47 protein-coding genes (1 of these 47 running past the window's edge) are annotated in these 57,671 nt (G+C 42.7%); 7 read left to right on the top strand and 40 right to left on the bottom strand.

Annotated features, from left to right (window positions below):
- Together EV213_RS13885 and EV213_RS13880 are read right to left on the bottom strand one after the other, a co-directional pair.
- Positions 1–828 carry the 5' portion of a BglG family transcription antiterminator gene (locus EV213_RS13885; RefSeq protein ID WP_166639317.1) on the bottom strand. 1,089 nt of this gene lie to the left of the window's left edge, so 828 of the gene's 1,917 nt are visible here — the first part of the coding sequence; it begins with the start codon at positions 826–828; its stop codon lies beyond the left edge, outside the window.
- A gap of 35 nt (positions 829–863) precedes the next feature.
- A complete protein-coding gene (locus tag EV213_RS13880) occupies positions 864–1,988 on the bottom strand; it encodes a GntR family transcriptional regulator (protein WP_166639316.1) in 1,125 nt (374 codons plus the stop codon).
- Positions 1,989–2,137: 149 nt separating this feature from the next.
- On the opposite strand from EV213_RS13880, the gene EV213_RS13875 reads away from it, so the two are divergent.
- The 3 genes from EV213_RS13875 to EV213_RS13865 are packed head-to-tail and all read left to right on the top strand — an operon-like array spanning position 2,138 to position 5,667.
- Positions 2,138–3,430 carry a glycoside hydrolase family 125 protein gene (locus tag EV213_RS13875; protein WP_243740166.1) on the top strand — a complete coding sequence of 431 codons (1,293 nt, stop codon included), beginning with the start codon at positions 2,138–2,140 and terminating at the stop codon, positions 3,428–3,430.
- Positions 3,431–3,454: 24 nt separating this feature from the next.
- Positions 3,455–4,744, top strand: coding sequence for a PTS cellobiose transporter subunit IIC (gene celB, locus EV213_RS13870; protein ID WP_133581151.1), 1,290 nt, complete (start codon positions 3,455–3,457; stop codon positions 4,742–4,744).
- Positions 4,741–5,667: a DUF7916 family protein gene (locus tag EV213_RS13865; protein WP_133581150.1), complete on the top strand. Its 927-nt coding sequence runs from the start codon at positions 4,741–4,743 to the stop codon at positions 5,665–5,667. Before celB ends, EV213_RS13865 begins: the two co-directional genes overlap by 4 nt.
- A 1,600-nt stretch (positions 5,668–7,267) precedes the next feature.
- Here the strand turns inward: EV213_RS13865 and EV213_RS13860 are convergent.
- From EV213_RS13860 to EV213_RS13825, 8 genes are all read right to left on the bottom strand, one after another.
- Positions 7,268–13,018, bottom strand: coding sequence for a DUF3320 domain-containing protein (locus tag EV213_RS13860; protein ID WP_133581149.1), 5,751 nt, complete (start codon positions 13,016–13,018; stop codon positions 7,268–7,270).
- A 204-nt stretch (positions 13,019–13,222) separates the two neighbouring features.
- Positions 13,223–13,645: a hypothetical protein gene (locus EV213_RS13855; protein WP_133581148.1), complete on the bottom strand. Its 423-nt coding sequence runs from the start codon at positions 13,643–13,645 to the stop codon at positions 13,223–13,225.
- Between the two features lie 21 nt (positions 13,646–13,666).
- Entirely contained in the window at positions 13,667–15,205 is a 1,539-nt protein-coding gene (locus EV213_RS13850) for an ABC transporter substrate-binding protein (protein ID WP_243740164.1), read from the bottom strand.
- Positions 15,202–16,191 carry an ABC transporter ATP-binding protein gene (locus EV213_RS13845; RefSeq protein ID WP_243740162.1) on the bottom strand — a complete coding sequence of 330 codons (990 nt, stop codon included), beginning with the start codon at positions 16,189–16,191 and terminating at the stop codon, positions 15,202–15,204. Before EV213_RS13845 ends, EV213_RS13850 begins: the two co-directional genes overlap by 4 nt.
- The gene (locus tag EV213_RS13840) at positions 16,175–17,188 is read right to left on the bottom strand and encodes an ABC transporter ATP-binding protein (RefSeq protein ID WP_133581147.1); all 1,014 of its coding nucleotides are present in this window, start codon (positions 17,186–17,188) and stop codon (positions 16,175–16,177) included. Before EV213_RS13840 ends, EV213_RS13845 begins: the two co-directional genes overlap by 17 nt.
- Entirely contained in the window at positions 17,189–18,076 is an 888-nt protein-coding gene (locus EV213_RS13835) for an ABC transporter permease (protein WP_133581146.1), read from the bottom strand.
- Between the two features lie 18 nt (positions 18,077–18,094).
- Complete coding sequence (locus EV213_RS13830) at positions 18,095–19,018, bottom strand: ABC transporter permease (protein ID WP_133581145.1); 924 nt, start codon at positions 19,016–19,018, stop codon at positions 18,095–18,097.
- Entirely contained in the window at positions 19,018–19,659 is a 642-nt protein-coding gene (locus EV213_RS13825) for a TetR/AcrR family transcriptional regulator (protein WP_133581144.1), read from the bottom strand. The genes EV213_RS13830 and EV213_RS13825 overlap by 1 nt, the downstream gene beginning before the upstream one ends.
- A 277-nt stretch (positions 19,660–19,936) precedes the next feature.
- Here EV213_RS13825 and EV213_RS13820 point away from each other — a divergent pair, with 277 nt between their 5' ends.
- A complete protein-coding gene (locus tag EV213_RS13820; RefSeq protein WP_133581143.1) occupies positions 19,937–20,614 on the top strand; it encodes a hypothetical protein in 678 nt (225 codons plus the stop codon).
- A gap of 154 nt (positions 20,615–20,768) precedes the next feature.
- On the opposite strand, the gene EV213_RS13815 is transcribed toward EV213_RS13820, so the two are convergent.
- The 5 genes from EV213_RS13815 to EV213_RS13795 all read right to left on the bottom strand — a co-directional run bounded on the left by EV213_RS13815 (position 20,769) and on the right by EV213_RS13795 (position 25,914).
- The gene (locus tag EV213_RS13815; RefSeq protein ID WP_133581142.1) at positions 20,769–21,293 is read right to left on the bottom strand and encodes a hypothetical protein; all 525 of its coding nucleotides are present in this window, start codon (positions 21,291–21,293) and stop codon (positions 20,769–20,771) included.
- 369 nt (positions 21,294–21,662) lie between these two features.
- Complete coding sequence (locus EV213_RS13810) at positions 21,663–21,953, bottom strand: nucleotidyltransferase family protein (RefSeq protein WP_133581141.1); 291 nt, start codon at positions 21,951–21,953, stop codon at positions 21,663–21,665.
- Between the two features lie 151 nt (positions 21,954–22,104).
- A complete protein-coding gene (locus tag EV213_RS13805) occupies positions 22,105–22,653 on the bottom strand; it encodes a hypothetical protein (protein WP_133581140.1) in 549 nt (182 codons plus the stop codon).
- 736 nt (positions 22,654–23,389) lie between these two features.
- Positions 23,390–24,196: a 23S rRNA (adenine(2030)-N(6))-methyltransferase RlmJ gene (locus tag EV213_RS13800; protein WP_133581139.1), complete on the bottom strand. Its 807-nt coding sequence runs from the start codon at positions 24,194–24,196 to the stop codon at positions 23,390–23,392.
- Positions 24,197–24,267: 71 nt separating this feature from the next.
- Positions 24,268–25,914, bottom strand: coding sequence for a Kelch repeat-containing protein (locus tag EV213_RS13795; protein WP_133581138.1), 1,647 nt, complete (start codon positions 25,912–25,914; stop codon positions 24,268–24,270).
- A gap of 180 nt (positions 25,915–26,094) precedes the next feature.
- Here EV213_RS13795 and EV213_RS13790 point away from each other — a divergent pair, with 180 nt between their 5' ends.
- A complete protein-coding gene (locus EV213_RS13790; RefSeq protein WP_133581137.1) occupies positions 26,095–26,823 on the top strand; it encodes a Crp/Fnr family transcriptional regulator in 729 nt (242 codons plus the stop codon).
- A gap of 276 nt (positions 26,824–27,099) precedes the next feature.
- Here EV213_RS13790 and EV213_RS13785 read toward each other — a convergent pair whose 3' ends face one another.
- The 3 genes from EV213_RS13785 to EV213_RS13775 form a co-directional block, all read right to left on the bottom strand.
- Complete coding sequence (locus EV213_RS13785; protein WP_133581136.1) at positions 27,100–27,384, bottom strand: holin; 285 nt, start codon at positions 27,382–27,384, stop codon at positions 27,100–27,102.
- A gap of 225 nt (positions 27,385–27,609) precedes the next feature.
- Positions 27,610–28,170, bottom strand: a complete 561-nt coding sequence (locus EV213_RS13780) for a hypothetical protein (protein WP_133581135.1) — start codon at positions 28,168–28,170, stop codon at positions 27,610–27,612.
- Positions 28,171–28,183: 13 nt separating this feature from the next.
- Positions 28,184–28,510 (bottom strand): ECF-type sigma factor, encoded by a 327-nt coding sequence (locus tag EV213_RS13775; RefSeq protein ID WP_166639315.1) that lies wholly within the window; start codon positions 28,508–28,510, stop codon positions 28,184–28,186.
- A gap of 465 nt (positions 28,511–28,975) precedes the next feature.
- Here EV213_RS13775 and EV213_RS13770 point away from each other — a divergent pair, with 465 nt between their 5' ends.
- Both EV213_RS13770 and EV213_RS13765 read left to right on the top strand, forming a co-directional pair.
- Complete coding sequence (locus EV213_RS13770; RefSeq protein ID WP_133581133.1) at positions 28,976–29,194, top strand: helix-turn-helix transcriptional regulator; 219 nt, start codon at positions 28,976–28,978, stop codon at positions 29,192–29,194.
- Complete coding sequence (locus EV213_RS13765) at positions 29,181–29,612, top strand: hypothetical protein (protein WP_133581132.1); 432 nt, start codon at positions 29,181–29,183, stop codon at positions 29,610–29,612. The genes EV213_RS13770 and EV213_RS13765 overlap by 14 nt, the downstream gene beginning before the upstream one ends.
- A 928-nt stretch (positions 29,613–30,540) precedes the next feature.
- On the opposite strand, the gene EV213_RS13760 is transcribed toward EV213_RS13765, so the two are convergent.
- The 22 genes from EV213_RS13760 to EV213_RS13655 form a co-directional block, all read right to left on the bottom strand.
- A complete protein-coding gene (locus EV213_RS13760) occupies positions 30,541–31,833 on the bottom strand; it encodes a sugar ABC transporter substrate-binding protein (RefSeq protein WP_243740172.1) in 1,293 nt (430 codons plus the stop codon).
- 28 nt (positions 31,834–31,861) lie between these two features.
- Positions 31,862–32,692 carry a carbohydrate ABC transporter permease gene (locus EV213_RS13755; RefSeq protein WP_133581130.1) on the bottom strand — a complete coding sequence of 277 codons (831 nt, stop codon included), beginning with the start codon at positions 32,690–32,692 and terminating at the stop codon, positions 31,862–31,864.
- Positions 32,685–33,569 carry a carbohydrate ABC transporter permease gene (locus EV213_RS13750; protein ID WP_243740161.1) on the bottom strand — a complete coding sequence of 295 codons (885 nt, stop codon included), beginning with the start codon at positions 33,567–33,569 and terminating at the stop codon, positions 32,685–32,687. The genes EV213_RS13755 and EV213_RS13750 overlap by 8 nt, the downstream gene beginning before the upstream one ends.
- Before the next feature lie 287 nt (positions 33,570–33,856).
- Positions 33,857–35,362, bottom strand: coding sequence for a response regulator transcription factor (locus EV213_RS13745; RefSeq protein ID WP_133581129.1), 1,506 nt, complete (start codon positions 35,360–35,362; stop codon positions 33,857–33,859).
- The gene (locus EV213_RS13740) at positions 35,359–37,104 is read right to left on the bottom strand and encodes a cache domain-containing sensor histidine kinase (RefSeq protein WP_133581128.1); all 1,746 of its coding nucleotides are present in this window, start codon (positions 37,102–37,104) and stop codon (positions 35,359–35,361) included. Before EV213_RS13740 ends, EV213_RS13745 begins: the two co-directional genes overlap by 4 nt.
- Before the next feature lie 828 nt (positions 37,105–37,932).
- On the bottom strand, positions 37,933–39,090 hold the full coding sequence (locus EV213_RS13735; RefSeq protein WP_133581127.1) for a DegT/DnrJ/EryC1/StrS family aminotransferase: 1,158 nt from the start codon (positions 39,088–39,090) through the stop codon (positions 37,933–37,935).
- Positions 39,087–39,716, bottom strand: a complete 630-nt coding sequence (locus tag EV213_RS13730) for an acetyltransferase (RefSeq protein WP_133581126.1) — start codon at positions 39,714–39,716, stop codon at positions 39,087–39,089. The genes EV213_RS13735 and EV213_RS13730 overlap by 4 nt, the downstream gene beginning before the upstream one ends.
- A 98-nt stretch (positions 39,717–39,814) precedes the next feature.
- Positions 39,815–40,429: a sugar transferase gene (locus tag EV213_RS13725; RefSeq protein WP_133581125.1), complete on the bottom strand. Its 615-nt coding sequence runs from the start codon at positions 40,427–40,429 to the stop codon at positions 39,815–39,817.
- On the bottom strand, positions 40,426–41,475 hold the full coding sequence (locus EV213_RS13720) for a GDP-mannose 4,6-dehydratase (protein ID WP_133581124.1): 1,050 nt from the start codon (positions 41,473–41,475) through the stop codon (positions 40,426–40,428). The genes EV213_RS13725 and EV213_RS13720 overlap by 4 nt, the downstream gene beginning before the upstream one ends.
- Positions 41,444–42,826, bottom strand: a complete 1,383-nt coding sequence (locus tag EV213_RS13715; RefSeq protein ID WP_133581123.1) for a UDP-glucose dehydrogenase family protein — start codon at positions 42,824–42,826, stop codon at positions 41,444–41,446. Before EV213_RS13715 ends, EV213_RS13720 begins: the two co-directional genes overlap by 32 nt.
- Positions 42,823–43,983 (bottom strand): glycosyltransferase family 4 protein, encoded by a 1,161-nt coding sequence (locus EV213_RS13710; RefSeq protein WP_133581122.1) that lies wholly within the window; start codon positions 43,981–43,983, stop codon positions 42,823–42,825. Before EV213_RS13710 ends, EV213_RS13715 begins: the two co-directional genes overlap by 4 nt.
- Before the next feature lie 634 nt (positions 43,984–44,617).
- Complete coding sequence (locus EV213_RS13705) at positions 44,618–46,039, bottom strand: lipopolysaccharide biosynthesis protein (RefSeq protein WP_133581121.1); 1,422 nt, start codon at positions 46,037–46,039, stop codon at positions 44,618–44,620.
- A gap of 30 nt (positions 46,040–46,069) precedes the next feature.
- On the bottom strand, positions 46,070–47,008 hold the full coding sequence (locus EV213_RS13700) for a polysaccharide pyruvyl transferase family protein (RefSeq protein ID WP_133581120.1): 939 nt from the start codon (positions 47,006–47,008) through the stop codon (positions 46,070–46,072).
- A gap of 51 nt (positions 47,009–47,059) precedes the next feature.
- Positions 47,060–48,034, bottom strand: a complete 975-nt coding sequence (locus EV213_RS13695) for a glycosyltransferase (RefSeq protein WP_166639314.1) — start codon at positions 48,032–48,034, stop codon at positions 47,060–47,062.
- Positions 48,015–49,274 carry a hypothetical protein gene (locus tag EV213_RS13690; RefSeq protein WP_133581118.1) on the bottom strand — a complete coding sequence of 420 codons (1,260 nt, stop codon included), beginning with the start codon at positions 49,272–49,274 and terminating at the stop codon, positions 48,015–48,017. Before EV213_RS13690 ends, EV213_RS13695 begins: the two co-directional genes overlap by 20 nt.
- A gap of 32 nt (positions 49,275–49,306) precedes the next feature.
- Positions 49,307–50,398: a glycosyltransferase gene (locus EV213_RS13685; protein ID WP_133581117.1), complete on the bottom strand. Its 1,092-nt coding sequence runs from the start codon at positions 50,396–50,398 to the stop codon at positions 49,307–49,309.
- Positions 50,395–51,504 carry a glycosyltransferase family 1 protein gene (locus tag EV213_RS13680; protein ID WP_133581116.1) on the bottom strand — a complete coding sequence of 370 codons (1,110 nt, stop codon included), beginning with the start codon at positions 51,502–51,504 and terminating at the stop codon, positions 50,395–50,397. The genes EV213_RS13685 and EV213_RS13680 overlap by 4 nt, the downstream gene beginning before the upstream one ends.
- Before the next feature lie 426 nt (positions 51,505–51,930).
- The gene (gene galU / locus EV213_RS13675) at positions 51,931–52,818 is read right to left on the bottom strand and encodes a UTP--glucose-1-phosphate uridylyltransferase GalU (RefSeq protein WP_133581115.1); all 888 of its coding nucleotides are present in this window, start codon (positions 52,816–52,818) and stop codon (positions 51,931–51,933) included.
- Between the two features lie 16 nt (positions 52,819–52,834).
- Positions 52,835–54,679, bottom strand: coding sequence for a polysaccharide biosynthesis protein (locus tag EV213_RS13670; RefSeq protein ID WP_133581114.1), 1,845 nt, complete (start codon positions 54,677–54,679; stop codon positions 52,835–52,837).
- Positions 54,680–55,228: 549 nt separating this feature from the next.
- Entirely contained in the window at positions 55,229–55,921 is a 693-nt protein-coding gene (locus EV213_RS13665) for a CpsD/CapB family tyrosine-protein kinase (RefSeq protein ID WP_133581113.1), read from the bottom strand.
- Entirely contained in the window at positions 55,902–56,657 is a 756-nt protein-coding gene (locus EV213_RS13660; protein WP_133581112.1) for a YveK family protein, read from the bottom strand. The genes EV213_RS13665 and EV213_RS13660 overlap by 20 nt, the downstream gene beginning before the upstream one ends.
- A gap of 567 nt (positions 56,658–57,224) precedes the next feature.
- Positions 57,225–57,530 (bottom strand): hypothetical protein, encoded by a 306-nt coding sequence (locus EV213_RS13655; protein ID WP_133581111.1) that lies wholly within the window; start codon positions 57,528–57,530, stop codon positions 57,225–57,227.
- Between the last annotated feature and the right edge of the window lie 141 nt (positions 57,531–57,671).

Genomic DNA, 57,671 nt, shown 5'->3' with positions numbered 1-57,671 from the left:
CAATAGCTCCGTGCTTAAGAATAACATGATGAAGTAGTCCAACTCATTGGCAGGGATATCAATACCCATCATCTTATATTCTTGAATTACATCTTTAGCCACCAGCACTTCCTTGGAGCTTTCATCGAAGAGCAGGTCAGTTTGGTCAAAACGCTGCAACACACTATGGCCTTCTTGTATACGTTTCAAAGCAATTAATAAATGATGCCCCAATTGTTCGAGACCTCGATCAGAGAAAAATACCTTGTGTGTCCTCATTTTTGTAAGTAACAATGATTTTACTTGATTAAACTCAGCTTCAGTAAACAAGTCTTTTGCGTAATCATAGTCATATAAACAAAAACGAACGTAAGATTCATCGCCTATGATTCCCAACCCATAATTTGGTTTATTATAAACTTCAATCTTGTATTTTTGTAATTTTGCTTTCACGATCTTTAGATCACCTTGAGCAGTTGACCTACTGACATAGAGATCATTTGATAGCTCATCCAATTTAACAAACCCTTGTTGCGATGTAAGCAGTTTAAAGATGATATAGGTTGCTCGCTCTGATGCATTTGAGGGGATTGGAGACTGTGAAAGACCAGTGTCTTTTCCATGCATCCATTCCTCAAACCTCTCCTCATTCAGAATGTTCAACGTATAACCTTCCCCTTTTACAGAGTCAATCTCTGCACCACGAGGACCTAGAAACTCATGCATTTCCTTTATATCATTTCGGATCGTCCGCGTCGTCACATTCGCTAACCCAGCTAAAATATCAGCTTTCGTCGGGGTTTGGGCAGTAATCAAGTATTGCAGCAGTAGTGTCGCTCTTGCATTCATTGCAAACCCCTCCATACCAAGTCGACATGTTTTTACTATAAAGATAAAACGACTTTTGTCTTATCATGCAAAATCGTATGATCGTCAATAAATCGTGCTTCAACAATAACCTCTTTTTTGTCAACTTCAATAGAATGCACTAATTGAGCAAGTAAATCGACAGCATGTTTCGCAATGGCCTCTTGATTTTGAATAATTCGTGAGAATGAAGTTGTCAACGAATGGTCTACCGGCCCATCAAACCCAATTAAACTATAATCCTCCGGTATCTTCTTTCCCAGTTTGCTTAAAGCATTCCATACGATCTGACCGCTGAAATAATCAAGCGCAAAAAAACAGGTGATGTTTTGGTGCTCTTTTATTTTCTTATGGATACTTTCAAAATCTCTTTCCAGGCACGCTTCATTAATACGGTTCGAATATGACGTTTCTAAATTAAGCAACCACATTGAGTTATCCAAAACCATGGTGTTGTTATAATATGCCTCTTTAATTCCCTCGATCCGATCAGATACTGAAGAATTATTTAAATGCTTATGAGAGACTACAGAAATATTCTGATGACCAAGCTCTATAAGTTTATTCACCATTTGGTTTGCTATGGCTTTGTTATTACTACCAACATAAGGCACCGATAAACCAAATAGTTTGCGGTCCATCAGGACAATAGGAAAATTACTCAGCGTTATTTTTAAAAGGGCTTGATTATGATATTCGGCTTGAACAGGCAAAATAATGATGCCACGAACACCTAGAGAAATAAGCTCATTTAAGTATTCTGTTTCTAACTCTTGAGATTCATTAGAAATCTTAAGAATACATTGAAATCCTTTTTCATTTAGATATGAAATAGTCGCCCTAAGAAGCTCTGCCCCATAACTGTCAGAAAAGCCGGCTAGGATTACGCCCACTAAATCCGATTTTTTGGTGACGATCTTCCCTTTCACTTCCTCACTAACAAAGCTCCCTTTTCCCGGTATACGAGTAATCCAACCTTCTTCTACAAGTAAATTCATCGCATTTTTAGCAGTAAGTCTACTAACATCGAACAATTCCATAAGTTGTTTTTCGGTCGGTATCTGATGTCCCACATCATACTTGCCGGTTTTTATTTCATGTTTTACCTTTTCATAAATCATTTGATATAAAGGTTTATTCATAGCGAGAATAATACCTCCCTCCATTTGTAAAGGATATATTTATTATATCATTTTCCCTAGGTATTGACAAAGAATATAAACCAAATATACTATAAAGGTATTAAAAGAACTATTAAATGATATATATGAATTGCAAAGGAGTTAAATAAATGATCAAGGAACAAGCGATGAATGGCATTAATGAGCTATTAGACGTCGTTGACGCAAAGACGAAGGAATTAGATAGAGAACTGTGGGGAAAACAGTTTCGCAATGGTTTTTCCGATACACTCATGAAAACGCTTAGTATATCTGAAGACGGATCTGTATATTTAGTTACTGGCGACATTCCGGCAATGTGGTTAAGAGATTCAACAGCACAAATACAACCCTATTTAGTGTTAGCAAAAACAAACGAAGTTTTTCAGTCCCTCATCGCTAAGCTGATTCAAAAACAGTGCGACTATATATTGATTGACCCTTATGCAAACGCTTTTAATGAAAAGCCGAACAACAACGGTCATCAAACAGATAAAACAAAAATGTCGCCTTGGATATGGGAACGGAAATACGAGATTGATTCATTGTGCTATCCAATCAAGCTTGCTTATCAATTGTTTAAAGAGTCCGGATACACAGATCATTTCAATGAGTCCTTTCTACAGGCAGCTAAAGAGATCGTAAAAGTGTTCAAAACGGAGCAACATCATGCGAACTCCCAGTACACGTTTGAGCGGTTTGATGGTCGTCCAGAAGACACCTTAGTGAACGAAGGCAAGGGATCGCCAGTCGGGTATACCGGTATGACTTGGTCAGGCTTCCGTCCGAGCGATGATGCATGCACTTACGGTTACCTCGTGCCTTCAAATATGTTCGCTGTCGTCAGTCTCTCTCATTTACATGAAATTATTTCTGCGTTCTATTTAGAAAATGAAGCTCTTTTCGCGAATGAAGTATGTCAGCTGCGTGACGAAATTGAAAGCGGGATACAGAAGTTTGGCATTGTCGAAAACAAAGAGACAGGAAAAAAAGTGTACGCCTATGAAGTCGATGGACTCGGGAATTATACATTAATGGATGATGCCAATGTTCCAAGCTTGCTGTCAGCTCCTTACTTGGGCTATTGCGAAAGCGACGATGACATTTATCTGAATACGCGTGCGTTTTTATTAAGCGAAAAAAATCCATACTATTACTCAGGCACTGTAGCAGCCGGAATCGGAAGTTCTCACACGCCAGATCAATATATATGGCCCATTGCTTTGAGCATTCAAGGGTTAACGTCTTTATCAAAAGAAGAACAGAAATCATTGTTAGATGTCATCGTTCAAACCACCGCTGGGACGATGCAATGTCACGAAAGTTTCGATGTCAACGATGACAGCCGCTATACGAGAGAATGGTTTTCATGGTCCAACATGATGTATTGTCAATTGCTGTTGACTTATTTAGACATCACGTAAACACTTTTCATAGGAGGTCAATAGATGAGTAAAGTACAGAATTTCTTAGAAGATCGCGTTGCCCCTTTTGCCGGAAGAATAGGACAAATCAAACAGCTGGTCGCCATTCGTGATGGGATAGCTTTTATTATGCCCCTTATCATCATTGGGTCTATTGCCCTTATCCTTAATAGCCTTCCTATCCAGGCTACTTGGTACGTCAATTTGATGAATGAAGGAGGGTGGGCAGAACGACTTGGTCTAATAGTGAATGGAACGTTTGGCCTTATTGGGTTATTGGCCGCTTTTACAATTGCCTACTCATTGGCAAAGCAATATTCTTTAGACGGGTTATCCGTAGGACTACTTTCATTGGCAGCCTACGTATTTTGTACACCTAGTATCCAATCAACCGATAATGCACTAGGCATTCCGCTAGATCTAATGGGAAGCAAAGGGTTGTTTGTTGCAATTGTAATTGGGATAATCTCAACTGAAATCTTTAGATTCGTCATAAAGAAAAACCTTGTCATCAAACTCCCGGCAGGTGTTCCGCCAGCAGTAGGTAAGTCCTTCACTGCCTTAATTCCTGGTTTCTTTATTATCGTCTTTTTTGCAGCTGTAACGTGGATCTTAGGCGAAACAAGCATTGGTAGCGTCCATAATCTTGTCCAAACCGTGTTAGGGAATCCGTTGAGTATGTTAGGTGGAACTATCTTCGGAGCTTTTATCTACGAGCTTTTGATCAGTGGGTTTTGGTTAACTGGTATCCATTGCGGCAATATCATGGGGGGGATATTGAACCCTATTTGGATGCAGCAAATGGACGAGAATCGTTTAGCTCTCCAAGCCGGCGAGGCATTACCGCATATTCTCACACAACCGTTTTTTGATATCTTTGTTCACATGGGAGGCGCTGGGACGCTCGTTGCATTAGCCATATGTCTTTTCATTTTCAGTAAAAGTCAACAAAACAAATCCATTGGGCGCATAGGGATTACCCCCTCCTTGTTTAATATTGGAGAACCGCTTATGTTCGGTGTTCCTGTCGTTCTAAATCCGATCATGTTTATTCCTTTCATTCTCGCTCCGATTGTGATGGTGTTAACCACCTATTTTGCGATGGCTACTGGAATTGTTCCAAAAACCAATGGGGTGTCTGTTCCTTGGACGATGCCACCTATCATTAGCGGGTATTTAGCGACTGGAAGTATAAAAGGATCGATCATGCAAATAGTGAACCTAATTATTGCCATCTTAATCTATTATCCGTTCTTCAAGGCAATGGACAAGCAATTTGTTCGAGAAGAGAAGAAGGAGGAGATCAATCAATGACAAAACGACTACTGAACTGCGATACAAGTGATATTATGGCAATGACTAAAGAGGAATTAAAAGTATCCATCTATGCCAGCGAAGGCCGAACCGTGTTAACAGAAGTTGCTGTTGTAAAAGACCCTATCATTGATGGCGTAACGAATGGAGAAATCGCAAAATTCGCCGGGGCAGATTTAATCCTTTTAAATGCGTTTGATGTAGACCATCCTGCCATTTGCGGGATAAGTTCCACAGATTCCCAGCCTGTGAAAACGTTGAAGAAATTAACTGGACGTCCCATCGGAGCCAATTTAGAACCTGTGGATGATAGCCAAAGCACGATGGATGAGAAAGAGGAAATCGGTGCCGGCAGAAAAGCGACCGTTCATACGTTCAAAAAGGCAAATGAATTAGGTCTAGATTTTATCTGTTTAACAGGAAACCCTGGGACAGGAGTGACAAACGAAGCGATTTGCAACTCTATTCAAGAAGCAAAACGTACGTTTGATGGGTTAATCATCGCAGGGAAAATGCATAGTTCTGGCATTGATGAACCCATTGTTGACGAACAAACAGTTGAACAATTTATAGAGGCCGGAGCTGACATTATCTTATTCCCTGCTGTCTATACCGTTCCCAAATTTAGAGAAGAAGAGTTATTACGTTTGGTCGAAGTTGTTCATTCACATAACCGATCTGTAAAAGACCCTGCAAAGAAAGTTCTAACATTGTCTGCCATTGGAACGAGTCAGGAAAGCTCAAGCAAAGAGGTTATCCAAAAAATTGCATTGGCTTGTAAATCATGTGGTGTCGATATTCACCATATAGGTGATGCTGGATACTCAGGATTAGCTTTATATCAAAATATTGATGTGTTAGGGAACGCGATCCGTGGTGAAAGACACCAATTGCGTATGAGAGCTAAGTCGATTTTTAGATAGAAGACGCGATAGATGACATTAGAAAAACATGCCGCCCAAGCGATTATAGGGCCGGCATGTTTTTTCTAGTGATGCAGCAAGATGAAGCGAGCTAACAGTCATCTTTTTTATTCCTTTTCCCTGGACCCGTGCGAATAAACAGATGAAGCATTGCTAATGAAAGACCAACCGACAGGACGTGGTGTAACAAAGCGAAGTTTGTTGACGCAGCGGTCGACATTCCCTTGCACTCTAGCGCATCTTCAACTCAAAAGGACCTCGTCGTGACTTAGTCGTGGAGTCTCGCTAGTCGTCGCTTTTGGTTTATGCTAAAGGGCGAATGAAATGAGAAAGATTTTTTTGGTTTCATTTTCAACAGTTACCACGACATTCATGTAAAAGGCATCCGATGATCTACTTTGAAACAGTGCACTGACTTGCCTGATTCGGCTGCCACACGGCTTTTTACCCTCTATACGACACCGAGCCACAATAAACAATATACACAGAAATAAACATCAGCGTAGGCAACATACGTAGACTCTAGTGGGATCAGCGCGAGCTGAAGATCCCCTCGAAAAAGCCATGCTTTTTCGAGGAAGCTGAAGCCGCGCCCCACAGAAAGCGAAGTATGTAGACGGAGCGGTCGACATTCCCTTGCACTCTAGCGCATCTTCAACTCAAAAGGACCTCGTCGTGACTTAGTCGTGGAGTCTCGCTAGTCGTCGCTTTTGGTTTATTATAAAGAACGAATCAAATGAGAAAGATCTTTTTTGGTTTCATTTTCAACAGTTACCACGACATTCGTGTAAATGGCACCAGGTGATCTAACTCGAAACAGTGCACTGACTTGCCTTATTTGGTTACCACACGGCTTTTTACCCTCTATACGAGAGACCGAGCCACAATAAACTATGAACGCAGAAACAAACATCAGCGTAGTCAACAACGTAGACTCTAGTGGGATCAGCGCGAGCTGAAGATCCCCTCGAAAAAGCCATGCTTTTTCGAGGAAGCTGAAGCCGCGCCCCACAGAAAGCGAAGTTTGTTGACGGAGCGGTCGACAATGCCGTTCACCTTAGCGCATCTTCAATTCGAAAGGACCTCATCGTGACTTAGTCGTGGAGTCTCGCTAGTCGTCGCTTTTGGTTTATGCTAAAGGGCGAATCAAATGAGAAAGATCTTTTTTGGTTTCATTTTCAACAGTTACCACGACATTCATGTAAAAGGCATCCGATGATCTACTTTGAAACAGTGCACTGACTTGCCTTATTTGGTTGCCACACAGCTTTTTACCTTCTATACGAGAGACCGAGCCACAATAAACAATGAACGCAGAAACAAACTCAGCGTAGTCCACAACGTAGACTCTAGTGGGATCAGCGCGAGCTGAAGATCCCCTCGGAAAGCCATGCTTTTTCGAGGAAGCTGAAGCCGCGCCCCACAGAAAGCGAAGTTTGTTGACGGAGCCCTCGTCGTGTTTTCTTTGCTGCTTGAGTCTCGCTAGTGACCGCTTTTGGTTATTGTAAAGAACGAATGACATGACCTTGACCTCGTTGGTTCAATGTCGACCATAACCAACAAGGGTAGTGGAAAGGGCACTAGTAAATAGCCAAGCGTTTCAGCTCTTGTGTTGAATCATGCGTTCATCCATCGTAAGCTCACCGTCAGTTACCATTTTGTCAATGGTTTGTCGAACGCGTTCATCAACGCCTTGATTCAGACGTTGAAACCCTAACAGATTGTTTAGACGTTTGACGACTTCATCGATGGGGAGCTTGATGCCAGCGTCACTTAGATGCTTGATTCCGTTTCGATATTCTCTAAAGGAAATATCGTCAGAATCACGACGATCCTTATCGCCCTCGCGAAACAAGGAAAAATCAGATACGCTTTCCGATGTGCTCCATATGAAGCGACGGTCATCGCTTTCTTCTTCGACGAAGTAGTTGGTTTGCCCCAGGCATTCAGCGACATGCTGCGCAATTCTACTACCTGCTCGTTTAAAACCCCACGCATCACTAATTCGTTTGACGAGCATCTGCTCACTAATTGGGGCCTCATGCTCAACCAACTGTCTCATCTGCGTAAAGATCATCTCCTTCGAAGAGATCGTATAAAAGTCATTTTTGTCGACCACTACCTCAGGCAGTACATGTGCCTCATACACGTCCTTTTTCAGTGGAACTGTTTCAACGGCAGCAATAGGCTCTGTCATCACTTCAGACAATGTCTCATCTTGCTGTTGAAGCGTTGGCTCTTTTATCGGTGCGGCTGCTCGTATACTTTCAAGCTGTTCACACAGCGCGTCGGCCTGTTTGTCAGGGTTACGCCACCAAGACATCGTCCACACTTTCAATACAGTCCAACCAAACCGGTTCAGCACATCGACCTTTAGCTTTTCGCGGTCACGAATCGTTTTTTCAGCAGCCGCTGTGTGACCATCTGTTAAAATAGCCGCCATATACCTCTCTGGGGCATCTGGATGCTTGACTGCCAGCTCAATTTTAAACGCACTCATTCCTACTCCGCGTTCCGTTTCGTAGCCTTTTTCAGCCAGTTTCCTTTCAATAGAAAGTAAAATCGCCTCATGTTGTTCCTCTTCTCTTGTTGCAGACAAACCTCCAGAATGACTTGCCCTTTTGGCAAACAGCATAAATGCTTGAAGATCCTGCACGCCCTTTGCTTTCGCTCGCTGTAAAGCTTCCGGCTCCATTGAAGCGAATACTTTCATTTCCTGCTTCGCCCGTGTGATGGCTACATTTAATCGTCTCCAGCCCCCTTCACGGTTCAGAGGACCAAAGTTCATCGTCATTTTTCCTTCCTCATCCGGACCAAAACATAAGGAAAAGTAGATTGTATCACGTTCATCTCCCTGCACGTTTTCGAGGTTTTTAACGAATAGAGGCTCTTCCCCATTTAAAACGATCTCTTCCAACTCAGGTTTTTTGGAAAGCTCTTCTTCAATCATGTCGGCAATCAGTTCCTGCTGATGAGAGTTAAACGTGACAATGCCAATGCTTGATTTCCTGAGTATTGGATCCTCTAGCCGTCGAAACACATCTGTGACAATCGCTTCCGCTTCCGTTTTATTGACGTTCGCCCCACCGCGTTCGTACGTTCCCTTTACATTCGTAAACGTCACCTTGTCTTTTGAAAAGTCAGTGGACGGGAATGTGACGAGCTGTCCGTCATAATAACGTCGATTCGAAAACGCAATCAGACTTTCATGCTCACTGCGGTAATGCCACTTCAAATATTTTTCTGGGAGGGGAAGTGCCAGACAATCTTCTAGAACACTCTCCATGTCAACCATCTCCACATCATCATCCTCGTCATTAATCGTGGCATTAAAAAAGTTGGTTGGTGGTAATTGTTTTGGATCACCAACAACGATGACCTGTCTCCCCCTTGCCATGGCACCTACTGCCTCGCTTGTCGGCATTTGTGAGGCTTCATCAAAAATTACCAGGTCAAATGCAGGATGATCAGAAGAAAGGTATTGAGACACAGCGATCGGGCTCATCAACACACAAGGCTTGAGCTTTGAAAGTGTGTTAGGGATGCTTGAGAATAGCTGTCTCATGGCCAAGCCCCTGCCCCTGCTCCGGATGGCCCGATGAAGCTTATTGACCTCTGTTCCCTCAATTTCACTAATGTTTTCTAGCTGGATATTCTTTTTCGCCAGTCGTTCAGCAACCTCAAGCTGAGACGCCTTCATCAGTTGCTCATCCATTCGCTTGAATTTCTCAAGCAGCAACTCCACTTCTGCTTCACTAAACGTGCGGAGATGTTCTCTGAGATTCACTTCCTTGTCAATTCGCTGGCGCAACACACTGTAACGATACGTATGAACGACTTCTTCGCCTGATCTGTCTCCAGTTTCGAAATCCACAAGCATTGGTTCAATTCCAACCTTTTCTGCCTCGCGTTTCGCATGGACGTATTGCACCATATCGTAGAGTCGATCCAAGTGTTCTAGCTGCGACTTTGCTTTTTCAACCACCGAATAGACCCAATCACTCGCTTTGCTTATGTAGTCGTTTATTTCCAGCGTATCTTTCAAAACGTCTAACATACTCTCGAATGAATGCACTTCTTTTTGCAATGCTTGACGAGCAACGGCATGTCCTCTAAGGTTCCTCTGGTCAACATCATGATGTATTAGAAACGATTTAATAGCACCAACGCTCTGAGGTTCATTGCATAACTGCTCAAGTGCTGCCAAAGCCGTCAGATCATTTTCGATAACGTCCTTTTGCTGTTTAGTACGCCAAGAAGAGCCAAAGGCTTTGTCCATCCACGTCACGTGCGGTTCAAGCTCTTTTTCAAGCTCTCCCATTCGCCGTGTCGTATCACAATACTGTTGCAACAACTCAACAGAAGGTTGTGCCGTTGCCTCTCGCAAAAATGGTTTAAGTGAATTCACTGCTTTTCGCCGTTTAAAGAACGCAAAAAGACCTGGCGTTCGGGCCTCGCTTAACCTTTCAAGCCAAGTCACTTCACTCACTTGAGACATTCGATCATCAAAGGTGGTGGAGAGCTGCTCCTGAGCTACCGTAAGCTCATGATTCTTAACTAACACAGTCCTCGTCATCTCGATCCCTTGGCCTTCATCCAAAAATGCTAGCAGGTGCATCGTGTCGAGTTGTTCGATCTTCTCAAGCTTTTGAAGAAATCCCTTCAGAGATGTCTTGCTTTCACCTGTAAACCGCACGCTAACCCCTTCCAAATACTCCCTTAAACTCTTGCGCAACGGCTCTCCAATTCGAATTACTTCTTGCAGATACCTCGTTATGTCATCCTTTTTCGCTAAAGAATATTGAATGGCTCCGATGCCATCCCATGGGTGGTCTTTCAATGGCACACATGTTTCTCCGAGGCGAGTGGTCTTTTTCATAAGTTCGATGTGACTTTCAAGAACCCTGTCTGTAAGATTCTTCACATGCTGAGAGTCAAGGGAAGCCACGACATCAGGTCGTTCAAGCGACGCAAAGGATTGCAGCATATCATACGTACTTTTCCCGAAAGTTGTTTCTTCATGAAGCTCCTTGCTTATGTCAAAAAGCGACTTTTTCAACTGGGCAATATCTGTGTTGTACTCTTCCCAATTTACAGAGGCTGTACGCTCCACCTTAAACGACTTGTCAAATTGCTCAAGAACCTGATTTTTTTGCGCTTTGTTGGAGTATACACTTAGTAAAAACGGCTCCAATCCGATGCCTTTTAATTTTTGATACACAACTTCGAGGGCAGCCATTTTTTCAGCTACAAAAAGCACCGTCTTTCCTTCTCCAAGGGTATTCGTAATAATGTTTGTAATGGTTTGAGACTTCCCTGATCCTGGTGGCCCATGAAGCACAAAGCTTTCCCCACTTGATGCTGCATGAAGGGCTTCCATTTGCGAACCATCAGCGCTCAAAGGGACCAGTGATGGTGTTGAAATTTCTTTTTCAGGCGTCAGCGCTTCTGAAAAGTTATACGACTGCGTAAATGATTTTCTTCCTTCAATGAGACTTTTTACGACGGGATTGCGTGATAGCATTGCTTCATTGGATCGTAAGTCGTTCCACATCACAAATTTAGCGAAAGAGAACGTGCCAATGCTGGAAAACTCAAGAACATCCCAGCCATCCATATGCATAATAAGTCTACGCACATCAGACATGACGCGCTTAACGTCTGCCCCGTACTCATCTTCAGGCAGTGTGTACAGCTCTGAGGCATTGATGGAAAAGGCCTGTCGCAAGTATTCAACTAAAGAAATGTTGATTTGAATATCATCGGTTCGTGCTTTAATTGAAAATCCACTTTGCTGAGAATGGCGTATCATTTCAACGGGCATTAATAGAATCGGGGCAAATCTGGTTTTCTTACTTTTTGGATCAATCCACTGAAGAAAACCGAGTGCGAGAAACAACGCATTGGCACCGTTTTCCTCTAGCTTTTCTTTCGCATCACGGTAAATCTTCGTCGCCCGCTTAAAGAGATCCTCATTGTCTAGATACGCACGCAAACGATTTTGCGACAATTCATTCTGGATTAATCCTTCATCTGCTACCTCTGAGAAGCTCCTGTTTAATGCACCTTTAAACTCACTGGGCGCAGGCTCAATTTTCATCTTTTCGCCTCTGTGCAAGGCATCTTCAATTTGACCAAGATCAGAAGAAATCAATGGAATGCCTTTTCGCTTGTAATTGTAATTTAGTAGAAGGTTTCTCATTCCCAAATCCAACAGTTTACTTTTCCACAATCCGATCTTATCTTGCTGAGAAGCAGCAGACCCATCAATGTCACTGCTATGTCTTGAGATAGCATACGCCTGATAGTCATTCTGTGTTTGAGGAACAACAGAAGGAGCAGATTGGACGACATGGTTTTCCGCCAATAGCGAGAGAGCCTTAATGCCACCATGCCTACAGCGCTGGATATCAACAGCATAATTAATATAATCTGGCTTATCAAACGCTTTCTTCGCAGTCTGAATTGCCTCAGCAAACGGCACCTCTGAATTAGTTAGGTGAGTCGTCTCGACAACGATCAGATCATTAATGCCATCCGCCATTCGTTTCGTTAAATACGTTTTATCGTAGCTCACCATTTCGGGCATCCACTCATTCGTCAACCAAACACCGAGGAACACATGGCCACGGCAAAAAATGAGCATTGGATGAAGGCCCGCTGCTTCAACACAGGATGCAAACAGGACTGTTAAATCCAAACATGTGCCCATCCCAGTTTCGGAGACTTGATCTGGAAAACGAACCTTCTGACCGTGGTGCTCAAAGCTAGCAGGTGGATTGGCATAATCAATGCCTTTGCCTTGGATCGAACTGTAAATCGCGGATACCTGATCAACAGTGTGCGCTGGGTCTGCGCTTTGATAGCCGTCCATGGAGCTTGAGGGCTTTTTTGTTTTCAAACGTTGAATACTGTCTTTAAGCAATTGATCTATGTAGGGGCGATTCGGTGTAATAAAACTTGCGATGATTTCAGGACTCGCCGCAGCTCCTGGCCACTGGTTGTACGCCAAAATTTCCAGTGCACGGCTTGTTTGCAGGACCAATTGATCATTGGAAGTGATACGAATATCGATCGTGCCTTGGACGGCCTCTTCAAATCGTCTAAGCTCCGCTGTATCGTAGGATAGCTCCGGAGTAAAAACGATCGCCTCTTCTGAAGGGACGATATCGAAATGGACCGGTTGAAAACGAGTAATTGATGGATTTGTCATAATGTCTATGCGTACATTTTTCAATGGCTCGTTGCCTTCATTTTTCAATGACAGTTCTGTAATGAGCGGAACACGGTTTTGTTGCAAGGCATAGTTGGCGACGCCTGAGTAATCGAGAGTGAGGTCAACAGCATTCATAAAAGTCTCCCCTTTTTTTCAATGACTTTGTGCCTAGTACCTCTAGCGTACCACCTTGTAACTAGTCAAACAATTCCAAAGTATCCTTTTTGATGAAATTGTAGTGTTTACATTACCTATTTTCAACACGACCTTTCCGATACAATCATAAAACGCCCCAAACGTCATGAAATTCATAACGAATGGGGCGCCTTCTTGATTAGCTTAGACTAAAGAAATTTGTACAATATCATAGTGTCCATCACTTGACAGACGAAGCGTCCAGTTCGAGGAAAGGAGTGTTTGAAAGGATTCGACTTGTTCAGTTGAAAGGGGCACATTGATCACACCAGCTTCCGTTTCCTCATACGACTCGCCTAAGCGAAGGCCAAACCGAAGCTTGAGCAACCGTGTGACGCCAGGTTTGGTAAGAAATTTCACTTGGTACTCTTCACGGATTGATGCTGTAATTCTTTCGCGATCTTCCTTAAAAGCATCGACGAGATCACTAAAATCAAACGCATCAGACACGGCTTCCAATGGACGCGTATCTCCATTAGCCAATGCGTCAAGCAACACATCATCTTGCAGTCCTTTGGCTCGTAGCGTTTCTACCATAAATGCTTCCCATTGCGATAGTTTTGTCATTATGTGTACATCCCCTAAGCATTATTGATTCGCTGGCATAATCTCATTCACATAGTAAAGCTCGTCTAATCGTGGCTCATATTTCACCGCGTCACTCACACCGTAGCGACCTTCTAGCTGGAACAAATAAAGGGCGCCACGGTCTTCTGATAGAATTTGCTGCACCTGCTTGTACTGGGCGGCTCGTTCCTCTTCATTCATATTGTAGGCAGCTGCTTCAAGAAGCTCTTCCACCTCAGGATTGGAGTAACTCGTCACATTCTCTTCTTTAAACAATTCGAGCACACTGGCATCAAACAACGTGTTTCCCCAACCGACAAAAACCCCTTCATCCAAGTCTTCGCTGAAAAGTCGTTCAGCAAACTGGCTCTGTTCAATCAGCTCCAGGTTCGCGGTAATGCCGACGTCTGCCAACATGCCTTGAACAACCTCTGCCATTTCAGTGTAATAATTGTTCACGGAGATGTCCACAGTAACGCCACCTTCATAACCGGCATCGGCCAAAATTTGCTTGGCCTGATCAGGGTCATACTCGTATGTGTCATACAATGACTCGTCAGCGCCAAAGTTGCCCGGCGAGATATGCGTGCGCGTTGCCGTGGCTGCACCTGCCAGAATCTCATCAATAATCACTTGATTGTCAATCGCTAAATCAATGGCTTTACGAACGGCAGGATCAGCTGTTGGCTCGCCTTCTTGAGTGGATAACCACAGCTGGATCACTCGCTGAATCGGGCTAACAGCAACATGCGTGCCTTCGTTACTCTCAATGCGTTCAAAGTCCGCCGTCGGAATATTAAAGGCAATGTCAATGCCGCCTGTCAACAGCTCAGACACACGTGTCGAGTTTTCTGGAACAACTTGAAAATGCACCGTATCCCATGTCGGTTCACCATCGTAATAGTCATCAAACTTGCCTAGCGTGACGCCTGAACCACGGTTCCATTCATCAAATGTATACGCGCCAGTGCCGGCGGGTGCTTCAAAAAAAGCGTCACTTCCTACCTCCTCAAAATACGCAGCAGGGAGAATGCTAGCGCTCGCCCCCGCAAGTCTGCTGAGCAGCACCGGGTCAGGTTGTTTCGTAATAATATTGACATGCGTCTCATCAACAATTTCGACGCTTTCAATTCCACTAAACACGGAATGCTCCTGCAGAGACTCGTCCGTCGCGACTCTCTCAATGGAGAATTTCACGTCCTCAGCGGTAAACGGATCGCCGTTATGGAAGGTCACACCTTCTCTTAGTGTAAAGGACCATGTGAGGTCATCCTTTTTTCCCCATTCCGTCGCAAGCTCAGGGATAATCTTCCCTTCCGCATCACGGTTAAGCAACTTTCCATACACATTGACAAGAACAGCGGCCGTTGTGATGACACTATTGTTTTGTGGGTCTGTTGTTGTAATGTCCGCTGGGTTGGCAATGGTCAACACCTGTTCTTCTTCGGTCTTTCCTTCATCTTGGCTCGGCGCAGTAGTATCATCTGGATCTTCAAAACCGCAGGCGACAAGCATAAACATCGCGACGAGAGCAAACAATGGTTTGGCGAATCTGTTCAAGAGGTGATCTCCTTTTCAATTGTATTTGGGTGGTGGCAGGCATACCAGACGCCTGGCTCGTGCTCGCTTAACTCAGGTCGCACAGAGGCACAGACGTCTTGACGGTTCGGGCAGCGCCCATAAAACGGACAGGCTGGCGTTGTGTGAGACATGTCCACCCGTTCTGCCTCACGCGGCAGCCGCCGCTTTCGCTGGGACGGATGTGACACAGGCACAGCCTCCAACAATGTGTACGTGTATGGATGTCGTGGTTGTGTAAAAATTGTCTCACGGCTGCCGATTTCCATGATTTGACCGGCATACATAATCGCGACTCGATCACTAATGTATTTTACGGCTGGCAGGCCGTGAGCGATAAACAGATAGGACATACGGTACGTTTTTTGAAGCTCTTTTAGAAGGTTCAGAATTTGCGCCTGAATCGACACGTCAAGCGCCGACACCGGTTCATCGCAGATCACGACCTCTGGCTTGAGCGCAATGGCTCGAGCAATGCTGAGCCGCTGGCGTTGCCCTCCACTAAATTCATGCGGGTAACGGTGCATATGTGATTCATCTAACCCAACCTCTTGGAGTAATGCCAGCGCTCTAGCCTCGAGGGCCTTGCGACTAAGCCGTTCATGAACGAGGAGCGGTTCTGTGACGACGTCCTTCGCCTTCATTCGCGGATTTAACGACGCGTACGGGTCCTGAAACACCGCCTGGATGTTTCGTTTCACCGCACGCATCTCTTTTCGGTCTACTGTGGAGAGATCCGTTCCGTGAAGCAACACTGATCCACTCGTCGGTTTCTCCAACTGGAGCATGAGTTTGGCCAGTGTCGACTTCCCAGAACCCGATTCGCCGACAATGCCTAGTGTTTCACCTTCTCGAACGGAAAGACTGACATGATCGACCGCTTTAAGCAGCGCTTGAGAAGATTTGAGGGCATAATGCTTTGACAGCTCTTTGACCTCAAGCACCGGTGCATCAGTTTGTATCGCCAAGATTCTCCTCCTCCTTTCCAGGAAACAAGCAACGAACCGAATGCCCTTGACGAAGTTCACGAAGTGGAGGCATGTCGCTTTTACATTCCGCTCTTGCCTTTGGACACCGAGGATGAAACGGACATCCTTCAGGCAGGTTTGCCAAATCAGGTGCTGTCCCTGGAATCGAAGCAAGTGTAGCCTCGAGCTCATCCAATGTCGGCATTGCTTCCATCAGCCCAATTGTATACGGGTGCTTCGGGTCGTCAAACAAGTTGTACACACTGCTTTCCTCAACGATTCGACCTGCATACATGACGAGCACGCGATCGGCCATCTCCGCAACGACATTCAAATCGTGCGTAATAAAGATGACACCTGTTTGATTTTCGGTATGGAGCTTATGAATCAGGTCGAGAATATTCGCTTGCACCGTGACATCCAGGGCCGTCGTTGGCTCGTCCGCAATCAACAGCTTCGGCCTGTGTGCAATCGCAAACGCGATCACGATACGCTGGCGCATCCCTCCGGACAGCTGATGAGGAAAGCGTTCAGCCACTGCTTTAGGGTCTGGAATGTCGACCAACTCAAGCAGCCTGAGCACTTCATGATAGATGTCTTTTTTCGAGAGCGAGCGTTGGTGTATCGCCACTGCTTCTGCCAATTGCGCCTTAATCCGCATCATCGGGTTCAGTGAGCTCATCGGCTCTTGAAAAATCATCGCCATATCCTTGCCATGATGACGACGGCGTTCTTTTGCCGACAGCTTCGTCAGGTTCTCACCTTGAAACGCGATACTCCCCGACACAACGTTCCCACCACGCTTTAAAAGACCAATGACCGAGAGTGCCGTCATGCTTTTCCCACTTCCAGACTCGCCGACAATCGCGACGACCTCTCCTTCTGCTACTTCAAATGAAACATCGTCCACAACGCGAACATTGGACTGCCCGCGTCTGGAAAAGGAGGTTGCCAGGTTCTGAACAGACAATAAAGGTGCTGCGCTTTGCTTCGCCATTTACGCTCCCCCTTTTTTCCAGCGCGGATCGAGAAGATCTCTGATCCAGTCCCCAAGGAAGGTCATTGCCAGTACGGTGATTGTAATTGCAATGCCTGGGAATGTGGCTACCCACCAGCTTGTCGCCAAATAATCACGCCCATCGTCGAGCATGCCTCCCCACGTGATCGTCGGCGGTTGAACGCCGAGACCAAGAAAGCTTAACGACGACTCCGTCATAATCGCTGTCGCCACCCCAATCGTTGCTACGACGATAAATGAGGAGAGCACGTTCGGCAGAATATGCTTGCGTAGGACATGCCAGTGGCTTGCACCAATCGTTCGCGCCGATTGCACATATTCGCGCTCCTTTACACTAAGCACCTCACCACGCACAAGCCTTGTGAACTGAACCCAACTCGTCAAGCCAATCACAATGATCAACGTCCATAACCCTGGTTCAAACACGACGATGGCCACAAGCACGAGCAGCAGCGTCGGAATCGCGAGCATCGCATCAACGACTCGCATCACGGCGTGGTCCACCCATGTCCCACCAAGATAACCAGATAAGAGACCAAGGGCCAGTCCTATCACGCCAGCAATCGCCACCGCGACGACACCAACAAGAAGGGAAATTCGTCCACCATAGAGCAATCGACTGAGCACATCTCTTCCTAAATGGTCAGTCCCGAGAAGATGCGCCGACTGACCTCCGTCCATCCAAATAGGTGGGATCAAACGGTTTGGCGCATCCACGACGTACGGATCATGCGGCACAAGCCATGGCGCTGCAAGGGAAACGAGCACAATCGCGACAACCGTCACAAGCCCCGCCACACCAAGAGGAGACCATGCCAGTCCTAAACGAACGGATTCAATTTTTCGTTTTGAAGCTGCTGTCACCATTTAATTTTCCTCCTGATGTTACGACTTCGATTCATAGGAAATGCGTGGATCCAACAGACGATAGATCACGTCCGTCAAAAGGTTTACTAGAATGGTTATGATGGCAATAACAAACACAATCGCTTGAATGACCGCCATATCCTTCGCTTCTATCGATTGCAGCAGCAGACGCCCAATGCCTGGCCACGAAAAGACCGTTTCCACGATGATGGTGCCTCCGATCAACTGAGGAAATTGCAGACCAATCATTGTCACGACCGGAATCAATGAATTCATAAACACGTGACGTAAAATGACAATCCATTCCTTCTGGCCCTTGCTGCGAGCGGTTTGGACGAATTCTTGGTCAATGACCTCAAGCACGCTTGCCCGCACAAGTCTCGTTAATTCGGCTGAAAGGGCAACGCCGAGCGTAAAGGCAGGCAAAACGAAATGCGCTGGCGATTCCGCTCCCGACACAGGCAAAACGCCAAGGGTCACGGCAAAAAAGAGAATTAACATAATCCCAATCCAGAAGTTTGGCATCGCCTTGCCAATAACAGACAAACCTGAGATGAAATAATCGACAAACGTATTGCGCTTTAAAGCCGCAATGACTCCGAGCGGCAGCGACATCAAAATGCCGACACCGAGCGCCATGCCTGCAAGAGACAGCGTGGCCGTCAAACGTTCCACCACTAGCGGCAGTGCCTCCTGATGATACTGATACGACGTGCCAAAATCACCACGAGCTAAGTCCCCCATATACTGCACGTACTGAATCAAAAAGTGCTGATCTAACCCTAATTCTTTTTCTAAAATCGCCCGATCCTCCTGTGTCGCGTTCTCCGGCAGCATCAAGGACACCGGATCGCCCGCCAGATAAACAAGCGCAAAGACAACAAACGTTAGAATAAGCATCGTTGGAACGACCTGAATGACTATTCGCTTCAAAAACCGCATTACGTCTCCCCCATCTGCCGTTTTTCCTCAGGAGCGCCAAGCATGCCGAAAAACTCGTAACTGACAATTTCCTCTGCCAATGCTTCAGGAGAAAGCTGTCCAATGTCTTTGTCGTTGTCGACTTCAGTAAATAACCAGCGGTACGTCATCCCATCGACAAGGCTCATCAACAACGCCGCCTGTACATCCGTCGACCGCTGCTCCGGGATCATCCCAAGCGCCTTCGCGCGCTGAATATTATGAAAAAAGGCATCCTCCACATGACGAACCACTTTGTTAGCTAGCTCTTTGACAACCGGATCCGCATCTTGACGGCATCGAGTCAACAGCCGAATGGCATCTCTATGCTCGCGAACATACCGTAAATAACTCGCTATTAAACCGACCGACGATGCCACCATGCTCTCCCGCGTTCCCATCGTTTGACGATAGCCGATCTTCACGACATCCAGCAGGCCTTGCTCCACCTCCGAAAAAATCGCCTTTACAACATCTTCCTTATTTTTATAGTACCAGTAGAACGTCCCCTGGGATACCCCAGCGCCCTTCACAATATCGGAAATTTTCGTTTGATAATACCCGTCCCTTGCCATACAAGTCGCGGCACTCTCAATTAATCGCTCATTGCTCGTCGACGCCATACACCATCCTCCGTTCAAAACTGACTGACGCGTCAATCAATGTTAATAATACTAATATATTTACTCGGGTTTAAGATGTCAATGATTATTTTGGGAAATTGGAGAATGATTTGGTAGATTGTTGGGGGTGGTCTGGTGGGCAAAGCAGAGGTGATCTCTTTGGTCGCTTTCCTTTAGCGGCGTAGGCAGTTTTCCTGTTGCCTCATTGTTTCTCCCATGATAAGGTAAAAAAGGACGAAAAAGGACTTCTATCTTTTACTTTCCAAAGGAGATTATAATGAAAATAATCGCATCGTTACTCGTGTCCATTCCTTTGTTGTTGACGTATGGAGCACATTCATTCACCATTAAAACAACAGACAATGGATACGTTACAAATCACATAACAAGCAAGACTGTGGAAGAAAACGAGACAGTTATCCATTATACTCAGAATTCACTAGAGATCATTAAAACGATTCACCACGAGCCCCTTCTGTTAAAAGATGAGCCTAAAAACATCGTGAGTCGTCTTGGGTCACAATCAACGCATAAGTATCAACATCAATTACCCGTTGAACGTAGACAAGTTGAAGGAACCTTGCAGGATGCTTACTACATTTATGAAACCTATCATGTGACGAACCACAGCTCAGTTGAACAGCCGTTTCATATGAACTACCTATCACCACAGCTTTTAGAAGGAAGCGCCGGAGGAAAAGCCATTACGTCAAAACAAGTGGAGGCAATCACAGACGCATTTGACCGCGACTACACTGGCGCCAGCGTCAGTCAGCCACAGCACAGAGGGATTGGGTCATCGATCATTCGCCCAAACGACTCCCGTACGTACCAGGTCGGTGTTGTCAACACGACATTCAATGGCCATTTCATTACCTATGGCCGCAATGACATAAAGAAAACACCGGTAGACGCAACGTTTTTTCGGATGGAGTATCTTCGAATAGACGAGTAAATAACTGCGTCAGATTAACTCATACTATTCACACCATATGAAAACCCCCACGTTAACAGCAATGCTGCTGAACTTGGGGGTTTTTCGTGTGTACTACAATTGTCGAGTTGGCGCTTGTCAGTGCGAAATCTTGACACTTCCTATTCGAATTAGATCATTCTTCTATAGTGCCATCTGCAAACGAACTTACATAGTCTTTTAATTCTGGCGTGAAATTCATGGTATAGCCGCTACCGTAAACAGACACACGAACGAGAGAATCGTCTAGATACCCCGAAAGAATCACCCCTTGCTCACCAAGCTGGAACTTCCCTTTTTCATCAAAATGCTGAAAAATCGGCTCGTCCGCCTGCAAAATCGCCAACGCTTCTTCCGCTGACGACGTCGTGTTGAGCCAACCAAGGAGCACATCAGTGACTGGTTCTACAGGAATGTCATCTATATCCAAAGTCACCGTTCCAGCAGTAATGAGCAAGAAACCTATCAACACATACGAAATTTGTTTCTGGTATTTTTTCAGGAAGATATACGCCAAACCAAACACAATAATGATGATCGTGGCTGGCACCCAGAATACCAATACATAGGTCACACAATACGTCACAAGGGCCATGACCATGTTAAATAGTGATTCAGGAAGTGATGCAAGAACGAAATGATTTTGAGCTAAAAGAAACATTCAATACCCTCCACAACAACAATTCGTAATCGACGCTAAACAAGGCAGTTTTTCATGCCACCTCGAATAAAACTATGTAATATTCATGACGCCAAAATGACGTCATAACCGAGATGTCATCATAATTTCGCTTATTTAGAAGAAATTCACTTTTCATAGCATACTAATTTTCTTACATACTTTCCATATTTAACTGTAGAAGTGCTTTTTAACCTGCGTTGCGGATAGTCCTGCCCTGGCGGAAGATGTTTGAGGTGGATGTGAGGCGAGGGGGAGAAATAGTTTTTCTACACATGTAAAACCAGAAGTGATTCTACAGTGCAAAGAAATAAGTGCAATTGAAAAGAGTAAATGATTGAAGGCTAAACGTTATAGATAAATGACTTCTTTTAGGATCTGCTCCTTTAATTGCGGTTTAAGCGCATTGACTGTCACAAGATCGACCTTAGCATCAAGCAGATCTTCCAAGAAGTCATGGAGATCGGCCAGCTTCCAGCCAATTGGTTTAGACAACTCTACAAGAATGTCGATATCACTTATTGCGTTCTGCTCGCCACGCGCATATGAGCCAAAGTAGCCGACTTTTTGGACGTGGAAGGTATCGCTTAGAAAAGATTTATTTGTTTTTAGGCGTTGTTCGAGGGTTTCTTGGGTGATCATCAGGTGTCATCCTCTACAATAGATAGTGACTTAAGTCCTAAAAAAGTACCCTCTTCAGGGTACTTTTTGGGTCAGAGATTCCACGACGTATATTTAAACCACTACGTTGTTAAAAATGATTCTTCCTGCGTATGATATTCTCAAATCATATTTATATGAAAGTTTTACATTGCTCAATCGTCTTTAAAATATGGTTCTCTTTAAACAATGATCTTTTCCGTTCATTCCATTCCTGAATATACGTGACAATGGCTTTCTGTTGGTTTAAAGGAACATTCCCGTGAATGGTTGCCCAATGGACGCTGGACAACAGCTCCATGCCGTACGGACTCTCGAATCCGCGTATAAAATCTTGGACTTGTTTTAAACGATCTATGGACTCTCGATCTCCCTTTTCATCAAGAAACGCTTGTGCAGTCTTGGCGGCATCTTCAGTTAATTCAAGTTCCGAGAATCGATTTCTATCTCCATAACCACGTATAAAGTGGCCATCTAATCTGATAAGTACATGATTAAGGTTTTCTGCATAAGGTCCATATTTGTATTTCTCATAATGTAATCGCAATGGCTCGCCCATCTCTTGTAAAAAGTAGGCTAGTTTTTGGACCTCCAGTAACGTTAATGTGTAGCCTGGGATTTTGTATTGTTCTATTAAGAGAATGAGTAATGCACTGGCTTTAGTTATGCTTGGTTTTGGCATTGAAAGACCTCACTGGAAAGTATGTGATATAAAAGCTGTTTTGAAACGCAACTTTTCTCAAAACTCCATTTATTTTCGATGTGTAGATCCTTTTTAAGCTCGAATCGATTCTATCTATAGTATACCTTTTACGAAAACGTAACGCACTTGATAAATTCATTATGTTCAGATAAAACACGAAACAGTCAGTTTGGCTAATCGTTTGGCAAGACTCGGCGGACACAATAGCAATAAATGAATATAATCTTTCCCTACACTCTGTTTGATGAATATCCCTCCCCTTACCGATTGGCCATACTTTTTTCACCTCGTATTTTCAGAATGGACAGGGGTTTAACCACGTGATTGGAATTTATAAAGGAGTCTCTCTAGAGACTACTGGTGCTGTAGAGTTTCTTTTTTTATGAATCTAATCCCCCTGTCTCCAAAGGGATTAGATTATATGAAATTGATTTCACACTCAAAGAATCGGAAAGTTCATCTAAATTCAGAAGTTTGTGTAGTGCAAAACAATAGTGCATAACTTTGCAAGCCAGTATTTCGTTGCAACTTTACATGGAGAGTTGGGCGTGCTAGCCTATTTGGCAAAGCCAAAGCCTTATGGCGCTTGGCTTCTTGGCGTTTAGTGCACGTCCATAGAGGCAACGTGTCAAGTTGCATTACTATGTAGGTGCAATTGCAATATTATGCATTTCTACATTGCCTAACACAATGTTCAGCTACACCTTAAGCTCATTTATTTTTTTACTTCCCAGCCTAAACCCAAACAACCTAAAAAAGATATATTTTTCTTAATTGGTTCTATGTATTTTACTAGGTTTGCTGAGAAAAGCATGCAAGAAGAAAGCATATTCCTGCTAGATTTATTAGGTGGTTTATTAGTAACTTCAATCATATTGCATTTAAGTTCCGGTTTTAAATCTTCTATAAAACAGAATCTAAATTTTCTAGTATACCTTGGAAACCAAATAACATAAGGAATATTATTCGTATCTAACAAGTTAGTAATCTGAAATACAAGATTTTTATCTGTTTTCTCTGCTGTATAGTACGGATCAACAAAAACTAAATCAAGGTCTTTAGTTTTAATATGGTCTTTCAATTTTTCTAAACCATCTGAGTCATGATAATCTACGTTTATATTCCGGTCATTAATTTCTTTTAAAGTCGGGACTGAAACAATTTTATCGTTTTCACAAACATTAATTGAGATATTCGTATTTAGATCATTTAATAATCTATACACTTGATACCAAGACCCTGGATATGTAATAGGCAACGAACCAAAGTAACTTTTCATTAACCTTAAATAATCATTTTGATACCCGAATATTAAGAATTTACCATTCTGATTGTTATATAGTTCATTGAGCTTAATAGCACCTAATGATTTACTCAATAGTTTAGCATGTTCAATTTCCGAACCATGAGTCTCAAAGTATTTAAAATGTGAAGTCTTCCTTTGAGGATCTTTTACCATCAAGCTCACTAATTCTAATAAAACCATATGCTTTACAACATCACCGAAATTACCTGCTGCCATACAAAAACCTCCCAATTTTTAGTTGGCACTGCAACGTTTGTGGTGCAGTGCCGATGTATGGTGTTTAATTCTTATGATACTCTTTCCATAACTACCATCAGTTCCATATCGTAGATACCACTTTTCACTTTAGTTAATTCAATGGTGTGGTTCCCTGTATTGATTACAATGGAAGTATCAAAGCTTTTTAAGTTGTTGAGCGCACTCGTTAGCTCACTTGTTTGTTGGACGCTGTTTGCATTCAGATAATCAATTAATAAACCTTTGATGTCATTTCTGATATAAGGATCCACTCTTATTGGATCCCGATTGACAAGCTTTGAAGCAACAAGCGGCATCTGTAATTCCCTCGTATTTGTGTCAAGATAATCAACGACAAATATTTGAGAATGTTTCGATGATGTAATATAAACGGCTCCCGAGCCATCCGATTGAACAGTCAATTCGTTACGGGAGTATTCACTAAGTGCACTTTTATTCATTGCAAGAATGGAATTCAATCTAGATGTAGCAGTGTCTCTCCATTTTGCTAAATGCAGCTTATGTGAGCTTTTCGTATACGAATATCCATGAGGATGAAGCTCTTCAGCTGCTTTGGAGTATACATAATATGTGGACATACCACCGAAAGCTAGAATTCTACCGTCATGTAAAAGATTTGCAGCTGCATTCACTCTCCCAAATTTTAAGCTCGGTGCCTCATTCCAACTTTGACTTTCAGGGTCGAATATTAGTGTGTTTTTAAGGTAAACCCCTCCAACTCCTCCATCGTTATTTAATCCACCAATGAGCATAATTTCGCCATTGGGAAGTGCTAGTTTGGCATAATTGGATCGTGGAGACGGCAGTGGAGTTGTTTTACTCCATTGATTGGTTTTAGGATTGTATATAAAACTATCCATCGTTTGCTGTGTAGAGTTGCTCCATCCTCCAGCAAAAAGAATATTTCCATCTGGCAAGACACCCGCTAGATGTGGAGAATAATGCGTGTAAGGTAATGGAGCTAATTGTTTCTGTTCTTTTGTTATATGATTATAAATGACGCCACGTGCTTGAAGTGAAATCAGAATTTCATTTTTATTTAAATGATCGATTTGAACAATTGACGTTCCAACCTCAAGATCAATAGGATCTTCTGATGTATCCCATTCTTTTGTGTTTAAATTAAACCAAACTGGTATGTATGCTGGGATACCGATGCATAGATGGTTTTTACATTCAATCGCGTAACTTTTCGCTAGAAGCAGCACTTCATCATTGAATTGTGATACCACTTCAGCATTCTTCCATTTCACAGGCGGTTTTCCGATGAGAGTTAGCTTATTACTTTCTACGTTAAATTCATACAATGCAATTGTATCTGTTTCATAGTCTTTATCTACTATCATGATATTGCCATTATCTAATGCAGTTGCTGATGTTATGCCTAGTTTTTGCGGTGTGATCGCCCATTTATCTGTTTTTGGGTTATAGATTTGTGCATATTCATCAGCCCCTAGATTTGGTGAGTAGGCAAACACTTTTCCACTGTCCAACATAATCGTTTCTGTGCGATCCATCTCTACTTTAATTGGGCCGCTAGTCATCCATGATCCGTTAGAATAATCATTAGAAGAAACTTCGACAGGTGTGGCCTGAGTAACTTGTGAAGCTCCTAAAACCATAAACATGGTCATAAATATCACAAACAGCGTATTCAATACTCTTTTTGTCAACATAGTCTGTATCCTCTTTCAGGTTTTATTGATTCAATTATATTTTGGTCCACAAAGACATTTCAGATAGTCAACACCTCCCTCATTTCCAAGACCCTTAATTTCCTAATTATGCTATAATTAGTGTGAACATCACGACATTCTACCTTTTACGTAACCCCATTTGTAAAGGAGACGCCTTGTATGTACGAGTCGGTTGTGGACACCAAACTATTTAAGGACGTACTGCGTGACGAGCATAAATCCATGGTAGAAAAACAATTCACCGAAAGAACATACCCAAATGGACAGATTATCTATTTTCACGGGGATGTTGGCGACAGACTTTTTATAATAAAATCCGGAAAGGTGAAAATATTCCGCCAAAGTGACGAACAGGAAATCGTTCTCGGACACCAATTCGCTGGTGAAGCTGTTGGAGAGCTAGAAATGCTTCATTATGACAAGACACGTACAGCATCCGTGGCAGCGATTGAAGAAACAGTGCTATGGTCGTTAGCTCGAGATGAGTTTTTAGAGCTGACTCGCTTATACCCTGAACTTATGCGTAAAACGATATACATATTGAGTGAGCGCCTCGTGCAAGCGAATCGAAAGCTGGAATACCTTGCTTTTTTGGACATTCGCGTTCGTGTCGCTAATTTGTTGCTTGATCTCCACACCAACTTTGGGAAGCAAACCACACATGGTGATTTAATTGACTGGAAAATCACACAGCAGCATTTTGCTAATATGATTGGATGCAGTCGAGAATCCTCATCTCGCATTCTTCACGAGCTCCAAGATGGAGGAATTCTATTTCTTAAAAATCGCTATATTTATATTGTTGATATGGATGAGCTCAAGCTTCTTGCTGGCTGGCAGGAGGATTCTCCACAAAGTCGCCACTGGCATAAGCATTATAATTCATGATGTAGATTCAACTAAATGTGCCCACTTGTTAAGATCGGTCGATATTGATAGGAGACTCAATTGGTTGCGATAATAAAGACTCTACCTTTGTGTACCAAAGATACCATGATAAGGATACAAATTCTGTGGAGTAGAATACAAAAGCAATATGATTTATCTCTTAAGTGAAAAGTGATGTAGCTCACATAATTTATGTGCGCCTAGGTAGCAGCACTGTAGTACAAGCTTCCATGAGCAGATATTTTAAGCCCAGCCAAATCAGCTGGGCTTTATCTATCACTTTAAACGATCTTCTTTGTTCATCAGTTTTTGGCGAGGTTGTCCAATTCGAAACAACCCTGCCGAACTCAAACCAGCGAGAATGCCTACCCAAACTGCTTGTTTTAAGGTGACCGAAGCGAATACAATGCCTGAGCCGCAAACGGCGCAGATGATGCCGATAAAGACGCTGAAAAGCGGGATGTACTGTTCTGGAAATGCTGGTGAGGTGATTCTCACAAGTCGGACAAGCGCCGTAACGATTCCAACGAGAATGGTAGAAAACTGCATAATTTCATTCATACGATCCCTCCTAGAGATTGGTTTGTCAATTGTTTCAATGTTTAAGTTGCCTGCCTCTCGCTTTTATAGTCTCAATATTCCAATAAATAATGAGATAGGGCAGGCATGATCAGCTCGTTTTTCTCGAATTATTAGAACGTATGTTCGATTTTATGAGCCTTCACTATACGTTGATACATTTGACTCGTTCCCGCACCCATGGAGGAATATTTTCTTCTATGCCCGTTATGACGGCTTGTCCTCTCTCAAAATCGGTGTTCGCTGTTTTGTATACGAGTAGCCTTCCTCACCCTCAGCAACATTTTGCAGCTTTCCTTCTTTGAACGCTTCGTAACGATCTGCCCTTTTTTCATCGTTAGAGCTCGTGTTTTCGTCGATCCGCATGTCTTCCTTCAAGCTCCGCTGTCTTTTGACCGGGCTTGCATACGTGCGCCGATCCATCGCCACTGCCGCAGCCGCAGCGAGCGGAACCTCTCGTCCCTGGTCCTGTCTTTTCCGCTGGTGCGAGCCATATTGCCGACGCGCCAGCTGGGTACCACTCAAAAAAGGATAGTCACCGAGAGATGGTTTGTTCTTCCGATAGTCAGATAAATCATCATAGAGCAATACATTCGCCAGCCGTTCGAGAAGGCGCTCCCCCACTTGTTGTGGCAGCTTCCCTGTTTCCAAACAATCATTAATCGCGCGAGAAAGCACCTCCGTTTTAATCATTCGATGCTCTAGTGAACAGCCCGACGCTTTTGTCGCGTTTTCCAGTCTTTGAATCTCATATTCTACGTCATGCATCGCTAGTCTCCTTTCATGAAGCAGTCTCCCAAGCCCAAGCGTTTGCAACTTTCCCAAGCGCTCGCTCGGCATTTCTTGTCGCGGATTGCCGGCTGCATTTCATCATTATACCGGCCTCTGTCGCTGAAAAGCCGATCATATGGATAAGTTGAAGTGATCGCTCCTGGCTCTCTGTCAATTTCGCCTTTTGCATGGCATCAGCCAAATCAATCAACAAATCAGTCGCCGCATAATCCCCTTTATACTGCCGTTCCTGAAAAACATACCAATCTTGCAAAAGCCTTCGTATCCCGTATTTGACCTGATCGCCTCGGTGTGTGATCTCGATCATTGAAACCATACGATCACTCCTCATTTCAATATAAGAACACTTGTTCTTATAATAAACGAACATACATTCTGTTTCAAGAGATATTTTCCTCTGTTTCCAGAAAGGGAAGAGTTAAATGGAGGGATATTGATAGAATCATCAAACTTGTGTAAGCAGGAAAACTTCATATTGCAACAAGAACAAACACACTGAAAAAGCTAGTACACTTCTCTACAAATCCCGGTACAAAAGATTGCAAGGGTGGTACAAAGTGAATGCCGTACTCATAAGCCATTGCTAACTACCTTGGCGAACACTGGTAAAATTCATGGCGAGGGTGGTACATTGAGTGGCTGTACGCATTCTATTGCAAAATCATGCTCTATTGATCGTAATTTCTCGCTCAAACGTCGCATAAGTGATTCCACAAATGCAATTTATATATTGAATTATGTACGATATATGTTACATTAAACATATGGAGGGATACAACAGGTGGGGAATAAAGTAAAGATCGCGCGTATTCAAGTTGATTTAACGCAGCAGCAATTAGCGGAAAAAGTAGGAGTTACTCGGCAGACGATTAGTTTGATTGAAAAAGGGAAGTACAACCCTTCACTTCATTTGTGTTTGGAAATTTGCTATGCGGTAGGAAAGTCATTGGATGACATTTTCTGGGTTACGAAGGAGGATACGAGGGATGAAAAAGATTAAAGATGAACGACTGCTCTTACAAAATTTAAAGAACATCCGAATGGCGTTTCTTGTGCAAAGCGTAGGAATTGTAGCCATCTTACTTTATGAGGTGATTACGAATGGGCTGCAAAGTACGACAGACAACCCATTATGGGTGTTGTTCATTCTAACAGGGCTTGTCTTAACCAGCTTGAACCTTAAGATTTCTGTGGATATGGAGGACACAGCAGCGAAAAGGAAAGCTCCGCCTTATTACTGGATCGTCATCCTTGCCGGTTTATTAGGTCTGGCTGTCGCCCTTTTAACCAAATACACAGCTGGTGGCAGCGGTACGAGCGATGCCGTTATTATCGGACTCGTTGTCTTCTTCTGTTTTCTAATCCCCTATTCAGCTATACACTATTTGAGAAAGAAACGGGCAGAGGAAGATAGTTAAAGATAAAATGGTTGGGTAGAATTGGACATCCGTCGCTTTTGGTGAAGAGCAATGCACCTTACATACCAGTTTTTATCCGTGTCATTCCATAAAGCATTCGCTTTTCCAGTGAATCGACTTTTGCTCTTACGTTCAGCTCTTCATCCGTATCATCTGTCCTTCCAACATACCAGGATATCTACAGTTTCCCTACGAAGAATAATTTAGTTTTCAATAAAGTAATCCCTTTCATTGACTATAGTTGATGACATGTTAAATTAAGGGTATACACTTTGTACCTTAGTACATTTCGTACTTCAAACGCTCCGTAGTAGGTTCTAATCCGCAACATTAGGAAAGCCTACCGGAAAAGAAAGGCTTTTTTAGAGTTGCTTAATCATGTTAAAAAGGTCTTTTTAGAAGCCATCGACTAGTCATCGGTGGTTTTTATATTGGGCATAAGTCTCACCTGCCAGGTGAACACCACCCCGTTCTAACTAGAGCGATGCCTTGGATAGTCAGTCCACGCTGATATTCACTTTTGGTGAAACTTACTCAACCTAACGATTTATGTGTCGGAAGAAACTTGCCAAAGAATGAACCGCGCTACTAGCAAAATAAATAAAGCAAATAATAAAATGGGATATCGCAGGAATAGCAAGTACGCTGATAAGTACAAAGCTACTTTATTAAGTAGCAGAAAACAATGCGAAATTATGGAAACCGAAAATTAACCCCAATTACACGAATGCTTCCTCTGGATGTCTAATAGAAAAAGCCCTACAAGATGTTGAAACTTAATCTGTAGGGCTTTTAACATGACTATTGGGAGTCGCTCTGATATCTTTACATGGGGCAAATGTTAGCGTCTGTTGATTAACGAACGCTAATCCATGGCCATCTAAGGAGAAAAAAGTGCCACAAATGTCTTATTCACTTAAATTCATCACTATTCACCGGTCTGTATGGATTCTATAAAAATTGGCTCGAGCTGTTTTACTGCCTCTTCCGGTCCCAGTTCATCAAGGGCAAGGAGATCCAGCACACGCTGAGTCAAGACTTGAAGTTCGGAAAAGTTGGTGGTGGCTTCCGTCAGACGAGAATATTGGTAGCTTTCATAGATCATATCTTTTTCCTCATCAGTTAGAGAGGAGAACAATTCTTCTTTTTTGTCCTCTGCGACACTCTTCAGAATTGGTACGCCACCGATGTTGTTGTCTACCAAAATGCCAAGCGCTTCTGCTCCAATAAAGAACTGAATCACTTCTGCCGCCTCTTCATGGTGGTCTGATCCTTCATAGGCGACCCAGTAATCTACGAATTGAGTTGTGATAGGCTTCTCTCCACTCGGTCCAACCGGAATGGGAGCAACACCCCATTCAAACGAATCAATTTCAGAGAAGGACGGAAAGTTCCATGGTCCTTCAATCATCATCCCAAGCCGACCCGACGTGAACATGTCGCTTGCCGGTATCGTGGAGGTTTCTGCCGGGGTAGGTGCATACCCTTTGATAATAAGATCTTGAATAAAAGTCAGCGTTTCGACCGCTTCGGGTGAATCAAAGGTGACTTCTGTCATGTCATCGTTAAAATAGCTTCCTCCATTCGACCATAGGTAGGTTGGTATCCCAGACTCAATGTTCGTTTTGGCATGCACTCCATACGTGCGATTCCCACCGCTTCCGCTAGATAAGGCTTCAGCAGCACCCGCAAATTCTTCCCATGTCCAAGGATCTTCCCAATCCATAGGGGGATACGCTACTCCTGCCTCGTCAAACATATCTTTGTTGTAAAACAGGACCTGCGTCATGGAGACGATCGGTACGCCATACATATGCTCATCAGTACTTTGGAAAAGTCCATCTGTATATAGACTCGTGTCAAGAGATTCAAAATAAGGCGTAAGGTCCGTCAAATACCCTTTGTCTTCAAATGTCTTAATCGTTGCGTTCAACCGCCCAATATCAGGGGGATCTCCTGCGGCGATTTGAGTCGTCATCCGTTGAGCGTAATCATCCCAACTTCCCGGAAGCCGCTGTAAATTCACTTGAATATTTTCATGGGACCCATTAAATGCATCCACGATCCCTTGCCATGCAGGCATCTCACTTGTACCTGCCACGATGGCCATATCCAACGTGACCACGTCTTCGCCGTCTGGTGTTTGCTCTACAGTGCTTTCAGAACAGCCAGCCAGCATCATCACAAAAGCCGTAAACAACATGAACAACATTTTCTTCATCAACACACATCCCCCTCAAACATAATTTCTATCCTTTTAAACCGCTAAGAGTAATGCCTTCAACAAAATACTTCTGCGCCATCAGATACACCCCAATGACCGGAATCAATGAGATTGTCGAGGCGGCCATAAGCAGCGTCCAGTCTGTTGTATACAGTCCCTGAAAAGATGAAATTAAAAGCGGTATGGTAAACAGATGTTCTGAGTGCAAATAAATTAACGGACCGAGAAAATTGTTCCACGTGCCCATAAATGTGAAAATCGCTAAAGCGGCAAGCGCGGGTTTTGCGTTTGGCAAAATGATTTTAAAATACACTTGTAAGCGGTTACAACCATCAATTTCCGCAGCGTCTTCAAGCTCATTTGGAATGCCCGCGATAAATTGCCGCAATAAAAACACACCAAAGGCGTTGCCAAGCACAGGCGGTATCATCAATGGCCAATGGGTATCAATCCAGTTCAATTCGCTGAAAATCATATACACAGGAACCAATGTCACCTGGTTAGGAATCATCATCGTTGCGAGAATTAATATGAAAATGATTCGGCTGCCGGTAAAGCTAATTTTGGCAAATGCATAACCAGCCATGGAGCAGGTCAACAACGTGCCGACCGTGACAAAGACAGCAATTTTTAAGCTGTTGATGTAGGCCAAGTCAAATGGCAACGCGTTCCACGCCCTAGGAAAATTTTCAAAAACAATCGGGTCTGGCACCCATTTCGGCGGAAATGTAAAGATCTCTCCCGGCACTTTTAGCGATGTAGACAGCATCCAGAGAAAAGGAACCGTCATAATGATTGCCCCTACCACGAGGACCGCATAAATCGCAATAGTTGCTGACAGTGGACGCTTATGCATCGTAATTCACCCACTTTGAAAACTTAAACTGGATTAAAGTGAAGATGAGGATGATAAAGAACAGCGTAAAGGCAAGTGAAGAAGCTGCGCCCATTTGGAAAAACTGAAACGCCGTCTGATAAATGTGCAACACGATGACATTCGTCTCATTTGCTGGTCCACCTTTGGTCATCATGTAGGGTTCATTGAACACCTGAAATGCATTGATTAAAAGCATGATTAAAATAAAAAATGTCGTCGGGGAAATCATAGGCAACGTAATGGAACGAAAGCGCTGCCAAGTGTTGGCACCATCAATTCTCGCTGCTTCATAAAGTTGGGGTGAAACCGACTGTAGCCCAGCAAGAAATAAGATCATATTATACCCAATGCCTTGCCACACCGCTAGGATAACGACCGACGGCAATGCCCACGTCGTGCTCGTTAGCCAACCAGGCCCTTCCACACCAATCACACTCAAAGCCGCATTGATCAATCCGTAATCAGGGTTATACATCCAAGACCAAACGAGGGCCACAGCAACGGTTGATGTCACCACTGGCATAAAAAACATCGTTCGGAACACCGTTCGCCCCTTCACCTTCAAATTCAGCAGAAGAGCAACAATCAGCGCTCCAATCAGTGTCAACGGAATGTACATGATGGCAAATTGGACAGTGTTTCCCAACACCTTCCAGAACAGTGGATCAGACCATTGTTCCTGATAATTTTCCGTACCGATCCATTCCGCCTTAGACCCAATGTTCCACTCCATAAAACTTATAACAAATGCGAACACCACCGGTCCAATCGTAAACAGAAGCAAACCGATTAACTGTGGGGCCAGAAAAAAACCAGCCCAGAGATTATCTCTTGCCTTGCGGGTTTTTAACATCATGGCACCAATTCCTTCCTAGGAGAATTCCTCCTAGGTTCATCGTAAGAAAATCTGCCGTTCTCAACAATGGGGCGGTGATTGGTTTTTGTTTGGAATCATTTGAAAACAGACATCAGGCTGTGAACAATCACCTTCTGCCAAAAAAATGTGTACGTCTCTACCGACGACAGTTCATAAGTAGCTTCGATCAACAAGAGATGCATTCAATTGAGCAGCAACTAAGTTCTGGCGCCATTGACTAAAACGCCAAGTTGGTTGTACTAATTATACGTTTTTGTTCGTCCATTCTATGAACGATTGGCGCCACGCCGGTACTCCACTGGCGAGCATCCAACATTCTTTTTAAACACCTGGCTAAAGTGGCGGCTGTCCGCATAACCGACACTCTCAGCGATGTCATAAATTTTACGACTGCTGTGTTCCAGTGCTTCTTTAGCCACACCGAGTCGATAAGCCATAAGGTAGTCACTGAAGGATTGATGATGCTCTTTGCTGAACACCGTACTTAAATAGCTTGCATTCATTTGTACGAGCCTTGCTATCTTTTTCAATGTCAGATCGTCTTCATGAAAATGAAGGTGAATCAGCTTTAGAACGCGATTGGCCACGTAACTTGAGTGGGAACGTTGATGCTGTTCAACAGACCTGACAGACGCATGAACAACGGACTGCAACAACTGCATAGCGTCATTGACACGATGTTCCTTAAAATGAGCCGTATCAACTTTATGGAATTCACCTTGGAGTCGAATGTGCAAATCATGAAGGTATTGTAAGGCGTTTGAATCTGTTTCTTTGGAAAGCGCCGTTTTAATTTCCTCCATTGTTTGATCGGCACTTTTCATGTCCGTTTCCCTGATTTGCTTCAACAGTTTTTCTTCCAACTTATAGAAACGGAACGGGCTTTCATGCGTTTGGTGATACAAATCGCTGTAATTGATGCACTTTTTGTGTGAAGATGTTCGCTTTAAGGCCATTTGACTTTGGTTGTAGGAAGCATTTGCTCCTTCTGGAAGTCTCTCAGGTAGTCCAATGCCGCAATGGAGCAGCTGTAGTTTGCTTCCTCGAATGCCTAACAGCACTTCCTGTTGTATGCTCCGACTGTTCAAGGTATTTTGGAAACCAAGGACGAGTAAACGTTCTGAACGGCTGGGTTCGAGCATCATAAGCTCCTGTGGACGCAACGTTGACATCAGATGTTCTTTCAACAGCGTGAATTCATTGTCAAACCGGCGATCGTTCTCCACTCTAATGGACAAGACGGTTACATATGCGCTGCTTGCCAGATGATCTTCCTCGTTGAGCTGATATTTATGTGTATCAATGCCGTTAAGTAAATCCAGCAATCGCTGACGTTTTCGCCACGTTCGAAACTCACTTTCAATACTTTCGAGGTCTTCCATACGCTTTCTGGAAGACCGTCGCTCCTGTAAAATTGTTTCTGCTTTTTGCAAAATAGTGATGAGATCCTCTGCTTTACACGGTTTAAGAATGTAATCCATTGCCCCGTACTTGATCGCCTGCTGGGCGTATGTAAAATCCGCGTATCCCGTCAGTAAAATGACCAGGGCATCATTGTGAATGGTCCGAATCTGTTGCAACAGCTCGATGCCGTTAAGCTTTGGCATCCGAATATCCGTAATCACGATGTCCGGCCGCTTCTTGCTGACCAACACAAGACCTTCTTCGCCATTTTGCGCCTCTCCAACCAAATGCCACCGTTCTACAGACCCGATCATTTTTTTAATGCCTGCTCTGATCACTGTTTCGTCTTCAACAATACAGATCTTCATTCGTTTTCCTCCAAACTGGGCAATCGCAATGTCACTGCAGTTCCTTCCCCTTTTTTGCTTTCAATGCTGACGCCGTAATTCTTTCCATATCTAAGCCTTAAACGCTCATTGACATTCATTAGGCCGATGCTGTTTTCAGGTAACCGAGCAGGGTTCAAAGGAAATTCTTTTACGTCATACGGAAACCCTGAACCATTATCAATAACACTCAAATAGAGAACGTTGTCACTCTCCTGGCTTAGCACTTGAATATGGACCTCTTGCTGAGTGGTTTCCATCCCATGCATGATAGCGTTTTCAATTAACGGTTGTAAAATCATTTTTGGCACTTGACACTGGAGAACAACCTTCGGCACATGAACCGTAAAACGAACCTTTTCTCCATATTTAAGCTTTTGAATCTCAAAGTAATGTTTGCAGTTTTCGATTTCTTTTTCCAAGCTGACGTCCTTCAATTCCTCACTAATGCTGTATCTAAGCATATTGGATAAGGAGACCACGACATTCCCTATAGACTCCTCCCCTTTTATATACAAAGACCAGTAGATACTGTCTAACGTATTATAGAGAAAATGGGGATGAATCTGCGCCTGCAATGCTTTCAGCTGAGCCTGCTTTTCACTGATTTCCTTCTGGTATACTTTTTGAATCATTCGGTTCAGCCGTCGAGTCATTCGATTAAAGCTGAGGGAAAGATCCGTCACCTCTTTGCTGCCTTGCAAACGAATTTCGCCTGAAAAGTCCCCAGTCTCCACTTGCCTCATCTTTTCAATCAGACGCTTTATCGGGCCAGTGACGCTTTTGGTTAGGAGGAGAGAAATGATAATGGCCACAAACACCCAAAATACGATGACATACATATTCGTCTTCTGGACTTCCAGCAACCCCGGCGTCATTTCCTCAGTAGGCACCATCCCGATCGTCTTCCAGCCAATCTCAGGTGACGCATGGTATGAAATGAAATACATCTCACCGTTAATTTTTTCAACAAACGTACCTTTTCCCCCAGTCAATTTACCTTCTATAGCGGGATGAACGGTCTGGCCGATCATCTTACGGTTCTGGCTTGTCACGATGTGATTCGCGTCGTCGATGATAAATGCGATACCCGTTTCCCCCAGTTCCAACTGGCGAATGGATTCGAAAACAATACTTTCAGGAATTTCAAACAGCAAATATCCTTTAATGGCCGGATCATTGCCTTGTAAATTTTTAATGGCTCGTTCCGCTTTTAATAAAGGCTCAATGCTAAACTCGGAGACTTTTGGCGTGTAATGCCAGGAAACTTTCCCACCCAACTGCGCTATGAAGGTCTGTTCCTCGGGAAGCAATGATTCCGTTTGTGGCGAACCTGTCTCCACAATTTTATTCCCTTCGCGGTCGAAAATAACGGCACGTTCGACAACGCCATTTGTATTAATCAACTGGTACAACTGAGCTCGCATGTCCCTTTTTTCCGTATAATTTGCCTCGCTAAGGGATTGAAGGCTCTGCACCCCAGGGGAGGTGATGATGTTTACTGAATCCTTGGCAATTTGACTCAACCGCAACTGAATTTCACGATTTGTCTGCTGGAGCAGTTGTGTTGTATATTGGCTGGCATTCTCATAAATAATTGTTGAACTTTTCATAAAAAGAAAAACAGCTACAGTCATTAATGGGATCATCGTCACACAAAAAAAGCTGATCAATAGTTTCCAATGGATGCTCATTGTTGATTTGGACTTTCCTCGTTTCTTCACATCGGCTTCTCCTTTACGTCTGTACTCCAGCCGGCCAAAGTCAATTTAGCATCTCTTCAAAGGGCTCATCCGTACTTTATAGTTTACGCACATTCCTACAGAAGGGCTATGCCTTTTTACTTTGGAAAGAAGATTAGATGACACTATGTCTGGGAATTGAAATCATCCGTGGATCAAACGCAAGTGAATGGGGGTTGAAAGTATTGAAAGATCAACATTAAGCGTTATTCAATAGAGAAACTCATCAAAAATAACTCTGACGCTTATCTGTACACGATCGATCCAAGTGAGGGAATAGTACAAGATGATTAAACTTAATCTGTAGAGTTTTTGTCATTTATTTGTAGGGATATTTGCGATGAATGGGGATAGTCATAGGAAAACCGTAGTTAAAAACAATGCGTGGGTGGTAAATTTGAGTGGCTGTAATTAAAAACGAGCAGAGGGAGCTCATTAAGGACAAGAGGAAGATAAGACGCGGATACCATTAGCGTTAAGATATCCAGTAGAGCTTACCCATTGATTTAGATTGGTTGAAATAGAACTCACTGATGAAGCTGAGGTCTATTTCAACCAACGTAGACGCACTTCTTCAAACAGGAATTCAAAACCTATCCCTTTCACCCACTAATTACACTGGAAAATGAAATTTGGCTCCAAACCCATTCCTTAAAAATAAACTTTTTAGTTGATCAAATGTGAATGCTTCCGTTACTTTTTCTTCCTGCGCGAACGTTACTGTTTTTTTCCATTATCCGACTACTTTGGAGATTACGTTAAGATTCTTTTTATCCTAGTCACATCAATAAATAGCAAGCCAGTGCCCCCCTACATTGATTTCGCAACCGCTACATTCAACACCGCCTCAATCACTCTACCCAACTCCTCCTCCGTCAGATTACTCCCCGAAGGCAAGCACAAACCATGATTGAAGAGCTGCTCAGCGTGCGAAACGTTTTCTCTTTGTGCCGATACAAACAACCTATCACTAAATAACGGCTGCAAGTGCAGTGGCTTCCACACATGCCGCGCTTCGATATTTTGCTCTGCCAAGCTTTTTAAGATTTCCACCACGGCTACGTCCGCTCCAGAGGGCAACGTCAGTGTAGTCAACCAACGGTTATGCCGTGTGTTTGGACGTTCTGGCATCATTGTAATAAAATCAATAGCTCGAAATGCATCCTCATAAGCCTGATAAATTTCTCTCCTTCGCGCGACACGTTCTTCTAACACTTCCAACTGCCCTCTCCCAATCCCCGCAAGCACGTTGCTCATTCTATAGTTATATCCGGTCTGACTATGCTGGTAATGAGCCGCTGGATCGCGCGATTGTGTGGCGTAAAAACGAGCCTTTTCGATGGCCTCCTCATCGTTGGAGATAAGCATGCCTCCTCCAGAGGTTGTAATGATTTTGTTTCCATTAAAAGAATACACGCCAAAATGACCAAATGATCCGCTCATTCGGTTATCATCAATGGAGCCTAAGGATTCCGCGGCATCCTCAATCACTTTGACACCATACGTCTCACAAAGCGCCATGATTTCACTCATCTTTGCACATTGTCCATACAAATTCACTACAATCAAAGCCTTTGGAAGGCACCCACCCTTATCCGCCTCTTGAAGCGCTTTTTTCAACGCTTGCGGACACATATTCCACGAATCTAGCTCCGAATCGATGAAGACAATCTTGGCTTTCTGATATAAAACGGGGTTTGCACTTGCTACGAATGTCAATGAGGAACAAAAAACCGTATCGCCTTCCTCTACCCCGATCAGCTTTAAGGCTAAATGAATTGCAGCTGTGCCAGAGGATACTGCTGCCGCTGCCTTTACACCTGCATATGCCGCAGTTTCTCTCTCGAATTCATCGACATTTTTGCCTAAAGGGGCAACCCAATTTGTATCAAACGCTTCTTGCACATATTTTTGTTCTCTACCACTCATGTGTGGAGATGACAAATGGATCCTCTCTAGTTGGTTCATTGGCTACTCCTTTCTCTTATCTTCGCTGGTACACCTACAGCAGTGGCATAATCAGGAATATCATTTGTGACGACAGCGCCTGCTCCTATAGTGGACCATTGACCGATAGAGACACCTGGAATCACAACGGCTCCTGCTCCAACCATGCTCCCTTCTCCTACCTTCACATTTCCTGTGAGTGTAGCCCCTGGTGCGATATGTGCAAAAGCGCCAATGTGACAGTCATGTCCAACACTTGCTCTTGTGTTAATAATCGTATGTGCACCTACAATTGCATCGGCTTGCACCACAGCTCCCGCCATAATAACGGCACCAGATTCAATCGTTGCCTGCTGACTAATCACTGCACTGGGATGATTGAACGTTTCATAAAAATTAAGTAGTTGATGTGCGACATAGATCTTCTTTCGCGTATGGTTGTCCCCAATGGCGATCACAAAAGTGTCATCTGATGGACTAACTTGAGATAAATCCATTTGGGGATGATAGAAAATATCTGTCATTGTGTATACATGTTGAATTTTTTGATCGAATATTCTATTAATTTTAAAATCAGGAACTAGCCGAATTAAATCCTGAATGACTTTGCTATGGCCACCGTTACCAATTAAATTGATTTGCTTCATAAATTACGCTGACTATCCTTAAATTTTATCATGGTCGGATTGCCCTCCCTGTTATTCAGAACGTCTTGTTACTTTTAAAGCTCGATAGTGAATTAAATTTACATCACACTCTTCTGACTACCTTTAAATTTCTCCATCGTATGATTTTCACTCTGGTTAATCCCGTCTCTTCGAATGACCTTAAATAACGTCATACAGAGAATCTTTACATCAAGCCAAATAGACGAATGATCCACATACCACACATCAAATGCAAACTTCTCCTCCCAACTTATCGCATTCCTTCCGTTAACTTGTGCCCACCCCGTGATTCCTGGTTTCACCTCATGACGTCTAGCCTGTTCTTGCGAGTACAATTGTAGGTACTCCATTAAAAGAGGACGAGGGCCAACGAGACTGATATCTCCTTTAAGGACATTGATCAGCTGTGGCAGCTCGTCCAAGCTAAGCGATCGAATCAATCGACCGGTTTTGGTTAAACGTACAGAAGCAGGAAGCAGATTTCCCGCACTGTCTTTTTCATCAGTCATTGTACGAAATTTGTAGAGATAAAATGGCCTTCCGTGCAAACCAGGCCGTTGTTGTTTGAAAAAGACTGGGGAACCTAACTTACGTTTAATAATGATATAAACGACGACGAATACAATCATGACAACGGCTAGTATGAGTAATGAAGTGATGATATCTACACTTCTTTTAAGGAGATTTTTCATGATCTCAACGACGTCTCCTGCAATTTATTATAGTAGTGTACATACCAATCGGTAAAAACTTGTAGACCATCTGTTATTGATGTACTCGGTTTAAAATCAACAATGTCTTCTAATTTATTCGTGCTCGCATACGTTGCGGGAACGTCTCCAGGTTTGATCGGTTCATATTCTTTTATAAAGGACACGTTCTCGTTTAGTGATTTTCCAAGCGCTTTTTCTAAGGCTGCAATAAACTCCATTAACTTTACTGGTTTGTTATTGCCTATGTTAAAGACTCGATGGGGGATAAGATCATCTGATGGACAAAGGATTAATTTCTCAATGCCTCGGATAATATCATCAATAAACGTAAAGTCTCTGTAGAGGTCATTCGCAAAGTCACCGTTATTGTATATTTTTATGGCTTCCCCATTAAAGTATTTGTCAAGAAAGCTGTAATACGCCATGTCCGGTCGTCCCATAGGTCCATACACCGTAAAGAAACGCAGCCCTGTAGCCGGAATATTGTAAAGATGGCTATACGTATGCGCCATCAGTTCATTTGATTTTTTCGTGGCCGCATACAGCGATACCGGATGATCGACCCTATCCGTTTCCTCAAAAGGCACCTTCGTGTTTGACCCATAGACGGAGCTTGAAGACGCATAAATCAAGTGATTGACGGGGTATTTCTTACAAGCTTCTAATATATTGAAAAAACCAACAATATTACTTTGAATATACGCGTCAGGGTTCTCCAATGAATACCGAACGCCAGCTTGTGCGGCTAAATGAACGACGATCGCTGGTTGATACGTCTCAAAAACAGCGCCTATTTCGACTTTTTCAGCTAGGTCACCTTCCACAAATACAAAATTGTCATATTCTTTCAATTGATTTAAACGATCTATTTTCAACTGAGGATCATAATAGTCATTGATATTGTCGAATCCAATGACCTGTAACCCTTGATCCAATAATTTTTTAGATAAAAAATAACCGATAAAGCCCACGGCTCCGGTTATGAGATAAACGTTATTTAATTGTCGTTGCTGCTTTTGTTTCATTTGGATTCATCACTCTTTCAGTCTTGTATTTCATTTCAACAGCTCTACCTATTGAATGATATTCCACACCTGCCAAAGCCATATCCTGAGGGGAGTAAATATTCCGCCCGTCAAAAACGAGTGGCGTTTTCATGAATTGGGCATAGTCTTCACACTTGATTTTTTTAATGTCTTCCCATTCGGTAAAGATAAACGTGACATGGGCATCTACCAACGCCTCTTCCGTTGAAGCGCAATACGTAATAGAACCCTTTGCGTAGTTTCCTTCTGCATAATGGGATGAAAAATTCTTTTGACCAACGGGGTCATAAATATACAAATTGGCGCCATGCTCCAATAACAAAGGAATATTTAACAGAGATGGAGCTTCCCTCAGATCATCCGTACCCGGTTTAAACGTCACTCCTAATATAGCAACCTTTAAGTTGTTAAACGTAATAAGTCGTTTTGACGCTTTGTTGTAAAGTTTTAAGCGCTGATCTTCATTGGTTTCAATGGCTGCATTGACCGTTTTTAATTGATACCCATGTTGCTTTGCCAATGAACTTAAGGCTTTCGTATCCTTAGGAAAACAAGAACCGCCATAGCCTATACCGGCATTTAAGAAATTGCTGCCAATTCTTTTGTCATACCCCATCCCCTTAGCAACATCTTGTATGTCAGCATCAACCAATTCACAAAGGTTCGCGATGTCATTCATGTACGATATTTTCAATGCTAGGAAATCATTCGATGCGTATTTAATCATTTCAGCGGATCGCCGATTAACGACAAGGATAGGCAATTGAAAAGGCTCATAAATATCTAGAAGCTTTTCTTTCGCCCAATGGCTCTCCGCCCCTATGATAATTCGATCCGCCTGTAGGGTGTCCCTTACCGCAGAGCCTTGCGCTAGAAACTCAGGATTCGATGCCACCTCTACCTTTACAGGATTTATGAGAAAATCGTTGATAAATTGCTCAACTTTATCTGCAGTGCCCACTGGAACTGTTGATTTTACGACCACCAGACAATCATGATGAATCGATTCTGCGATCTGTCTTGCGACAACAGCGATATTTGTTAAATCGGCCGTTCCATCTTTATTCTCAGGCGTTCCCACACCAACAAAGATGACCTCTGCGTTGCCATAGGCTTGTTTGAAGTTTGTCGTGAATGTTAACCTTCCTATTGAGATATTTTTTTGAATAAGGTCTTCTAGATCTTTTTCATAAATTGGAGAGATCCCGCGTGATAGAGCATCCATCTTATTCTCATCGATATCGACACACACGACATTGTGACCCATTTCTGCAAAACAAACGCCTGAAACCAACCCGACATACCCTGTTCCTGAAACTGTAATGTTCATGGTACCAATCCTTTCGGTGTTAAAACTCTATTCGCCTCTTGGCTTAACGTTGAATACACTTCTTTGATTCTTTCCACGACAATTAATTCAGTATATTCTGATTTTATTCTCGTGAATGCATTCTCACCAAACTGCGTTCTGATCGATTCATCAGTCAATAACTTAATTAATCGTTCTCCAAAGAATTTCACATTATCCGTTGGCGTTAAATAGCCATTATAGTTGTCTATCACCAGCTCATTTGTCCCGATGACATCGGTTGCTACAATCGGTTTCGAATAGGCCATGGCCTCCATTAATATTCGAGGAATCCCTTCCTTAAAAGATGTAAGCACCACAACGTCTGACAGTTGGAGGACTCGTGGAATATTATTGATGTTCCCAGTGAACAAAACTTGATCTGTTAAATGAAGAGCTGCCACTTTCTCTTGTATACGTTCTTTTAATGGCCCCTCACCCGCTAAAACCAATAAAAACTCCTTGTGATAATTCGCTTTCACATAATGGATACAATCTATTAAAAATGAATGGTTTTTAATGCCTTCAAATCGTGCGCCCATAAAAATAATTTGTCTCTTTGGCTTTGCCTCTTGAAGCCTTTTCGTTAAATCTGTTTCAACAGTAAGTTGTGAAAGAGCTTCTAAATTTATTCCATTGCCTTCATAAAACACCGGTTTTCTAACGATCAGCTTATTCAGATGTACAATATCATGCTTATTTTGAGATAAAATCGCATCGCTAAACATGGCCCCGATGCTTTCAAGAATTCTGTAGACTTGATACACAAATTTTTTCTGTCCCTTATAGAATGGCAATCCGTGACTTGTATGAATAATGAGTGGTGTTCTCGCAAAAAAGGCTGCCACTCTGCCTATTAATCCTGCTTTTGCCGTATGCGTGTGCACAATCTGATAGTTTTCCGTTTTCAACAACTTATACAATTTAATGATGGAAGACAGATCTTGGATGATATTTATTTTTCTGTTCATATCGATATATTTGAATATCAATGGTGATTCTTTGATTAAACTTGGTTTCAAGCCCTCTTTTGATGATATTAAATGAATATCCATGTCTGTTTCATGTTTCAATAATTCAAGTTTATCGAGCAATATTTTGTGGCTTGCCGCAGACGTGCATATATGACAAATTTTCATTGTATCCCTTCTTTCTTAGCCTAATGTCCTTTCAGGTAACGTAGATCTTATTTTATTCAAATACAGTGTGGTAATTGTTTTAGTACAAGCGGAAGGTGGATAAAAATTGAATTTATTCTTCTTAGACAAACGGCTATACGCTCGCTTTCCGCGGGCGATGCGCAAGCCTCCTCAAGCGTTTTCGCTCTGCGGGGTCTCACTTGGCTCGCTTTCCCCCAGGAGTCTCACTAGTAGCCGTTTTTGGTTTCTTTTAAAGGACGAACGAAATGAGAAAGACCTTATTGATCCATGTTCGTTCATTAGTAAATAAATAGTTGGAAAAGGTCTTAGATGCCCATTCTTCCTGTTAAAAATGTTGCGATAAAAACGTTTCTCCATTATACGAGCCTGAGACAAAATAAAAACAATTTACGCAGAAACAAACCCCAGCGAAGTCAAAATACGTAGACTCCTGCGGCAAAGCAAACACGACGAGGTCTTCTCGAGACGATGTTGCACTTGTACCCTTTAGGGTGGATCAGCGCGAGCTGAAGATCCCCTCGGAAAGCCTGCTTTCCGAGGAAGCTGAAGCCGTGCCCGCGGAAAGCGAAGTATTTTGACGAAGCGGCCGTGATTTCTTTGAACCCTGTTATTATCACCGTCTTTTACGACCTGACCTATTTCGCAGCATGGACATGATATCATTCAGCATTGATTTCAGCTGTGCGTAATTAATGAATAAAAGAACAACAAAAAGAAACATGAGGAGGTAATATTTAAATTGTAGGTCAGTAAATAAAATAGCAATCTGCAGCAACAGCACAAAAAACATGAGAAATAGTTTCTTCACATGGAAATGAATGGTGACATATTTTTTAGTATCTATAACCCTCAACAAAAAGATGAACAAGAAACTAATCATCGTTGCGAACGCAGCACCATTCACCCCAAAAATCGGGACCAACAGCAGCGTTATTATGATATTTACAAGCGCGCCAATAAAACTACTTTTAAACACACCATTCGTTTGCTTCGAAGCAATGTAATTTGTGCCCAAAAAAGCTGAGAAGGCTGAGAATAAACTCGCTAATAATAAAAATGGCGTGTATTTCCATGATTCAATGTATTCACTAGAAACTAGAATGCTGATGATGAAATGCAAATGAACGATGATGAAAGAAGTACATAACATAAGAACAGTGGACAGATAGTCAAAGATCTTCGAGAAAAAATCGTCTTTTTCTTCCGAATCAAATTCTTCGATAGCGGACATTTGCCATGCTTGAAAAAAAATCGCATGGACCGTATTTAATAAACTCGGTATTTTACTCGCTACTGCATATAATCCGTTAGCGCTTGCCCCTAGTATCATCGCTATAATGTAGCGATCAGAAAAATTCATTACCCACCACATCAACGCATTAGGCATTAAAGGAACGCTATAAATCAGTAAGTCTTTCATTAACTTATGTTTAATCTTATGAAAGTTAATATGACGGTGTATGTTCCCAGCGAAAAAATTGAATACACAACCAAATAATAGTGTAATCACATAAGCAAGTAAGTATCCATCGATTCCTAGGTCGAGGACAACTAAAAATATGATATTGCTTAAGAATAAAATGAATGAGCTGATCATTCCGCTTAACGCATAGAGCTTAACGAAATGACAACCTCGTATATACTGCATGAAAATGGTGTTTAACGCTTGTAAAATCACGATGATATAAAAGTAATCCGTAAACTCTCCAAAAGGCAGCACTCTATTTAATAATGGGTAGAGCATAACGAGTAGAATACTGCCGGCAATCATAATAACGATACTATTAATAAGTACCGCCTCTTTATCGTACTGCTTATCCATGACAAATCTGAAAACACCATTGAACACGCTTAAAGTCACTAAAGGCAAAACTAAATTGCTAGTAACTGTAATTAGATCAGCTGTACCAAACTCACTTGGCGTCAGATGATACGTGTACACTGGTATGAGAAAAAATAAGATAAGTTTAGTGCCAAGATTTCCGACGGAAAAAACAAGTGAATTCTTCATCAGTTTTTGAATTTTATTTACCACGTTATTCAACGACCTTCTGTATCGTAATAGTTATTCAATTAATTTTGAGTTGTTAAGATTTTTTGTCCATAACTTGTAATATGATGAGTTTTTCCCGTACGTATTGTCCATTAATTGATTGCCCTTGTTCATTAGACAGGCTAAAATATGGCCATGTAATCTTGACGTAATAATCGTTTCGTGACCACCATACATGTTTATTGCTTTGTTGACTTTATATCGAACATAAAGGTCCAATGATTTCACTTTTATAACGTTCGGTATGTTCATGTTGTGCATTTTGTATAAAACTTTTAATAAAAACAAGCTAAATGGGGTGAAGAGGTCTTCCCAATCAAATGTTGCATTTGGACTGTTGAATCCTTTAATAGCAGGTGCTTTTTCTAAATCACGCCTCATTAAGTATAAGGTTTTACTCGCATTCGAATCATTTGCCTTACGATTGATTGGATAAAGTGCATGAGCCATATCTGGGCTGAGATACACATTCTCCAGATATTTTTTAGCAGTCGTAAAGCTTTTGTTGTCTCGTACAAAGATATGCAGATCTTTATGTTTTGCATATGACGCGAAATCTTTTATTTCGTTTTCTTCTTTTTGGTAGTGTATCGTTTGAGGGAGAATCACTATTTTGTGGTCCGGGTAATTTTCTATCAATAAGTTCCTTAATTCTTGATGAGGGCCGTACAAATCTCCGAAGTTTCCACCACCTTGACAGACAATAATGACGTTTTGAGGAATATTTATTTTTTGTTCGTATTTTAATTTATTGTTGACCTTATGATAACTAAATCTTTTTCTCACATGGATGTTTTTCTCTTTAAAAAACCTTTCTGCTCCTTGCCAAATTAGCATATCGCCAATATTCTTATACACTGGATAGTCAAAGAAAAATATATCTGAATTCTCAGGTATAACGTCAGACACTACGTTTAATTTTTCTTTTAATTGCGTCATCACTTGGACCATGTTTACTCCTTCTAAATACGTTTTTTGGTCATTTTCTCTACTACCGTGCCTTTAATTTAAATTGGCTCTTATTTTTAAATAGACGTTTGGCGAGATGCTAAACACGATAAATTCGAGCTTCTTTTTCCACCCTATTTTGGTTCGAACGATATCGGAGTGGTGTTCTTTTATTTTTTGCTTATAATACAAACATTCCTCTTTCATTCCTGCAATGTGACATTTATAAAAAAATTGGAGCAGCAACTTATAGTAACTAGATTTCGCTAGCAAAAAGTGATCTTGGAGTTTTAGTTTTTTCAGAAACTCCATTCTGTTCATATATTGCAGTTCTTTATATAAATCTTTTGAACTAAAGCTACTTTGGGTGATACTAGACGGATTCGTGTAAATGTGATGATAGAGACATTTATTCACAAGACAGACCTTGTTGGAATAATACAGCGCTTTGCATGTAAATAAATAATCCTCATGAATTTCGCCCTTCGGAAAAACCATTCCCTCCATACGATCAATGATTTTCCTGCTAAAAAGCTTCGACCAAACAGCGGTCCTGGGCATGTAGCCGTTCCCTTCTGAACTTAAATGGCTTTTTAATGCCTGTGTTCCTGATAAAACGGTCACTTCCCCTGTTTCTTCAGCAACCACCTTGTCTGCGTAGATTCGCTCGACGGCACACTCTGCGATATCACTATTGGTGAGCGTCATGTGATGAAAAAGTTCATTGTACATGTCTTTATGAATATAATCGTCACTGTCGACAAAGCCGATGTACTCCCCAGTAGCGACTTCCAATCCCGCGTTTCGAGCGTCACTCAACCCGCCATTAGACTTATGAACCACTTTCACATGACGATATTGTTGCTCGTACTGATCACAGATCGCGCCACAGTTATCTGGCGACCCATCATCAACTAAAATAATCTCCAAATTCGGATACGATTGCTCCAGAATTGAATTTACACACTTATGAATGAATTTCTCTACATTGTAGATAGGAACAATCACACTAATTAGAGGGCGATCCATTTGCATTCTCCTTTTTTAAGAATTGTGGCTTATGATCTTTCGACGTCGACTTTATCCCCGACAATAAGATCGCTGTAATTATCAAACCAACTGGAATGTATTTAAAGATGAAAGGTTCTTTAAGCTCAACAATAAAAATCAATAGAATATAAGCGAAAAAGAAGACTTTAAGCTTCCCGCCTCTCACCTTGCGAATTAAGGTGATGAGGTAGATGAACAAACTCACGTAGAAGATGACCGCAAAGACGACCCCTAAGCTCGAGTACATCTGAACATACCCACTGTCGTGTTGAACGGTTGTCCCATTGCTTGTCGTTCCCCTGTAAACAGCAGTCCCCACAACAGTTTCATTACTCAATGAAGGGATTTGCATTTCCATGAGTGCTGTCACAGAGCCTTCTTCTAAACCATCGTCAACGACACTTGTTACCCATGTATTTAATTGTTCTAATCGATCTTCGTTTATCCCGAGACGATCCACTAAAAAACTTAACGAAAAAAAGGCAATGAGCATGATCGGTAAAACCTTCAACATTGCGGTTTTCCCATAATCTTTCAGCAGAATAGAACTAAACACAAAAATACTTAACACACATCCTATATAGAAGCCCGTTCTGCCTGTTAAGAAAGTAGCGGTAAGAAGACATAAAAAAAAGATCACATAGTTTACTGTGATTATCCTTTTGAAGTGAAGAAAATAACTACAGAAGTATAAGCCCGTCGCTAATAATAACGATAAAAACGCTCCTTCAGCCCCTACTCCATTGGCTCTATCGGTTCTTGTATACTCAATATTACCGGTCGGTTGAAACGTATTCTCTAGAAACACTCTGAAGCCTTCAAATGAGAATTGCGAAAACACGATGAGCGATTGAATGACCATTGCAATGACGACAGATCTTGCATATTCATCAAGACCTTTGAAGAAGTTCGCTAATAAAACACTTCCAATGATTGTGTAGATGATGAAATACATTTCTCTAGAATACACGTAATCTGCCAAAGGACTTTGTGGCCAACTTACAGATAAAATAAAGAGCCAGAGGAAGATCATCACATTGATGGACAGGATAAAATACATACTTCCTGTATTGAACCTAAAGCGTTTAAACGACACAATATAATGGATGAATAAGATGACAAAGACTATCTTTCGACTGGAAAAGATGCTCGGTAAACCTAACAGTGATAAATCAAATATGAACAGAAACGTTAAGATCCCCAATACAATTATTCTCATGATTCAGACCACGTAGAATACGACATCATACGCTAAACTAAGCTTCCATACATTTGTTCAATCTTCATAATTTCATTTTTTACTGAAAACCCTCTATTTTCAACGTTCATGCCATTATTTATGCGATTTTCGTTATTGATATCCACGTCTAAAATTGCCTTTACCCATGAAGAAATGTCTTGTTGCTGAATGGGCAAAGCGTAGACATTTTCGTTAATTACGACTTCTTCCGTGATTGTATTTGATATAATGCATGGCAATCCATTGGACTGTGCTTCAATCACGGCATTCGGAAACCCTTCGTAATGCGATGGAAAAATAAACTGGTCTGCAGCACTTAAAAGGATGTGGATGTCGTTTCGATTGCCCAAAAAAATGACGTCTTTTTCTAAACCAGCATGATTCACTTGCTGTTGGAGTTTTGTCCTTAAACGACCTTCGCCAACAAGGAGTAGCTTTGCTTCCCTATGATATTCCTTCAAACCCTTAAAGGTATCAATCAAAAACGAGTGGTTCTTTTGCTCTCTTAACGCCCCTACATTTATTAAAACTAATTCATTATTGATCCCAAGTTCTTTTCTTATTGCCATCCGATTCTCTTGGCTATATTGATACTTCTTTACATTGAGACCATTGTTAATCACTTCGTAGCCTCCTTTTCGAAAGAGCCAGTCTCCTGCAATTTTAGAGACCGCTACTTTTTCTACCGTTTTGAAAGGGAACGAATAATAATGATAATAATGGAGTACTTTTGTGATCATTTTTTTGGGGCTTTCCCCATTTCTGCTGTGTACAATCACGTTCACCCCATAGGTAAGTGCTATTTTTGCAGGCGTCACATAGCTCAACGTATTTAGATGACAATGGAAGGCATCGTATTTATTATTCTCAAAAACGCTTCGGATCTCTTGCACGTTTTTTTGATAACTTTGCGACCGCGGTGTAATGAAGTGAAACGAACACCCCGCTGCTTTCAGTTCGTTATAAAAACAAGGCTCTTCGTTCCCGATGATTAAGAAATCAAATTGGAATTTCTCCTTGTCAATTTCGTTAAATATCTTTCTTAAATACGTCTCAATGCCCCCTAGGGAATGAGTTAACCCATAGTGAAGTATTCTAATCATGGCCAAATCCTTTCATAGAAATTAGAGAGCCAAACGACATTTGTTTGAATGTCATAGGCATCATCGATTGTCTGCTCTTTCGTTCGAGAATCCACGGTTAAGGAATGCTCATTGATGAGATGTGCCCACCTCTTTGGTCCATCTTTCAAATGAACTTTTTGCACATTTGCTGAAATGACCGCTTCATTTGGTACTTTCTCTGAGACGAGGCATTTTAATTGAGAGGCTTGGGCCTCCACGACGACGATGCCTAACCCTTCCCATAGAGAAGGCAAAATAAAAACATCCATGGCGAGCAGGATGTCTTCTACTTCACTTATTGCACCTAGGAACATAATGTTGTTTTCCAATTGATGTTCGTTCACTTTCGTTTTAATATCAGCTGCTAATTCTCCGGTTCCCACCCATATGAACACGGCGTCCTTATTTATTTTGACCAATTCTTTGACGACATCGATGATAAAGTAGGGATTTTTTTGCTGCGTCAAACGGCCGACGGTCCCGACGACAAAACGACCGTTTAAAGACATTTTGTCTCTAATAGCAAGCCTTCTATCATGGTCATATTTAAATTTATTCATATCAATGGCATTTTTGATGATATGAAAATTACTTTTCTGTTGTACATGTTTACCGAACAGCCACTCTCCCGCCTGAGCAGAACAAGCAAAAAAATAATCAGCCACATATTTCACTCTATATTGTAAAAGGTTTTTTGCTATGGCAGAAAAACCCGTTCCTGAGGACGTATTATGGCTATGAGAAATGGTTGTTCGCCCATATTTATTTGCGATATCCAAATAGATGGCTGCTGTACTTCTGACATGTCCATGAACGATTTTATATTCCTTGTTCTTTTTAAAGAAATCATTCCAAAGCCTCGTGTATGTTTTATGATTCGTGCCTGTATATTTCGGTATATTGATGATTCGACCGCCTAGTGATTGGATTTCTTTGGAATAGGCACATTCATCCTTTGTATGGATTAAAAAATCAAATTGAATTTTTGATCGATCAATGTTTCTATACAGATTCATGACCATTGTTTCAGCACCGCCACGATCGAGTCGACCAAAGACGTGTAGAATTCTGTATGGTTTTTTCATTGATAAACTCCTTATATCACAGGCTTGTTTTATCTTTCTATTTACTGAAGATAGATTATGGCAATGGACTTACGTTTAAATAATCTGCGCAGTGCAAAACTATTCCTTGCATAAAACGATGCACTTACCTGCCTTAATTGGTTGCAATACGCCTTTTCACTCGATATACGAGTCTCGGACACAATAAAAAACAATCTAACCAGAAGCAAACCCAGCGTAGACAAAATACGTAGACTCTAGTGGGATCAGCACGAGCTGAAGATCCCCTCGGAAAGCCTGCTTTCCGAGGAAGCTGAAGCCGTGCCCCACAGAAAGCGAAGTGTTTTGACGCAGCGGTCGTATTCCCGTGCACCCTAGCGCATCTTCGACTCGCTAAAACCTCGTCGTGTTTCTTTGCACCAAAAAGAGCGAGTTGTCTTGTACCGATTACTTCGTGACTAATTCGCCAACATATTCTTTCATCTTTTTCAATAAGTCATCTCTAAGGTCTTCGCGTTCTAAGGCAAATTCCAGTTGGGTTAACACAAAGCCAAGTTTTTCACCAACATCATAGCGTTTGCCTTCAAAGTTGTAGGCAAAGACGCGTTGAATCAGGTTCAACTCTTGCAGCGCGTCCGTCAGTTGAATCTCCCCACCTGCTCCAACTTGCTGCTTGTCCAAGCATAAAAAGACTTCTGGCGTTAAAATATACCGACCCATAATGGCTAATGTGGAAGGTGCTGTTCCTAAAGCTGGCTTTTCGACTAAGCTTCTGATCTGTGCACGGCGTTCTGTCATCGTTTCGATCACAGGGTCGACGATGCCATACCTAGGGGTTTCTGCTTCCGGAACGGTCTGCACACCAATGACCGATGACCTCGTAAGCTCATATTCATTAATCAACTGTTTTAAACAAGGCGTCTCACTTTGGACAATGTCATCCCCGAGTAAAACGGCGAATGGCTCATCCCCAACAAAATGACGTGCACACCAAATCGCATGGCCGAGTCCTTTTGGTTCCTTTTGGCGGATGTAATGGATGTTGGCTAGATTAGAAGAGTACTGCACCTCTTTTAGCAATTCATGTTTTCCTTTGTTCGCCAGTGTTAGTTCTAATTCTGGCGCGTTATCAAAATGATCTTCAATGGCGCGTTTCCCTTTCCCTGTCACAATAATGATGTCTTCGATGCCAGAAGCAATCGCTTCTTCAACGATGTACTGAATGGTCGGCTTATCGACAATTGGCAGCATTTCTTTCGGCATCGCTTTCGTTGCCGGCAAAAAACGTGTTCCTAACCCTGCTGCTGGAATAATGGCTTTCCGTATTTTCTTCATTTGTTTCCTCCTAAAATCAAGTTGAGTACTGTAACACCTTTTCAATTCGACGGTTGGCCAACGATAGGACCGCTTCCTTAAGATCATCCGTTTGCATCTCTTGAACGCCTTGAATAACGTCTTCCACCATCTCGTAATCAAACGCCACCGTATTCCCGACAAAAATTTTCGGAAACACAGGCTCTAGGTTCACTTCATTCTCATTGAGTAGCTCTTCGTACATCTTTTCTCCAGGACGGATGCCAGAATAGTGAATGCCGATGTCTTCTGTCGTGAAACCAGACAAACGAATCAAGTTTTTCGCGAGATCGACGATTTTGACGGATTCACCCATGTCGAGGACGAAAATTTCGCCGCCTTCTGCTAAGGCGCCAGCTTGCAGAACCAAGCGGGAAGCTTCTGGTATCGTCATAAAATATCTGGTCATATCCGGATGTGTGACCGTAACTGGACCACCAGCTTCAATTTGCTTTTTAAACAGCGGAATGACACTGCCCCGGCTGCCAAGGACGTTGCCAAAACGGACGGCGACAAATTTGGTCAAGCTTTGCTTGTTCTTCGTTTGCACGATCATTTCCGCCACTCGCTTTGTCGCTCCCATAACATTTGTTGGGTTGACGGCTTTGTCTGAGGAAATAAGGACAAAGGTTTTCACACCTGCCATGGACGCGGCATCAGCGACATTGTTCGTGCCAATCACATTGTTTTTCACAGCTTCGCGCGGATTGGCTTCCATAAGAGGCACATGCTTATGAGCCGCAGCGTGATAAACGCGTGCGGGCTGGTAGGTGAACATCACGTCCATCATGCGCTCCTTGTCCTGAATATCCGCGATCACTGTCACAAGTTCGGTGTTCACATCTAGTGCTGCAAGCTCCATATGAATGGCGTAGATGCTATTTTCTCCGTGGCCTAAGAGGACCAGACGCGCGGGTTCAAATTGAAGCAGCTGGCGACAAATTTCAGATCCGATCGAGCCTCCAGCTCCTGTCACAAGAATGGTTTCACCCATTGTTTCCTTGGAGATCGCAGTGATATCCAACTCGACGGGATCGCGTCCAAGCAAATCCTCGATCGACACATCGCGGATTTGATTGACTGAGATATTTCCCATCGCAATGTCTTCAATCATCGGCAAGGTTTGCACATTTTTCACCGTGCTCTGTGCGAACTGGATAATTTCCTTCAGCTTTTGATGTGGCGTAGACGGCATTGCGATGACAATATGATTCACATGATACTCGAGTACATAATGCTTCAGATGTTTAATCTCACCTAACACGGGCAAACCACATACGGTGAGTGAATGCATGTGCTGATTGTCGTCAACGAAACCAATTGGAGCAATCGTTTTATCTGAGCGGGTCTTTAATTGGCGCGCAAGCATCTGCCCTGCCGATCCTGCCCCGATAATGAGCGTTCGCTTGTCGGTCGCATATGACTGGTTTATCTTCGTCCGCTTTTCTTTCGGTGTTGTTTGGAAACCATTTGACTTGTAATAACGCCAGGCAAAACGAACACCACCAAGGAACATAATATGGAGCATCCAAGTGATAATTAAGGCGCGCTCGTAGATCATGCCGAAGAAAACAGCCTGCATCATCGCCGTTGTGCCAACAGAAATGGAGACAACCTTGATTAAGCTCAACATTTCCTCAAGGCTCGCATAGCGCCACACCTTTTTGTACATCTTGTAGAGATAGGAAAACAGATGATGTGTAAGCAACAACGTAAGTGCTGAGACGAACATCATGACATCGAGCGAGGTGACGTAAGGATTTAAGAAGAAGTGCGACATATAAATCGAAAATGACACGATCGCTGAATCAATTAAAATCAACAGCAGTAAACGCTTTTTCATTGAAGCACTCACCTTGTGATCTCACTCCTCTCTTTAGTTACAATAAAACACCCAGCCCAAAAGTCCTTACCCGTCAGGCACTTCTCAGCTAGATGTTCTATCTAAAAACAATGACTATAGTCCTAATTTAAACGCAACCTTCGGAAATTTCAGTGTAAAAATGGGATTTCTCCCTGGGGCATTAAACCCCACCTCACACCATGCTTTTGACAACGAACGCGTCTAAGGACTGCTTCCTTGAAGGAGTCCCACAGCATAGCCGAGTGCCTCCGTGGATAACGGCGAGGAGACATGTCCGTTACGAATGAATCGTAAGGGCTGGAGATTTTTTGAATATTTTTGTGAAGCGTCTTCACGATAGATGCTGCATGTTGCTAGAAGAACTTACTTGCATTTAATACGTGATAGCATGTCGATGCGCAGCATGCTGCCGTCGATCGTTCGCTCAGCGTTTTCCTTGAGCATCATGACCATATCGAGGCCAAATTTGTCATTTGGCATATCGTAGCTCTGTGCCAAATGGAAGCCGCACCATTTACGGTTATATGTTTATTTTCTTCCATAGTAGCTGCTTTGTTTCACTGGAATTTGGTTAAGCACAACACCAAGCACCTTAGCGCGCGCCTTTTGAAGAAGCTCTTTTGCTTGCTTTGCTGCATCCACGTCTGTTTTTCCACTTGCCGTGACGAGCACCACGCCGTCGCATTGATTCGCCAGCACTTGCGCGTCGGTGACCGCGAGCACTGGTGGGGTGTCAAAAATAACGATGTCGTACATGTTACGAAGATCGTTCATCAGGCTGTGCATCGCTTGACTGCCAAGCAGCTCAGCAGGATTTGGCGGAATTGGACCACTCGGCAAGATGTCAAGCGAGTCAATGTCGCTTTTCACGCAAGCGGACTCAACTGCGCTTTGCTTTGTGAGCACGCTGGTGAGACCGAAGCTGTTCTCCAAATGGAACGTGTAGTGAACGGTTGGCTTTCTTAGATCCGCATCCACTAACAAGACACGTTTGCCTTGCTGAGCGAATACAACAGCCAGATTAGCAGCCGTCGTTGACTTGCCTTCCTCAGGTCCAGTTGAAGTGACCATGATGAATTTTACCTTTGTATCCACAGCGGAAAACTCAATATTTGTTCGTATCGTCCGATATTGCTCAGCCACAGCTGACTTCGGACTGTGAAACGTAAGTAAGCTGCGCTGCTTGATTGCCTGGATGCCCTTACTGAGCTTTCTGTTCATATTGTTGTTGCTCCTTCTGTGTCAGTCGTCGAGTGGCGGCTGAGCTGGCAGCAGCTTCTTTTTCAAGATCCATTAGTGTAACTGAACCGAGCACGTTAAGCTCCAGGTGTCGCTTAATGTCCTCTTCTGTTTCAAGAATGTTGTCGAAGTAATCCAACACATAAACCAAGCCAACACCTGCCATAAGACCAACAACAAAGGCAATCGCAATGTTCAGTGTCGTGCGTGGGCTGATCGGATCGTTCGCTGCTTGGGCTTCAGAGAGGATTGATACATTTTCTACGTTTGTGCCGAACAATTCAGGAACCGTCTCTTGAAAAACCTTTGCTGTCGTATTGGCAATCGATGCGGCCAAGGCAGGATCGGCATCTTTCACAGAAATCTCAACAACCTGTGAATTTTCCTGGGAGTTGACGCCGATCTTCGCTGACACCTCACCCGCTGTCAGACCAGCGCCTACCTGTTCAGCGACTGGTTCAGCAATCGTGTTGCTCTGAATAATCACTTTGTATGTATTGATAAGTTCAAGGCTCGTCCGAACACTGTTCGGGTCATATTGCGTCGTTTCACTCTGCTGGTTCACAAGAATTTGCGTTGTTGACTGATACATTGGCGTTAAAACAAATAAACTGATAACAGCGCTGATGACAGTTGCTCCGAGCGTGATTGCTACGATAAGCCAAAGGCGTTTTCTCAACGTGGCTAGCACGTCTTTCAACGAGATCGTTTCCTCCATAATTCCCTCCAGGTACACTGTCGCATTTTGGTTTCTGCTTCAGCGTTTTTGCCGAACGTCGTTCTCTCAATGTTCTCTCAATGAAAGAGAAAAATGTAGACGCTTCGTATGAAACGTCAAACGTTGTCGATGAACTACTTTTATTGTAGCCCACAATAGCGCCTTTGTTTTTAAACTTTATGTCAAGTTTTTCTATTCTGATTCTTTTTAAAATGTAATCGCTTACTCGTAACGAAGGAGAGAACGCTTATGTTTTAAGGAAGATTCATTCGTTCTTTTTAAAGAACATCAAGTTAAGAATCGTTTAAGCCTTTCGTGTTTCTTCGACATTTATCGACGGGATGGATGTGCGTGTATTCTGTTCAAAGAGAGATTTGTTACTGTTTCCAGAAGGGTGGGGATGAGTGGTTTTAGAAATGGAGGAGAGGATGCGGGTTTTGAAAAGGAGAAAAAGTAGAGATGGGCATGAGTTGACGCGGAGGAATTTAGACGATCATTAAAGTAACATCTAAGACATTTGTTCGCTAGAATAGGGATTCCACGAATTACTCTTATCAGATCCCAAAATCAAAACCCATAGATCTTATAGAGGAAATACGCGATAAACGAGAATTCTTTCAGAAGTGAGTGCTCTTCGTTACGATCATTCACGTGCACAGTGACTTTCCTTGGCAAGCCACGCGTGAATAAGATCTCTGATGTTCGTTTTCCCTGGTAATCGACCGTTAGTTTGTATTCACCAGCTTCACGACGAATAAGGAGGGTTTCATCATCTACCCCTCCAATCCGAAATTTCGGTTTGAATGTCGTTTGATTGATCAATCGTAGCGAATGGTTATGTACGTGATCTGTAAACACCAAGCGGCTTTTCATATAATCCTTTTTATGCTCGATCAGATTTCTGATCGACGCGGTCTTCTGTTAATGCTGCTTAATAACGTCTTAATGTTGACGGTGTTGTTTGTCCGGGGATTGACGGATATAATGTCCTTAATCACCCTGAAGAAAGGAAAA

It is taken from the genome of Aureibacillus halotolerans, assembly GCF_004363045.1.
In the GTDB taxonomy this organism is placed as follows: Bacteria; Bacillota; Bacilli; order Bacillales; family DSM-28697; genus Aureibacillus; species Aureibacillus halotolerans.
The sequence above is the reverse complement of the archived record's forward strand: the minus strand, read 5'-3'. Positions and strand labels throughout refer to the sequence as shown.

What these genes read in the sequence shown, in the direction of transcription:
- EV213_RS13830 (WP_133581145.1), bottom strand. Translation starts at nt 19,018, where the DNA reads ATGCGGTTTTTGAAGCGAATAGTCATTCAGGTCGTTCCAACGATGCTT.
- EV213_RS13825 (WP_133581144.1), bottom strand. Translation starts at nt 19,659, where the DNA reads ATGGCGTCGACGAGCAATGAGCGATTAATTGAGAGTGCCGCGACTTGT.
- galU (WP_133581115.1), bottom strand. Translation starts at nt 52,818, where the DNA reads ATGAAGAAAATACGGAAAGCCATTATTCCAGCAGCAGGGTTAGGAACA.
- celB (WP_133581151.1), top strand. Translation starts at nt 3,455, where the DNA reads ATGAGTAAAGTACAGAATTTCTTAGAAGATCGCGTTGCCCCTTTTGCC.
- EV213_RS13785 (WP_133581136.1), bottom strand. Translation starts at nt 27,384, where the DNA reads ATGAATGAAATTATGCAGTTTTCTACCATTCTCGTTGGAATCGTTACG.
- EV213_RS13810 (WP_133581141.1), bottom strand. Translation starts at nt 21,953, where the DNA reads ATGATCACCCAAGAAACCCTCGAACAACGCCTAAAAACAAATAAATCT.
- EV213_RS13820 (WP_133581143.1), top strand. Translation starts at nt 19,937, where the DNA reads ATGAAAATAATCGCATCGTTACTCGTGTCCATTCCTTTGTTGTTGACG.
- EV213_RS13670 (WP_133581114.1), bottom strand. Translation starts at nt 54,679, where the DNA reads ATGAAAAAGCGTTTACTGCTGTTGATTTTAATTGATTCAGCGATCGTG.
- EV213_RS13665 (WP_133581113.1), bottom strand. Translation starts at nt 55,921, where the DNA reads ATGAACAGAAAGCTCAGTAAGGGCATCCAGGCAATCAAGCAGCGCAGC.
- EV213_RS13695 (WP_166639314.1), bottom strand. Translation starts at nt 48,034, where the DNA reads ATGGATCGCCCTCTAATTAGTGTGATTGTTCCTATCTACAATGTAGAG.
- EV213_RS13725 (WP_133581125.1), bottom strand. Translation starts at nt 40,429, where the DNA reads ATGAAAAATCTCCTTAAAAGAAGTGTAGATATCATCACTTCATTACTC.
- EV213_RS13715 (WP_133581123.1), bottom strand. Translation starts at nt 42,826, where the DNA reads ATGAACATTACAGTTTCAGGAACAGGGTATGTCGGGTTGGTTTCAGGC.
- EV213_RS13860 (WP_133581149.1), bottom strand. Translation starts at nt 13,018, where the DNA reads ATGAATGCTGTTGACCTCACTCTCGATTACTCAGGCGTCGCCAACTAT.
- EV213_RS13780 (WP_133581135.1), bottom strand. Translation starts at nt 28,170, where the DNA reads ATGCATGACGTAGAATATGAGATTCAAAGACTGGAAAACGCGACAAAA.
- EV213_RS13750 (WP_243740161.1), bottom strand. Translation starts at nt 33,569, where the DNA reads ATGATGTTAAAAACCCGCAAGGCAAGAGATAATCTCTGGGCTGGTTTT.
- EV213_RS13680 (WP_133581116.1), bottom strand. Translation starts at nt 51,504, where the DNA reads ATGAAAAAACCATACAGAATTCTACACGTCTTTGGTCGACTCGATCGT.
- EV213_RS13710 (WP_133581122.1), bottom strand. Translation starts at nt 43,983, where the DNA reads ATGAAAATTTGTCATATATGCACGTCTGCGGCAAGCCACAAAATATTG.
- EV213_RS13660 (WP_133581112.1), bottom strand. Translation starts at nt 56,657, where the DNA reads ATGGAGGAAACGATCTCGTTGAAAGACGTGCTAGCCACGTTGAGAAAA.
- EV213_RS13735 (WP_133581127.1), bottom strand. Translation starts at nt 39,090, where the DNA reads ATGAACCAACTAGAGAGGATCCATTTGTCATCTCCACACATGAGTGGT.
- EV213_RS13840 (WP_133581147.1), bottom strand. Translation starts at nt 17,188, where the DNA reads ATGGCGAAGCAAAGCGCAGCACCTTTATTGTCTGTTCAGAACCTGGCA.
- EV213_RS13805 (WP_133581140.1), bottom strand. Translation starts at nt 22,653, where the DNA reads ATGCCAAAACCAAGCATAACTAAAGCCAGTGCATTACTCATTCTCTTA.
- EV213_RS13875 (WP_243740166.1), top strand. Translation starts at nt 2,138, where the DNA reads ATGATCAAGGAACAAGCGATGAATGGCATTAATGAGCTATTAGACGTC.
- EV213_RS13865 (WP_133581150.1), top strand. Translation starts at nt 4,741, where the DNA reads ATGACAAAACGACTACTGAACTGCGATACAAGTGATATTATGGCAATG.
- EV213_RS13655 (WP_133581111.1), bottom strand. Translation starts at nt 57,530, where the DNA reads ATGAAAAGCCGCTTGGTGTTTACAGATCACGTACATAACCATTCGCTA.
- EV213_RS13775 (WP_166639315.1), bottom strand. Translation starts at nt 28,510, where the DNA reads ATGGTTTCAATGATCGAGATCACACACCGAGGCGATCAGGTCAAATAC.
- EV213_RS13745 (WP_133581129.1), bottom strand. Translation starts at nt 35,362, where the DNA reads ATGAAGATCTGTATTGTTGAAGACGAAACAGTGATCAGAGCAGGCATT.
- EV213_RS13690 (WP_133581118.1), bottom strand. Translation starts at nt 49,274, where the DNA reads ATGAGAATAATTGTATTGGGGATCTTAACGTTTCTGTTCATATTTGAT.
- EV213_RS13800 (WP_133581139.1), bottom strand. Translation starts at nt 24,196, where the DNA reads ATGGCAGCAGGTAATTTCGGTGATGTTGTAAAGCATATGGTTTTATTA.
- EV213_RS13700 (WP_133581120.1), bottom strand. Translation starts at nt 47,008, where the DNA reads ATGGTCCAAGTGATGACGCAATTAAAAGAAAAATTAAACGTAGTGTCT.
- EV213_RS13790 (WP_133581137.1), top strand. Translation starts at nt 26,095, where the DNA reads ATGTACGAGTCGGTTGTGGACACCAAACTATTTAAGGACGTACTGCGT.
- EV213_RS13730 (WP_133581126.1), bottom strand. Translation starts at nt 39,716, where the DNA reads ATGAAGCAAATCAATTTAATTGGTAACGGTGGCCATAGCAAAGTCATT.
- EV213_RS13795 (WP_133581138.1), bottom strand. Translation starts at nt 25,914, where the DNA reads ATGTTGACAAAAAGAGTATTGAATACGCTGTTTGTGATATTTATGACC.
- EV213_RS13720 (WP_133581124.1), bottom strand. Translation starts at nt 41,475, where the DNA reads ATGAAACAAAAGCAGCAACGACAATTAAATAACGTTTATCTCATAACC.
- EV213_RS13855 (WP_133581148.1), bottom strand. Translation starts at nt 13,645, where the DNA reads ATGACAAAACTATCGCAATGGGAAGCATTTATGGTAGAAACGCTACGA.
- EV213_RS13880 (WP_166639316.1), bottom strand. Translation starts at nt 1,988, where the DNA reads ATGAATAAACCTTTATATCAAATGATTTATGAAAAGGTAAAACATGAA.
- EV213_RS13765 (WP_133581132.1), top strand. Translation starts at nt 29,181, where the DNA reads ATGAAAAAGATTAAAGATGAACGACTGCTCTTACAAAATTTAAAGAAC.
- EV213_RS13760 (WP_243740172.1), bottom strand. Translation starts at nt 31,833, where the DNA reads ATGAAGAAAATGTTGTTCATGTTGTTTACGGCTTTTGTGATGATGCTG.
- EV213_RS13685 (WP_133581117.1), bottom strand. Translation starts at nt 50,398, where the DNA reads ATGATTAGAATACTTCACTATGGGTTAACTCATTCCCTAGGGGGCATT.
- EV213_RS13815 (WP_133581142.1), bottom strand. Translation starts at nt 21,293, where the DNA reads ATGTTTCTTTTAGCTCAAAATCATTTCGTTCTTGCATCACTTCCTGAA.
- EV213_RS13835 (WP_133581146.1), bottom strand. Translation starts at nt 18,076, where the DNA reads ATGGTGACAGCAGCTTCAAAACGAAAAATTGAATCCGTTCGTTTAGGA.
- EV213_RS13755 (WP_133581130.1), bottom strand. Translation starts at nt 32,692, where the DNA reads ATGCATAAGCGTCCACTGTCAGCAACTATTGCGATTTATGCGGTCCTC.